The organism is Geobacillus sp. FSL K6-3411 (genome assembly GCF_037965715.1).
In the GTDB taxonomy this organism is placed as follows: domain Bacteria; phylum Bacillota; class Bacilli; order Bacillales; family Anoxybacillaceae; genus Geobacillus; species Geobacillus thermodenitrificans.
Genome location: NZ_CP150187.1, coordinates 2,475,176 through 2,531,778 on the forward strand (window position 1 = coordinate 2,475,176; position 56,603 = coordinate 2,531,778).

The following is a 56,603-nucleotide window of genomic DNA, read 5'->3' on the forward strand; positions in this document are numbered from 1 at the left end:
TATGGGCGGAATATGCCGTTTATTCCTTACTTGTAAATAGCAAACAAAATGAGTGCCACCCCAAGCGCGACAAGTCCAAGACGGGAAAACGAAAGCTCGTCCGCCAGTGAAAGCAGCCCGATCGTCATCGTCACGATCATCACAGTCGGGCCGACGACGGCGAGTCCAGCGTTGATGGCGAGCGCTTTTTTGACATCGTTGAACGCCAACATCAATAACGCTGCGCAGAGTTCAATGAACGCCGATAACATCCGCATACTGGCCATCGCCAACACGGACGGATCGAACGATCGCAGCCAATGTTTCATAGGCCCCTCCTGTTTCGAAAAATGGGATTGATTAGTACAAACGTATGCGGGAACAAGCCATTTCAGAAGAAGTTTTTGGCGGTGAAAACAGAGATGAACATCAAAGCGGCATGAAAACCAGCCAATCTGCTTTCATGCATAAAAAAACAGCACCAGTCCGGAATTTTCCGGACTGGTGCTGTCCCTTTTTGGCTGCTTATGCCCGCGAAACGTACGTACCGTCAGCCGTGTTAATGATGAGCGTGTCGCCTTCATTGACGAAAAACGGCACTTGAACGACAAGACCGGTTTCGAGCTTGGCCGGCTTCGAACCGCCGGAAGCCGTGTCACCTTTGATGCCCGGCTCTGTTTCAACGACTTTCAACTCGACGGTGTTCGGCAGCTCAACACCGATCGTTTCGCCTTGATACATCATGATAAATACTTCCATGTTTTCTTTTAAGAACTTCAGCTCATACTCAATTTGTTTCGCTGGCAGCTCGATTTGTTCGTATGTTTCCATATCCATAAAGACATGCAAGTCGCCGTTAGCGTATAAATATTGCATTTTGCGCGTATCAATTTGTGCCCGGTTTACTTTTTCGCCAGCGCGGAACGTCCGCTCTTGAATGGCGCCGGTACGCAAGTTGCGCAGCTTCGAACGGACGAACGCCGCCCCTTTGCCCGGCTTAACATGCTGGAACTCAAGGACGCGCCAAATCTCGCCGTCGACCTCAATCGTAAGCCCTGTGCGAAAATCGTTCACTGAAATCATTGACTGAAATTCCTCCTCACGCAATCCGTTATAAAATGATTAGTTCTTTCGGCGAATGAGTGAGCGCTTCGTTCCCGTCGCCAGTAATGACTGTGTCGTCTTCAATGCGCACCCCGCCAAGTCCCGGGATATAAATGCCCGGCTCGACGGTGACGACCATGCCCGGCTCGAGCACCACATCAGAACGGAACGAAAGCGTCGGCCCTTCGTGAATCTCAAGACCAATGCCATGGCCCGTCGAATGGCCGAAATAGTCGCCGTACCCTTTTTCGCGGATATAATCGCGCGTTAACGCATCAGCCTCTTTGCCGGTCATGCCTGCCTTAAGACCGTCCATACCGCGCCGCTGCGCCTCAAGGACGATATCATAAATCGTTTTCAGTTCGTCGTTGATTTCGCCGACGGCAACCGTCCTTGTGATATCGGAACAATATCCTTTGTAGTAAGCCCCGAAATCAAGCGTGACAAGCTCGCCGCGCTCAATCGTTTTCTCTGACGCCACCCCGTGCGGCAACGCCGAACGGTAACCGGACGCGACGATCGTCTCAAAGGAAGAAGAAGACGCTCCTTGCTTGCGCATAAAAAACTCGAGCTCATTCGCTACTTCGATTTCTTTGACGCCCGGACGGATGAACGACAAAATATGGGCAAATGCTGCATCGGCGATTTCCGCTGCTTCCTTTAATATCTTAATCTCTGCTTCCGACTTAATCAAGCGCAACTTTTCCACTACATGAGCCGTGGGCACAAGCTCGGCGCTGATCGCTTCCTCATACGCTTTATATGCCGCATACGTTACATGTTCCTGCTCGAAGCCAAGCTTTCCGATACCAAGCCGCTTTACTTGCTTCGCAATTTCCTCAATGATCGGCCCGCTATGTTGAACAATCTCAAAGCCTTCGACTTGTTTGGATGCTTGTTCGACATAGCGGAAATCTGTAATAAAAACCGCCCCTTCACGGCTGACAATCGCGACGCCGGCCGTGCCGGTGAACCCAGTGATGTAACGTCGATTGTAGCCGTTTGTCACTAAAAGCCCATCAATATGCTGCTCCTCAAGAAGCGCCCGAAGTTTTTCCAGCTTTTCCATCTTTCATTCTCCTCTTCCCGTGAATTTGCCCTCTCCCCCACGCGTCAGTAGACCATGAAATGGGGGCTTTTCAGTTACGATCATGCCAAAGGAGGCGCCATTCATCGGCTTGACACGACCGTTCGTCACCAGCTATAACGTGATGCCAAATCGCACGAAAACCTTCTTTATTTTACCATAAGAGGAGAAGTTTCCGCTATACATCGGTTTTACAGAAGGGGCATCATTTTTGTTAAGTTAAATGAAGGAGCTCTTCGTCAACTTCCTTCCTTCGCTGCCTCTTTCCCGGCGCTTTGAGATCCCCGATTCATTTCCTGTGTCTCAAAGGAAATCGAATATCCGACGAACACCCCGTATAAAATGTATAAACAAAGTGTCGTAATGACTGTATTCATGTTCAAATCAGCGACCGGTTGGACGTTTGGAAATAACGGATTGAATAAATAAAAGATCACAACCCACAACGCAGCACCGTATAAAATGCCTGGCCACATACCACGAATTTTTCGCAGCAACGCATAGTAAAGAAGCGCCGCGGCAATGGAAATGACACCGATCAACACGATTGCCACATAGTTGCCCACTTTTCCGTGTTTCCATTCACCGGCGACCCAAGGAGTCAAAATCATGTTTGGGCTGATTTCGCTAAAGTTGAAAAAGTGGGCTAAATAGCCGATTAGACTCCAAAACACCCCGCCGACAAATCCGATAATGATCGTTTTTTGCAGGAGTGTCATGGGCCGCTCTGTTTTCTCCTGCTCGAGCTTTCCTTGTTGTTCCGCCATCATGCTGCACCTCCTTGTCCGTTAGTATGACCTACAGCTTGTCGCACCATGAATCAAGCGAAAAAAATGATTGGCGTTGTGTAAATAATGGATTTTTTGGCAATCATAACAATAACATCAACCTAGAGGTTTCCGAACGTTTCCTGTAGAATAAAATAATAAACATAAAAATAGGTTGGTGTTTGCTTGATGAAACAAATGGATAAACCGTTATACGGCGGCCAAGCGGTCATCGAAGGAGTGATGTTTGCCGGCAAAACGCACTCTGTCACCGCTGTTCGCCGCAATGATGGAACGATTGAATACTTTTCCTTGCCGCGCCGCGCCAATCCGACGCTGGCCGCCTTTAAGAAAATTCCGTTCGTTCGCGGCATCATCGCCATTATCGAAGCGAGTGCGAACGGAGCCAAACATTTACAGTTTGCGAGTGAGCGGTATGAGGTGGCTCCAGGGGAGGAACAGGAGGCGGTTGAGGAAAGCAGCTCCAAACTGACGCTCATTCTCGGCGCTGCGGCCATCGGTGTACTGTCGTTTCTATTCGCCAAAACGATTTTTACACTTATCCCGGCGCTCGCCGCTGCTTCTTTCAAACCGCTTGTCCCCGGGAAGACAGGACAGATTTTGCTTGAAGGGGTTTTTAAACTTGCTCTGCTGCTTGGCTATATTTACTTTATTTCGTTAACGCCGCTTGTGAAGCGCGTCTTCCAATACCACGGTGCGGAACATAAAGTCATCAACGCCTATGAAGCGGGCTGGCCGCTAACCGTTGAGCATGTTCAGCGCGCCTCGCGCCTTCACTATCGGTGCGGCAGCAGCTTTATTTTATTTACGGTCATCGTCGGCTTATTCCTTTATTTGTTCGTGCCGACCGATCCGCTTTGGCTGCGGATTGTTAACCGACTTGCCTTAATTCCTGTTGTACTTGGCGTTTCGTTTGAAGTATTGCAGTTTACAAATAAATTGAGAGATGTTCCGCTGCTGCGTTGGCTCGGCTACCCTGGGCTATGGCTGCAGCGGCTGACGACAAAAGAACCAGACGATGCTCAAGTGGAAGTGGCCATCGCCTCGTTTCAGCAGCTTCTTCAGTTGGAAGCGGAAGCTGAAGCGAAAAAAGCGGCACAGTAATTGACTAAAGGGGGTGGATTCATTGCGGCGCAGGGCCATTCACCCACTCGTCGGTCTCATGATCTTGCTTGGAACGCTTGGTATTGTCTATACCCTTTTTGCCCATCCGACGGTGCTGTTCCGCCAGCTGTTGTTTGTTGCAATGTTTGTAGCCGCAATTTATCTCTTTTATCGTTTCGTGTATCAACGTCGATTCGATAAAGAACGGTTGTCGTATTTAAAAGCGGTGCGGCAGTCGAAAAAGCTCCATCCCCGTTCCGGGCGCAAGCAGCCAAAGCCGGCGAAACTGAAACGGCCGCTGAAAAAGCGGACAGCAACCCCGCATTTAACCGTGATCGATGGAAAAAAAGGCAAAAAAAAGAATCGAGCTTCGTTTTAGCTTGATTCTTTTTTTGTCTACCGCTGTCCGCGAGAGAAGGGTGATGCTCCTTGGCGCGTGATTATCCGATTTTCTTCATCGAGGGTGTCGCAATCACACCGTTCCTTACCTAGTATGCCCATTGCTGCAAAAATTGCCGCGTCCGCTCGCGCCCGTAATCGATAAGATTTCGCCGCACCTCCGGATCGACAGAAAACTCGGTCGAAATGACGTTTTTTACCGGTAAAAAGACGATATTTTTTTCATGGCGGCGGGAAATGTAGCGGGCGTCATGCGCCTCTTTCATCGCTTCAAACAGCGCCTCATACAAATGTAAAGCATTGGAGATTTTTTGTCTTGGTCGCTCGCCTGGCTTAGCGCTCAGCTGGATGCCAAGCACCGGTCGCTTTTTCGTCCGCTTTTCCTCATCAAAGAGAAAAAGCGGAAAGTTGCTCAACACCCCCCCATCGACGATGAGAGCCGTACCGTTTTTCCCTTGGAGGCGAACCGGCTCGAAAAAATAAGGAATGCTAACGCTCATCCGCACCGCTTTGGCGACGGAAAACGAGCTCGGGTCAATGCCATATTCGTTTAAATCGTCCGGCAGCACGACGATGCGACCGTTTGTGACATCAGAGGCGACGATATACAAACTGCCGGCCGGCACATCTTGAAACGTCCGCACCCCACGGGCGGCAAGCACCGACTCAAGCCACTGTTCAAGCACTTTTCCTTCATAAAGACCGAGATGCCAATAGAGACGCACCCACTTCCAGATGGAAAAGGGAAGCCATGACGCCGATTCATCCAAAAACTGCTTAAGTTCCAACTCCCCAAGCAAGTCCGCGATCTCGCGAGCACTGTAGCCTGCCGCTAGCAGCGCGGCCAACATCGCCCCCGCACTCGTCCCGGCAAGCCGTTTCCAGCGCAGCCCTTTTTCCTCAATGGCCTCATACGCTCCAATCAAGGCAAATCCTTTCACTCCACCCCCAGAAAAAACGATATCGATGTCCACTGCTGCCTCCCCCTTCTCACCGTTTTATACAATATGTAAGAAAAAGGAGAGGCGTTTAGTACGGAAAACAAAAAAGAGCAAGCAACGGGCTTACTCTCCTTGTTCATTGCGCTTTTGGATATTGCGAAGCGCTTCTATGCGGCGTTCGTCCTCTTGAAAATATTGCACTAAATCGCCAATTCGGTCGATGGCGTTCCAGCTCAAATGATGTTCAATCCCTTCCACGTCGTGGTAAATGTTTTCCTCGTTGACACCAATCAAACGAAGAAACTGCTCAAGCAGCTCATGACGATAAACGAGCCGCTGGCCAATTTTCTTCCCTTTCGGCGTCAAAACGAGACCACGGTATTTTTCATACACTAAATATTCATCCTTATCGAGCTTTTGCACCATTTTCGTCACCGAGGAGGGATGGACGGACAACGCCTCCGCGATATCAGAGACGCGGGCATAGCCCTTCTCTTCAATCAAAATATAAATTTGTTCAATATAATCTTCCATGCTCGGTGTCGGCAACGTTTGTCCCCTCCTGCCATGTTCACCTGCCATAGCATAACGAAGCCATTCCATCCATGACGATTCGTATCCCCTGGACTTCCTGACAGGCAAAAAAATAGCAATCAATACCATTATATCATACAGAGGGGATTACGTAAAATATTGCACATAAGCGCCCGGAAAAAACTGTTCAATATAGCGGCGCATTGTGTCTTCGAGCTCCTTCGCTTCCTCGTCACGATACACATACTTGCCGATCCCATATCTCCCCCATTTGTACTTCCGCTTCGTCTCATCAAGGTCAAGTCTCGTTTTCGGATATCGTTGCTCAATCACTCGTTTCGCCGGCTTGGTAAACCGGTGTTGAATAAGCTCAAACGTCAAATCCGACAAGTCCATCCCTTCCAATTGCCGAGCGAGCTCCTGAAACAATTCGAAATACCCTCGTTCCCAACCTTCATGCCGGTAAATCGGCGCGACGACAAAGCCAAGTTTATAGCCGGCGCCGGCCACTTTGCGCGCCGCTGCAAGCCGCCCGTCAAAGGAGGACGTTCCCGGCTCGAAATGGTTGATGACATAGCGGGAGTTGATGCTGAAGCGAAACCGCGTCTTACCGTTATGCCGGGCATCCAATAAATGGTCAACATGCTCATATTTCGTCACAAACCGGAGCCGGCCGTAGTCGGTCGCACCAATAAACTCGATCGCTTTTTTCAGCGAATGGGTCAAATGATCAATCCCGACAATGTCGGACGTGCACGCCGCCTCGAAACGGGTGATCTCGGGCGCGCGCTCGTTAATATATTTTTGTGCCTGCGCGAAAATGTCGTCCAAATTGACATACACGCGAATGTACGGCTTGCTTCCTAATGTCGTTTGCAAATAACAATAATGACAATGGCCCATGCATCCGGTCGCCAATGGAATCGCATACTCCGCGGACGGCTTCGAGGAATCGAATTTCAGCGTCCGCCGTACACCAACAACGAGCGTCGATTTCGCGTTTCGATACCGCGCCAGCTCCGTCTCTCCAGGAATGCCGCGCACTTGGTTGTGTGACGTCGTCTCCCGAATCTCAATTCCCATTTGCGTAAATTTCTCATACAGTTCTTTCCCGAGCGGATACGACAACGCCTCCGGCTCGAAATACACAAGTTTGGGCACAAACGGTTTCATTCATTTCCCTCCATGTTCTCCGTATTTGATGTTAGTATGATTCAAGGATGGAGGGAAATCGCGTGCTTCTTTTGCTTGGCATCATTTTTCATGGAAGGCTCATTACCCCCAATTTGATATGTTCATCTCCCAGCGAAACCAACGACCATGCCCATCGGTTTCAGCCACGATTTTCCGATATTCTCGGCCGTCAATCATGCCATCCAGATGCAATTTCCGATCCCACATGTTGTTATACACATGGAACAAATCCCGCTGACAGCCGATTTCGTGAATCTGTTCCATCAACATATGTTTTGCCTCCTCGGACATTTGGTTTGCGACATGCGTATGGAAAATGCAAACAACAGTATCCGACGGAACTTGTGCCACGATCTCAGCAAGAAGTTTGACCCCGTCCCCCTCGATCAGGCGCACCGGCATTTGTTCAAGTCGACGGGCCGCTTGTGCAAACAGTTGGCGCCGATCATGATGTTCAGGCCAAATGAGCGCCTCCATCCATCGTCGATCATCCTCTTTTTTCAAGTCAATCACATGCAAATCGATACCGATCCGTTCGGCAACCGGCGGGCTTTCCAGTAATAAAAAAGGCGACCTGTCTCCATGAATGTTTGAGGTAATAAGAACATCAGAATATACATTTCCATAGGAACCTTGCTGTCCATAATTGTACCGGTACTGATCCCACACCAGTTGCAAACCGGCGCTTGTGCCAATTTCAATGAGTGACAAAGGCTTTTTCACTTGTTCGTAAATCCAGCAAAAAACAGGATATAAATACGAACAGCGCCGGACTTCATTTGTTTGCACGAGCCGATAAGCCAATATGTCTTTCAGATCTTCCCAGTAACAAAGGCAAAAATCACGGAAATAAGGAAAAGCAGTTGCCGGCGGCCGTGGCTTCTTAACGATACTTCCGTAAAACTCTCGCAACTCATGTTCATACCCTTTCAACAGCAAATCATGTACTGCCCCAAACAACAAGTTGGGAACTGGCTGGCCGCTGCGAGCGTGCGAAGCAAGACAGAGAAGCTTCTCATCTGCAGCGATGTGAAAAGAGAGATGTTCATACAACGGACTAGATCCTCGGCATTCATGGACGGCAAAACGCCGAAACCGTTCGGCAATCCATGCGAAATTCAAGTTGATCCCCTCGTTTCTTCAACCTTTCACAAACTTCTTTGCGTCTCGATCGGAATCCAACGAACCAATTCGATCCTTTCGCTCACTATTTCGTTGCCACCGACTCGTTTTCCTCTCAAGCATTTATCCGACTTTGCGATACACCATGATAAGCGCGCAACCGCAAAAAAACTAAACGGACGAGAGAGAGTTACGCTGTCTCGCGAGCTGATTGATCGCTTCGTGCAGTGTTGAAGGAAAAACGGCAACCGATTCATAAACGAGTTGACCGCCTCGGGGAACGGCAAATCCATCGTGAGGACAAGCTGGATCATTTCATCATCGAGGTGCGGAGCCACTTCAAAAAAATCGAAGACGAACTGGCCGACCATCGCCGTATGTTTGAACGATTGTCGAATGATTGATGCAACACGAACATCGTCATCGAATACGTGAACGGCAAAGTTAGTCAACATGACACCAAATTTTATCCGCTCAAAAGCAGTTCGAACGTCAAACTACAAAGGAAAAGCGCATACGCTCTAGCCCCTGGCTTATCGGAAGTTGTCTTCTAACTTTCATAGAACTTTCGATGCTATCCTCCCTAGATTCGATACTATATAAATTGAAATAAAGGTTTTCTCCCGTTCCACGGCGAATAAATACAAAGAGAAAATAGGGGAACGGAGAGAAAATATGATGCCAAATCACAAAGACGAGATCGAAAAGTTGTCCACTGCCATGAAAGAAGCAAAAAGTAAACGAGCATATGAACGCTACCAAGCGATTTATCTTCATTTGCAGGGATATACCAAAGGAGAAATCGCAACGATTATTGGTCGATCCAAGAAAACTATTTATAACTATATTCATGCCTACGCCCAGCGCGGTCTTGATGGACTGGAGATGAAATACTCACCTGGCGCCCCACGTCGATTGACCCCTGAGCAGGAAAAAGAGCTGGCTTTGATCATTGAACATCAGCTCCCCGTAGATGTGGGATTCGAAGCAAAATATAATTGGACGCTTGCGATAATCGCTGAACTCATTCAACAAAAGTGGGGGCCAACATACACGCTTCGCGGAACAAGTGACATTCTGCATCGGTTAGGGCTAAGCTATACGAAACCGACCTATACACTAGCCAATGCCGATGAAGAGAAACAAAAAGAATTCGTCGAAATCACCTTCCCTGAAGTAAAAAAAAACTGGTAGATGGGAACATCGCCCATGTCCTCTTTCAAGATGAGTCGATGATTCGTGATTACCAAGCGATTCAAAAAACATGGTTTGTCAAAGGAAAACAACGAATCATTCCGACGTTTGGAAAACATCAAGGGCTGAAGCTGATTGGCACGTTGAACTACGAAACAGGGGAAGTGTTTTGCATCGAAGAAGAATGCTATGACGCGGAAACATTTCTTCGATTTCTTCAACTTGTGTTAGAACGCTATCCCACAGGCAAAATAGTGATGATTTTAGATAACGCTCGAATTCACCATGCCAAACTCATTCAGCCATTTTTAAAAGAACACGAAGATCGGTTAGAGCTCGTCTTTTTGCCACCATACAGTCCGCAATTGAACTTGATTGAAGGGCTATGGAAATGGCTGAAATCAGACGTGATTTACAACGTGTTCTATTCGAGTGTGCAAGAAATTAGAAAGAATGTCCAAGCCTTTATTCAGCGAATCAACCAGAAACCAGAACAAACGATCGATCGTTTGTGTGTTCAGTTGTAAATCTTTAATTCAACTTATATAGTATGGTTTAGGGAGGAAGGAAAATCGCTCTCTTCTTTCATTTGACATCATTTTTCGACCGCGTCTAGATCACCTGCACCTTAAAAATTATTCTAACTAAACAAAAAATTTTTTGTTTCTACCTTGTTAAGGCACGAAATGTAAGATACAATAACATTACATTTTGTTAAAAGAATTGGAGGGATTGTATGAAGTTATCGTTAAAAATCATTATCGCACTCGTACTTGGATCCATCGTCGGACTGGCCTTCAACCTTCTTTTCCCCCAATCATTTGATATAGTCAACACATATGTGTTTACGCCTCTCGGTAAACTCTTTTTAAATTTAATTAATATGATCGTCGTACCTATCGTCTTTTTTTCCATCGTATTAGGGACAGCCGGACTAGGAGATCCAAAAAAACTCGGACGAATCGGAATCAAAACCATTTCGTATTTCCTCATCACTACAGCCATCGCCATTGTTATCGGCATTTCATTAGCGTTAGTAACCAAACCTGGGAGCGTCGGCGACTTTAACATCAGCCAGGCTCAATTTGAACCAAAAGAGGCACCACCTGTGTCAGAAACTTTATTAAACATTATTCCAAAAAACCCTGTTCAAGCGTTTGCAGAAGGAAACATGCTGCAAATTATCGCTTTTTCCATCTTTGTCGGGTTTGCGCTTTCGATGTTGCGAGAAAAAACAGCTGGCTTGTTCAAACTCATGGAGCAAGGCAATGAAGTGATGATGTATTTAGTCACTGTCATTATGCGGTTTGCCCCGTATGGTGCATTCGGCTTAATCGCCTCCGCCGTCGGCAGCCAAGGAATGGACGCCATCCGCTCGATGGGAATGTACATGTTTGTCGTTCTTTTCAGTTTGATCCTTCATATGCTGTTCACATACGGCTCATCGCTCTACCTGTTTGCCAAGCGCAATCCGTTCTCCTTTTTCAAACAGTTCGCTCCGGCGATGGGAGTGGCGTTCAGCACATCGAGCAGTAACGCGACACTGCCGATTTCAATGAACGTGGCCCAAACAAAACTCGGTGTGCCTAAACACATTAGCAGTTTCGTGCAGCCATTAGGAGCAACCATCAATATGGATGGCACGGCCATTATGCAAGGGGTCGCCACTATATTTATCGCTCAAGCTTACGGTATTGACCTTACTATCTCGCAATTAGCAACGGTTGTATTAACGGCTGTATTGGCCAGCATTGGAACGGCGGGTGTGCCCGGTGTCGGATTAGTGATGCTGGCGATGGTGCTGAATTCCGTCAACCTCCCTGTCGAAGGGATCGCATTGATCATCGGCATCGACCGGCTTTTAGACATGGCCCGCACTGCTGTCAATACTACCGGTGATGCCGTTTGTGCCGTAATCGTTGCTGAAACAGAGAAGAAGTACGCAGAAGTTGGTACAAAAGCGTCCTAATTAGGACGCTTCAGACTGTTGACAAAATGGGTTTCAGACGAATGTCTGAAACCCATTTTGTTCCATAAATAGACTATGTTTTCAAAAAAAGTGGGTAGGATGGGAAGCCATGCAAAGGAAAAGAAAGGGCGGTGCTTCGCCTTCCATAGGTAATTCGCCAGTTTTTTTAAATTCATGGCAGCACAAACAAGCATCGCCTGCGCCTCATTTTTTTCCAATCCCCGGTAATGCGTCCAGCGCAGACCATGCTTCTCTTTCATATCGGCGAAATCCCGTTCAATCGTCTCTTTTCGGAGGGCATAGAGTTCCCGGTATTCCGGAACATACCGCAAATGCTCTGCTTCTTCATAGTAGTCCTGCCATACGTGGCGAGTGACTACTTTGGTGTAGCTCTTGCTTTGCGTGCACTGATGAAGATACGGACAGCTTCGGCACACCGCCGGGTCCGATTTGTATTCCCGGTACCCTTCCCGATTCGTAGTAGAGTAAGATAGAACTTGATCATTGGGGCATAGATAACAATCAAAATATTCGTCATACACAAAATCTGATTTCCGAAAGAATCCATCTTTTGTTTTCGGGCGAGTGTACGGCCAAATCGGCTTTACCCCTTGTTCGAGTAAATACTTGGCAATGGCAGGAGTTTTATATCCTGCGTCTACACACACGGCTTCCGGACATGATTGGATTTCCCGTTTCACTCGTTCGAACAGCACAAAAAACGCTTGACTGTCATGGACGTTGGCTGCCGTCACGTAGGTCTGTAGAATCCATCCGTTGCGATCACAAGCTGTATGATACGAATAGGCAAACACTCGCTCCCGTTCATTTTTCACCAACAGTCCGCTCTCCGGATCCGTTTTGCTTACTTTTACTTCCCGTTTTTTTTTTTCTCAGATGGCAACGGCGATTTTCCATGAGCGATCCGATCCCGTTCGATTTCTTTTTCGAGTTCCTGTTGGTAGGCTTTGGCTTCGACTTCTGCCATTTCCGTTGTAAACTTCTTTTTATTGGCGCTTGCTTTGACATGAGTGGAGTCTACGTACAAGACACTCGAATCTACCAATCCGTGTTCAAAGGCTTCTTTTAAAATCCGTGAAAAAATTTGATGGAATACATCCGTTCCAGCGAAACGACGCGCATAGTTTTTACTTGGCGTCGAGTGATGAGGAACGGGATCATGAAGACTAAGTCCTAAAAACCAACGGTAGGCGACGTTGGTTCGGATTTGTTCGACGGTTTCACGCATGGAGCGAATCCCAAATACATACTGAATCAAATACATTTTAAACAACATCACTGGATCAATGCTCGGACGTCCATGATCAGGAGAGTAGAGATCTTTCACCACATCATAGATAAAAGAAAAATCAATGGCCGCATCCAGCTTTCTTACCAAGTGATCCTCTGGAACCAGATCATCCAGTTTCACCGTGGTTTCGGTATAGCGCCCATCTTCTTGGTGTGGCCGAAGCATCGTTCCTTTCCTCCATTTCTCCCTCGTCTTACCTTCATAATAAAACAGCTTGTCGACTTTGTCGACAAGCTGAAGCGTCCTAATTAGGACGCTTTTTTTCTTCCTTCGTTCACACTGTGAATCCATAGGGAAAAGACGCGAAGCCATTTTAAAAAACAAGAACGAGCGAACCGGCGAGCATTGCATATTAACACAATGCAAACATTGAATACGTGAGTAGCAAAATCGGCCAGCATGACCACCGAAATCTACCAATTGAAAAAGCAGCTCGAACTTCAAAACGTAAGGGAAAAGCATATGCCCTATGACTAGCACATACACGCTAACTACTTGACTTATCCGCGCTTGCGGACGCGGAAATTGTCTTCTAACAGCACCCAGTTTTCCGGATACGGATACCCGAGCACCCAGTAGCTGATTCCACGCAACCTGTATTCTTTCACCAGCTCAAACTTCGCCAACGCGCTGCGAGCATCCTCAAACCATACTTCGTGACGGCGTCCTTGCTCATCCGTGTAGCGATAAAACGGCGAGGCGGCCACAGGGTCGTACTGAATGGATGCTCCGTAGCGAATGGCGCGCTCCACAGCTTTTTGCGGGCTGAACGTTTCTGCCTCTTGTCCTTGCACGTGCGGCAACACCCAATCACGGGCATAAATTTGAAACCCCATCATGATTTTCTCTCGCGGGATCGCCGTCACGGCATAATCAAGTACGCGCCGAATTTGATTCACCGGAGAAATCGCTTGCGGCGGTCCAAACCGATAGCCCCACTCATACGTCATGAGCACGACGAAATCGGCGATGCGCCCGTGAGCTGGATAATCGTGCGCTTCATACAGCAATCCTTTTTGTTCCGCGCTGACTTTGGGCGCGAGCGATGTCGATAGCAAATATCCTTCCGCGTGAAGCCGAGCTGCCGCCCGCCGCAAAAACGCATTGTACCGCTCACGGTCGGACGGGTAGACATTTTCAAAATTAACATTCAACGCCCGGTACCCTTTCGCTCGCATCACTTGAATGATATTGTCAAGCAACCGCGTTTGCAGTGCAACGTCAGCTAAAATCGTTTGCGCTAGCCGCGAGCCTGGGTCTTCGTACGTAAAATTCGTGATCGTCATCATCGGCACGATGCGCGCAGCAGAGGCGGCCTGAATGATCGCCACATCATTGATGGGATTCAGCCCACCATCAGCGCGCATCGTATAGGCAAACGGGGCGGCATATGTCAAATGGCGGCCAACTTCACGCACTTGTTCCGCCCCTTTCTCCCCCTGGTCGATCGTAAATGCATTCACGTCAATGATCGGTTTGGCTGGTGGAATGACAAGCCGCTGTCCGGGAACGATCATATTCGGATCGGCAATCGGATTAAACTCAATGATTTGCTGGACGCTGACCTGGTAGGCGGCGGCAATTTGCCCTAACGTTTCCCCCGCGCGCACCGTATGAATGCGAGCCGGGATCAACAATGCTGTGCCTGGATAAATGAGCGCCGGGTTGGCGATTCGGTTCGCCTGTACGATCGCTTCGACCGTCACTCCATACGAATGGGCGATCTGCCATAACGTTTCCCCTGCACGAACGGTATGATAGCGATACGGCACCGGAATGACAACCGCTTGCCCGGTAGCAAGCCGATTCGGATCGCTCAGCTCATTGGCAGCAATGAGCCGCTCGAACGGGACACCGTAGCGGCGGGCCAGCTGCCAAAGCGCTTCCCCGCGCTGGACGACATGAATAATCATCGCCACTCCCCCCTTCGTTTCTCCTCTCCTTTTATCACTATATTTTTCCTCCTCTTTTTTATGTAAAAAAAAGAGGATGTCCCAAAAGTGTTCGCATAGCGTTCGCTTTTGGGGCACTTTTTTGGGCAAAAAAAGAAGAAAACCGTTCCTTTTTTGGTATAATAGAGTCACCACAACCCTACCAAGAAAGGACGGTTTTCTTATGTACATTTATTATAACCGAGATCAACTCATTTTGCCAATGGATCTTGAAATTCTCATTCCCAAACATCATCTTTGCCGGATCGTGGATCTAGCCGTGGAAAAAATGGATCCAGCTCTGCTCGTTTCCCTCTATCCCGGCGGAGGCCGCCCAGCCTATCATCCGAAAATGATGTTGAAAGTCATCCTGTATGCCTACGCCAATCGGATCTATTCCTCTCGCCAAATCGCCAAGCAATTGAAAGAAAACATTTATTTTATGTGGCTATCCGGCCATCAAACACCGGATTTCCGCACCATCAACCGATTTCGGTCGGAACGGATGAAGGACATCATTTACGAAACGTTTTTCTCCATTGTCGATCTTCTGCGTCAAGAAGGGTTGGTCAAACTAGAGGATTACTTTCTGGATGGAACGAAAATCGAGGCCAGCGCCAACAAGTACACGTTCGTTTGGCGCAAATCAACGGAAAAGTACGATCAGAAGTTGGAGGAGAAATTCCGGAAAATCGTAGCCTCGATCGAACAGGTGGTAAAAGAGGATGAAGAGTCGGAACAAGAAGGAGATTTTCAAGAAAAGCTGGAAGCTTCACCGATCACGTCTGAAAAGATCGAAGCCGTGATCGAACAAGTGGAAGAACATCTAAAGAAAGAGCCGAAGAATCGCACGTTAAAGAAAGCAAAACAGCAATTGGAACAAGACATTCTCCCCCGTAAGAAAAAATATGAAGAATACAAAAAAGTGTTAGGCGAACGAAACAGTTTTTCGAAAACGGACCCCGATGCGACGTTTATGCGGATGAAAGACGACCATATGAAAAACGGCCAGCTCAAACCGGGATATAATGTGCAGATAGGGACAGAGAACCAATTCATCACTGGATTTAGCGTGCATCAACGGGCGGGGGATGCCGGATGCTTCATTCCACATTTGGAGCAATTGGCCGCCTATGGGCGTCCCATGCCTAAACGAGCGATTGCGGATTCCGCCTATGGGAGTGAGGAGAACTACACGTACTGCGAGAAAAAGCAGATCGTCGCGCTGATCAAGTACAACACATTGGACCGGGAACAAACGAAAGCGTGGGCGAAAGAGATCGGCCGAATCGAGAACATGACGTACGATGAGGAATTGGATGAGTGGATTTGCGCGAAAGGGGAACGGCTGGTGTTTGTGTATAAACGGAAGGAAACGACCGACAACGGGTACGTCATCGTCAAACGGACGTATCGTTGTACAGCATGTGCCGGATGCCCGTTTCAAGCAGCATGTGCCAAAGGCAAAGACACGAAAACCATCCGCGTTTCCTTGAAAAATCAACAACAACGGCAAGAAATCCGGAAACGGCTGTCCACGGAAGAAGGGGCGACGACATATCGAAGACGGCAAATCGAAAACGAGCCGGTGTTTGGGCAAATCAAGCATAATCAGCAATTTCATCGGTTTTCATTGAGAGGCCTCCCAAAAATTACCTTGGAGTGGGGTCTAGTTTGTGCTGCCCACAATTTGAGAAAGTGGGCCACAACGACCGACCCAACAAGGAAAAAATAGGATAAAATTCGGAAATAAGGAGAAATTCCTGCCTCAAAAAAGGAATAAATAACCAAATGGTAAGAAAAAGAAACAGAGGCTACTCTCAAAAGGTCGGTTTAGACGACCTTTTGAGACAGCCTCTTTGTTGCAAGTATATCAGGGTCAAGTCCAAATTATTGTGTAAATTCCCCTTTGATAGACAACATGGACCTGATGACTTGACGTATGGTAGGTAAGACCGGAAAGTCTCCCTGCCGGTCGCCTTCCCGGACAAATGATCATGTTGTCAAGGAACAGGCGTGTCAAGGAGCTTTCGCGGCATATCCTCACTTCGCTCCGGTATTCCACGTTCTCCTTGACACGGCGTAGAGGTTATCCCACTCTCTTGATCGCCGGAGCCTCCTGATTCACCGATCGGACTCCTTGCTCTTTCGTTTTCCGCCACTGCCAATATTCAGCCATATCCAAGTATTTGCGCCCTGACATCCATTTTTCATCGATTTCGATCAACACGGCACCAACGAGGCGATACACCGATTCCCGGTTCGGAAAGATGCGGATGACCCGTTCTCTGCGACGAATTTCTTCGTTCAGCCGTTCCACTCCGTTGGTCGTGCGCAGACGCCGACGATAACGGTCCGGATAGTCCAATACGGCGGTGGCGTCTTCGAATCCCTCTTCGAGGATTTGCATGGCTTTTGGGGCTTTTTCTTCCCATTTGGCCAGCACTTGTTCCAATAACAGCCGGGCCGTTTGCTTATTTGGAGCATGAAGAATCCCACGAATCTCCTCGAGCAAGGCATCCTGCATATACTTTGGTGCGGCATCGAGGATATTGCGAATAAAATGTGTCTGGCATCGTTGCCATGTAGCGCCTTGGAAATGCTTTTCAATGGCTTGCACCAGCCCACCGTGCTGATCCGAGATGATCAAGTCCACTCCCCGGAGTCCCCGGTCTTTCAGCCATCCGAAGAACTCGCTCCAGCTGGACTCCGATTCACTGTTTCCGATTTGCAGGCCAAGAATTTCTCGATATCCTTCCTCATTCACTCCTGTAGCGATCAACACGGCTCTGGAGCGTACTCGTCCATCCTCCCGGACTTTCGTATAAATAGCATCTACTAGCACAAACGGATACACGTGTTCATGAAGGGAACGATAATTCCAGTCTTGGATAATCGGATCCAGTCCCTTGCACAGTGAGGAGACCGTGGATTTGGAAAACGAAGTGCCGCATAATTCCTCCGTGATTTGAGTGATTTTTCGGGTAGACACCCCGTTTACCACCATTTCCATTAGTGCCAGTACCAGTGCTTGTTCGCTCCGTTGATACCGTTGGAACAGTTCCGTAGAGAACTCCCCATCTCTTGTCCGTGGAACGCGCAAGGTCAACCGTCCCACCCGGGTCGTCAGCTGGCGTGGATACGAACCGTTTCGATAGCCTTTTCGTTCTTCCGTTCGTTCATAACGGCGAGCTCCCAGCTGTTCTTCTACTTGTGCCTCGAGGATTTGATTGAGGACTTGTTCCAATAGCTTAGCTAATCCCTCATCTCTGGTGAATAACCCGTGCAAAAGTTCATCATTTAGGGTAATATGATATTGAGCCATGGTTGCATTCCTCCTTATGTTTGGTGTTTTTGGTCCACTGTTTATTCTACCAAAGGGGAAGCAACATGGCTCTTTTTCTATTTCCCTTTTTACACAATTATATGGACTTAACTGTATATCAGTTCTGAAAATGGCTAATTTGTTTAAATTTCTTTTGAATATATACGTAAATGTTTATTTCTATTTCAAGTCGAGAGTTTTCATTTTATCTAATTCATTTTTTCTTTTCTTATATAGATATTTTCGGCCACTTTGCCATTCAGCAATAAGAAAAAGCAAACCGAGCAATAAATAAAGGACATACGCAATAGCATTTTCCATTCGCTCGGATATTAACATCCATGTTAACACCACAATATAAGCAACTGGCAGAATTGCCCCCCAATATGCACGATTCCTCGTCGAAAGGAAGAATTGAACTGCTAAAACACCAGCAACAATAAACACTCCGTAAGCTCCAAGGTCCATTATCTCTCCCCCTTTTCCTGTTTATATTTTTCAATAATTAATTTAGCTACTTCTACGCTTATTTGATCATCAATGGATAGACGCTTGATAAACTTAATAAACTCCTCATTTTCTAATGAATCATTCACTTTTATTTTTTCGATTAAACGATCAAGCCTAAGTCTTACGGTTGGATACGATACTTCATACATCTTCGCCATTTCTTTTAAAGAACCTGAGCTCAAAACAAAATTTTTAATAAATTCCAAATCCTCGTTTTCCAAGGATAAAACCCAATTTGGGATATGATTTATATCCATATTCTCCCTCCTCTCTTTTATATTATCAATTTAACTTTAACATACTTATTAAATAAATTAAAGTGTTTTTTTATTTTTTTAAATATATTATTAATGTGTTTTTTAAATAAAAAAGATTCAAACTGTATTACATTCAAAAGGACTCTTTTTAAAACAAAACTTCTCATTTTTGTTCAATAATAAAAAAACAACCTCTTATGTTTCACAATACATAAGAGGTTGTTTTATCGGACTTTATGATCAATGATCCAACACTTTAAATTTACATACTCAACCGATTACAGCCCGCATTTTAGCTGAGCGCCGCAGCTCGTGCATGTATTGCAGCCACCGATTTCTTCGATCGTCCCTTCGCGGCAAATCGGGCAAATGTTGCCAATTTCCGAGCCGATCGTCACATCAGTGGAGCGCACATCTTGAATCGTATCGACAAGAACGACAGTGCGTTTCTTCGCTTGTTCTTCTGTCTCTTCCGGAATGAGCTCCAGCTGCTCTTCGACCGTATTTTCTTCCGCTTTCAGCGTCAACACTTGCGCATCACGGCTGCCGTCAACATAGACGGTACCGCCTTTCGCGCCGCAGCGCCACAGCCGCTCATACACTTTTTGTACTTGCTCGACCGTGTAACCTTTTGGCGCATTGACCGTTTTCGACAAGCTCGAGTCGACCCAGCGCTGAATGATGCATTGCACATCAGCATGCGCTTCCGGTGACAAGTCCATCGCCGTCACAAACCAATGCGGTAAATGGTTCGGGTCGGCTTCCGGATGCTTGTCTAAATATTCTTGGACGATATCGGCCTTCACTTCGATAAATTTGCCGAGGCGGCCGCTCCGGTAGTATGCGAACGAGAAGTACGGCTCAAGCCCGGTCGAGACGCCGACCATCGTTCCGGTCGATCCCGTTGGCGCCACCGTCAGCAAGTGCGAGTTGCGAATGCCGTATTGTAAAATATCTTGGCGAATGTCTTCTGGCATCCGTTTCATGTAGCCGGTGTTGATGAACGCTTCGCGCAGTTGACGCGTTTCTTCTTCCGTCTCGCCGACAAGGAACGGGAAGCTGCCTTTTTCTTTCGCCAGTTCGATCGACGCTCGGTAAGCGGTTGTGGCGATCGTTTGGAACAATTCATCCACGAGTTGATTTCCTTCTTCAGAACCGTACTCTTTTTCACAGTAAATGAGCAAGTCAGCCAATCCCATAACGCCAAGGCCGATGCGGCGCTCACCAAGCGCTTGTTTTTTATTTTCCTCAAGGAAATACGGCGTTGCGTCAATAACGTTGTCTTGCATTCGCACGCCAATCTCGACGGTGCGTTTCAGTTTTTCATAGTCGACGACTTTCCGCTCTTTATCGACCATGTTCGCCAAGTTGATGGCGGCAAGGTTGCAGACAGAATATGGTGCTAAAGGTTGTTCCCCACATGGGTTAGTTGCAACAACTTTTTGTCCGTACGCACGGGCGTTCGTCATATCATTCGCATTGTCGATGAAGAAAATGCCTGGCTCGGCGGAGTACGTCGCGCAAATGTTGATCAGCTTCCATAGCTCACGGGCGCGGATTTTCCGGTAGACGCGGACACGGTATCCCATTTTTTCCCATTCGCGCACATCGCCAACTTCATGCCATTTTTCGTTATAAATGCGCATTTCTTCTTCGGAATAGGTTTCTACATCCGGGAAGCGCAGTGCATATTCATCGTCGTTTTCGACCGCCTCCATGAACTCTTTTGTTAAGCAGACCGAAATATTCGCACCGGTTAAAAAGTCGGGGTTATGGACGGTATATGTACCGCCGGTGCGCAGTTTTTCTTCGGCGTCTTTAATGATTTCTTCGGTAAATCCACCGTAGTCAGGCTCGTTTTTGTACCGGACAATCGCTTCGTACATCACTCGTTCCCGATCGGTAAGCGGCGTAAATTTCAGCTTATCGCGCGCCGCTTTTTGAATGGCTTCATCTTCGGTATTTTCGAGCAGGTAGCGCAAGATGCGTGGGTTTTGCATTTTCGAGACGATAAATTCGATAATGTCCGGGTGCCAGTCGGCAAGCATGATCATTTGGGCGCCGCGCACATTGTTACTCGCTCGCTTCTACGAGCGGGCTAGGTCATTTCTGCCTAGCTCTCCGCCTTTCGGTCGGAGATCAGACTATATCATCAGGGAAGAGAATATCTCGTATTTACGGTTTAACCTAAGGATAAGCCTGATTCGGGGTTTTGATATTAGAAAAACAGTTCTCGTTATAACGATATTTTTTACTGCTAACTTACCAGCCTCTCCAGGTGCTCTAGTTTGGAATACTCCTTGCTCTTTATTCCATCTCATTAAGGTTCCCCTGGAAATCCCCAACATCATGGCGATTTTAACGTGACGATATCCCTCTTCATGTAGATACTTCGCTTTTTTCATTATCTCTTCCCTGTCTCGCGCCTCGTATCCCCGTTGCCGCGGGATACGATTTACTCCTTCCATAGCCCTCCCCCACGAAACCGTGTTCGTTATCCTGAGTGTACCGAGGGCTGTAGGAAGTTTCAATAGTCGTTGAACCTTCATCTCCGTTTCCAGAGATGCTCGGCTGCTGGTTGCCCATTGTTGCATCCAACTTGTTTTCCAACCGTCACGTCTGCTGTCACCAGCTCCGTTGTGGTCAAGTTGGCTTTAGGGTGTTCCAGCAATTCGCGAGATTTTACTCCCGCCGTTTTGCGCCCTAGTCAACGGGAGCCACCTTGCTCAACAAGGTGGGTCAGTTTGGCAATATCATCAAGCCAAGAAACCGATCCAGATGATTTACCGTTTACCCCGCGCGCGAGCGTATGGCGTGGCCGCAATGTCGAACCGTTCGTGCCAACCCCGCCGCCGCGGCTCATAATTTCCATTACCTGCTTTCGGTGTTCGGAAATGCCTTCCCGCGAATCTTTCACAAACGGCATCACATAGCAGTTAAAATACGTCACTTCCTTGCCCGAACCCGCTCCGTACAACACGCGCCCGGCCGGGACAAAGTTCATGCTCGAGAGTTCCTCATAAAATTTTTGGAACCACTCGTTGCGCTTTTCCTCTGTTTTCTCTACAGCAGCCAGCCCAGTTGCGTTCCGTTTCGCGATTTGTTCATAAAAAATTTCCAGCGGCTTGTCGATAATGTCAAGCGAGCGGAGCACAATGCCCGTTTCTGCCTCCTCGCCTTCAAGCACATGCCGGTATTCATCATCAATCAACACGCGCGCTTTTTTCGCGTCCCAGTCGATATCGACAATAAAGCCGAGGCCACGAGCTGGAAATTTCGGATCCTCCTTGATCGTCAATACGACAAAATCGCCCGGCGCCAACGTCAGCTTTTCCGTATCCTTAAACGAATACCGGTCAAGCATTACTAGACGGGACACGCCTTTATGAGTGATGTGCATGTCCGGCGTAATCGGATGCACTTGCGGAAACAAACGAATATCCTCGTTTAGCTTCTCAATATTAATTTTCATTTTTTCGGACGACGCCACCGTCATTCTCCTATCTCTCCTCTTTTATATAATCTCTCACGTTTTGGCAAAGTTGTCCTGTCTTCTCTACCTTACCATACAAAACAGAAAAAAACAATATATAGTATGATTTTTAAAGAAAATCATACTATATATTGTGATTTAGAACAAATGATTTCATTTTTGTCAAGCAGAAAAAAAGGCAAAAAACGGCGAAAAGCGGAGAAAACCAGATGGATGATGCCGTTTTTGCCGGAAAATGAACGATTTTCCACATTGCTGCTTAGCGCTTAAAGTTCCATTCATCGCTTTCGTACTTTGTCCGCGCCAGCTCCTCGACATACGCCAACTCTTCAGCCGTCAGCGTATATGGCTCCAACAAGATGTCCAAACCTTTTTCAAACCCTTTGTAAAACGCCTCTTTCGCTTCCTCAATCGTTACCGTTCGCTCCGTCAGCTCGTTGATCGCGACCGCCTTGTTTTTAAAATTGCGCTGCAGCCGCTCTTTCACCCGCTCATTCGGATATTTAAACAAGCTGAACAGCAAGTCTTCGTCCAAATCAAGCAAAATCGAGCCGTGCTGCAAGATGACGCCTTTTTGACGCGTTTGTGCACTACCGGCCACTTTTCGTCCTTCGACAACGAGTTCGTACCATGATGGTGCGTCAAAGCAAACGGCTGAACGCGGGCTGCGCAAATCCGCTTTTTCTTCTTCGGTTTTTGGCACGGCAAAATACGCGTCAAGCCCAAGGAAGCGAAATCCTTCCAAAATGCCTTGGGAAATGACACGGTACGCTTCCGTCACTGTCTGCGGCATGTCCGGGTGCGATTCTGACACGATCACGCTGTACGTTAATTCTTTGTCATGCAAGACACCGCGCCCCCCGGTCGGACGGCGGACAAAGCCAAGGCCGTGCCTTTTCACCGCCTCTAAATCAATTTCTTTCTCCACTTTTTGAAAATAGCCGATTGACAATGTCGGCGGATTCCAACCGTAAAAGCGGACCGTCGGCGGAATTTTCCCCGCGCTGTGCCAATCCAAGAGCGCCTCATCAAGCGCCATATTAAACGACGGCGAACAGTCGCCGGAATCGATAAAACGCCACACTTCTTTTGCCATCGTTTCACCTTCTCTACGATTTCGAGCATGCGATATAGGGCGTTACAGCGGCTTGTCCGCAAGGCGGATTAGGCCGCCTTCTCTGTCACCTTTACTAGTTTAGCAAACAACGCCGGCTAAGGGAAGAAAAATGACATTATGAAAACACTTTGCTTCTAGGAGACAACTCTATATAATAGGAATAGTGGACGAAGGGAAAGGAGGCCTAACGGGTGGAAGCATTGCTTATTATTCTTGGCGCAATCCTCGTATATTCCGTCATCACCTATTTGTGGCAACGGAGAATTGTCAAAGCATTGACGGAAGAAGAGTTCCGCGCCGGCTATCGAAAAGCGCAATTAATCGATGTCCGTGAACCCGATGAATTCGCGGGTGGACATATTTTAGGGGCGCGCAACATTCCGCTCACTCAGCTGCGTATGCGTATGAAAGAACTCCGCAAAGACCAGCCCATTTATTTATATTGCCAAAACGGGCTGCGCAGCGGGCGGGCCGCACAAATGCTTTACCGAAAAGGATACCGCAATTTGTACCATTTAAAAGGCGGATTTAAAAAATGGACGGGGAAAGTAAAGAAAAATTCCTAGCTATTGCAAAAAAAGAGGCGCTCTGCTAGAAAAAAGCAGAACGCCTCTTTACGCTTGCAGCGATTAAAGCGATGATTCAAATTCCGGCGGCAGAACGACCGCCTCTAATACCGACGCGGCTGCGCCAATGGCGCAACTTTTTTCTTTCAGCTCCGAGACAATCATGTACGGCTCATTTTCATTTTTAACGAGAATGCGCTCTTCCACTTCTTTGCGCGCTGCTCGGAGTATATAATCACCGGCGCTGGCGAGCGGACCGCCGATAATGACTGCCTCTGGGTTGTACGCATAAATCACCTGCAGCAGCCCGATACCGAGATAGCGGCCCGTTTCTTCCAAAATACGCGCCAGCTGGTCATCGCTTTCGGCCGCCAACGCCATCGCGGCGATGGAAAAGCGGTCGTCAAGCCACTCTACACGTCCCTCTTCCGCCAAACGGCGTTCAATATATTTTTGCGACGCGTACATTTCCCAGCAGCCGATGTTGCCGCAGTTGCAGCGAACACCGTTTAAGTCGATCGTATGATGGCCGATTTCACCCGCCAGCCCGTTCACCCCTCGATACAGCTGATGATGAAGGACGACGCCGGCGCCGATGCCAATGCCGGCGCTAATATAAACAAAATGGGCAAACTCCTTGCCGGCGCCGAACCATTTTTCTCCGAGCGCCGCCAGCTTTGCCTCATTTTCGACGATGACCGGATATTGCGGCCACTGTTTTTGCAAAGCCGAGGCAAGTGACACATCGCCCCAGCGCAAGTTCGGCGCGAAAATGACCGTCCCGCTTTCTGTGTGAACGATGCCAGGGACACCGATCCCGATCCCCATCACACCGTACGGCGTTGCTGGCGCTCGACGGATAGCCGCCTCAATCAGTTCGACCATCTCACTCACAATCGCCTCCTGCCCCTCCTCTGGGCGGAACGAACGCCGCTGCTCCCAAATGATTTCGGCATTTAAGTTCGTCAAAACAGCATATAAATAATTGACGCCAAGCTCAACGCCGATGAGCGAGCCGGCGTCGGCGTTAAAGCGAAGCATCAGCGGGCGTCGGCCGCCAGTCGAAACGCCGATTCCACTTTCGTGGACCAAATGCTCGTCAATGAGTTCATCGACGAGAGCGGAAACGGTCGCTTTGTTCAATCCGGTTATTTTCGCAATGTCGGCGCGTGAAATCGGATGTTGGTCGCGAATCAATTTCAACACAAGCTGTTTATTCATTTTTTTGACAAGAGTAATGTTTCCTGTCCGCACGTGACTAGTCATCCTTTTTTCGTTTAGTATGCCCCGCGAATGTGCGGATGCACTTCAGTCTCGTAAAACTGGCGAAGCCGCGCCATTTCTTCTTCACTGAACGATGGCACCGCCAACGCCGCCAAGTTTTCTTCGACTTGTTTCACCGTTTTAAATCCTGGAATGGCGCACGTCACTTCTTCATGGTCAATGACCCATCGGAGCGCCGCTTTCGCCATGCTGCCGCGCCCATCGGCAATCCAACGCAGCTTGTCGGCGAGCTCCACCCCTTTTTCAAACTCCAAGCCGCCGAACGTTTCCCCTACATTAAACTGTTCACCGTTGCGGTTGAAATGGCGGTGATCATCCTCAGCAAACGTCGTTTGCTTCGTGAACTTACCAGTCAGCAGTCCGCTGGCGAGCGGAAGGCGGACCAAAATGCCGACGCCGCGCCGTTTCGCTTCCGGAAGCAGACGCTCGAGCGGCTTTTGCCGCAAAATGTTGAAAATGACTTGCAGCGCGCTTGCCTGCGAATGCTCGATGACGTACAGCCCTTCTTCTATCGTTTCAACGCTGACGCCGTAATAGCGGATTTTTCCTTCCTGCTTTAACTTCTCTAACACTTCAAACACGGCGCCTTGCTTTAAAATGGAAAACGGCGGGCAATGAATTTGATACAAATCAATCGTCTCGCGGCCGAGCCGTTTTAAGCTTGCCTCACAATATGCGCGCACGGACGCTTCGGAATAGTTGTTTGGGTCATGGATATCGCCGGCGCGACAAAACTTCGTTGCTATGTAGATGCGGTCTTCCTTCCCTTTTGTCGCCTTCGCCAACAGCTCCTCGCTATGGCCGTTGCCGTACACATCAGCCGTATCAAAAAAGTTAACCCCCTGCTCAATGGCGTAAGCGAGGGCGCGCAACGATTCTTGATCGTCGACTTTCCCCCATGAGCCGCCGATCGCCCACGTACCGAAGCTGAGTTCGCTCACTCGAAGGTCGGTACTTCCTAACTGCCGGTATTGCATGTCTCACTCCCCCTTATTCATGGATCACCGCCATTAGTTTATATGATAAACTAACTAAACTTTTCTGTCAACGCTGCAATAGCGGCGCAGCCGGGCTAAACGAAACGGCCCGCCCATTTTTGGACGAGCCGCTTATCGGTATTAGTTTCTCGTTTTTTGATAGCGCAAAATCGGCTTGCGGGCCGCAGTCGTTTCATCGAGCCGTTTAACAACAGTCGTATGCGGCGCTTCTTGGACGATTTCCGGAGTTTCTTCCGCTTCCTTGGCAATTTGAATCATCGCATCGATAAACGCGTCAAGCGTTTCTTTCGATTCGGTCTCAGTCGGTTCGATCATCATGCACTCTTCAACGATGAGCGGGAAGTAAATCGTCGGCGGATGGAAGCCAAAATCCAGCAGCCGCTTTGCTATATCCAACGTTCTGACTCCAAGCTTCTTTTGCCGTTTGCCGGAGAGAACGAACTCGTGCTTGCAATGGCGGTTATACGGCAAATCGTAATAGTCGGCAAGTCGACGCATCATATAGTTGGCGTTTAAGACGGCGTATTCGCTCACCGCTTTTAAGCCGTCCGGCCCCATCGAGCGGATGTACGTGTACGCCCGGACATTGATCCCGAAGTTGCCGTAAAACGGCTTGACACGTCCGATCGATTGCGGGCGATCGTCATCGAGATAATAGCCGTTTTCTCCTTTGGCAATGACCGGCTTCGGCAAAAACGGGATGAGGTCAGCTTTCACCCCGACCGGACCAGAACCTGGGCCCCCGCCGCCGTGCGGGCCGGTAAACGTTTTATGCAAGTTCAAATGGACGACGTCAAAGCCCATATCACCTGGTCGCGCCTTACCAAGAATGGCGTTTAAGTTCGCGCCGTCATAATACAGCTTGCCGCCCGCCTCATGGACGATTTCTGCCATTTCGACGATCTGCTCTTCAAACAGCCCGAGTGTGTTCGGGTTTGTGAGCATAAGCGCCGCTGTATCCGGGCCGACAACGCGCTTTAAGTCCTCTAAGTCAACAAGTCCATCAGCAGTCGAGCGAACCGTAACTGTTTCAAAGCCGGCAACCGTTGCCGACGCCGGATTCGTGCCGTGCGCCGAGTCAGGAACGATCACTTTCGTCCGTCCGAAATCGCCGTTTGCTTCGTGATAGGCACGGATCATCATCAGCCCGGTCCACTCGCCGTGAGCGCCAGCCGCCGGTTGCAGCGTAACTGCATCCATTCCGGTAATTTCTTTTAAGTGCTCTTGCAAGTCGTACATGAGTTCAAGCGCCCCTTGCACCGTTTCCTCCGGCTGCAGCGGATGGATGTGAGCAAACCCGGCGAGACGGGCGACATTTTCATTGATTTTCGGATTGTATTTCATCGTGCACGACCCGAGCGGGTAAAATCCTGAATCGACGCCGTGGTTCCGCTTGGAGAGCGCGGTATAATGGCGCATTAAGTCCAATTCTGACACTTCCGGCAGCTCCGGCTCCTCAGTGCGAAGATAATCAGCCGGCACAAGCTCGCTTACATCAACAGCAGGAACGTCAAGTGTCGGTAAGCTGTAGGCAATTCGTCCTGGCTTGCTTCGTTCGAAAATGAGCGGTTGATCGTTATGCATGGCCATCCCCCAATTCGTTTACAAACCGATCGATTTCTTCCTTCGTCCGCAGTTCTGTGACAGCAACGAGCATATGGTTGGCAAGCTCCGGATAATCGAAGCCGAGATTATAGCCGCCGATGATCCCTTTTTGCCGCAGGCGGGCGTTGACATCATCGACCGGCTGGTTGAGCCGGATGACAAACTCGTTAAAAAACGGGCCGGCAAATGGCGATAATAAGCCGCGTTTTTGGAGCTCGCTTTTCGCATAATGCGCCTTTTGCATGTTCATCGTCGCCATCTCTTTCACCCCCCGCTTGCCGAGCGCCGAGAGCGCCACTGAAGCAGCCAAGGCGTTTAACGCTTGGTTTGAACAAATGTTCGATGTCGCTTTATCGCGACGTATATGCTGTTCACGTGCCTGCAACGTCAACACAAATCCACGGCGACCTTCCTCGTCGGTCGTCTGCCCGACAAGACGCCCCGGAATCTTCCGCATGAGCGGCGCTTTGACGGCAAAATAACCGCAGTGTGGACCTCCAAATTGCATCGGGATACCAAACGGCTGCATATCACCGACGACGATGTCGGCCCCAAACTCCCCAGGCGGGGTCAAAACACCAAGGGCGAGCGGATTGCTAGCAACAACAAATAAACTCTTCTTTTCATGGACGAGCGGCTCAATCGCTTTAAGCGGCTCAATCTGGCCGAAAAAGTTTGGATATTGGATTACAACGCACGCCACATCGTCTCCCATTTCGGCTGCAAGCACCTCAAGATCAGTGACACCGCCGTTATACGGAATTTCTTTCACCTCAAGCCGCTGTCCGTTCGCATACGTGCGCACGACTTCACGATATTGCGGATGGACGGCGTTAGAGATAAGCACTTTGCGGCGCTTCGTATGGGCCGCGCTCAGCAGCACTGCTTCTGCAAGCGCCGTGCCGCCGTCATACATCGACGAGTTGGCGACGTCCATGCCGGTCAGCTCACACACCATCGTTTGGAATTCGAAAATGGCCTGCAGCTCGCCTTGCGAAATTTCCGGCTGGTACGGCGTATACGCCGTGTAAAACTCGGAACGCATTAAAACATGGTCGACGACGGCCGGAATATAATGATCGTACACCCCGGCACCTAAAAAAGAAACATATTGTCTCGCATTAGCGTTTTTGTCCGCCAGCGCACTTAACTCTTTCCACAGTTCCGATTCCGATTTTGCCCGTTTCACATTCAGTTCACCGCGGAAGCGGACTTGTTCCGGAATGTCAGCGAACAGCTCATCGATCGAGGCAACACCGATCGTCTTCAACATCTCTTGTTTGTCTTCTTCCGTCATCGGCAAATAACGGTGGAGCACAGTTTTCCTTCCCCCTTACTTATGACTTGGCCCGCTTGTAAAACGGGGTCGGTACAATGGTTGCTTTCAATCGTTTGCCACGGATGTCCACTTCTACTTCTTGGCCAATCGCAGCCACTTCCGCTTTGACAAGAGCTAGACCGATGTTTTTTTTCAACGTCGGCGACTGCGTGCCGGTTGTGACGAAGCCAGCTTCTTCGCCGGCGGCAAACACGCGGTAACCGTGGCGCGGAATGCCTTTATCGATCATCTCGATGCCGACAAGCCGACGCGGCGGCCCAGCTTCTTTTTGCTGCTTCAGCACGGCTTGGCCGATAAATGGCGGCTCTTTTTCCGTTTTGACGGCAAAGCCGAGCCCGGCTTCAAGCGGCGAGATCGTTGCTGAGAGTTCTTGGCCGTAAAGCGGCAAACACGCTTCAAAGCGGAGCGTGTCACGCGCCCCTAACCCGCACGGGAGGACGCCGTCCTCAGCTCCAGCCGTTAAGATAGCCTCCCATAAAGTAATGGCATCTTCCGCTTGACAGTATAGTTCAAACCCGTCCTCACCGGTATAGCCGGTACGGGAAACGAGCGTCTTTACGCTGGCCACTTCCACACCATCTTGGAACGAAAACGGACGCAGCGCCGACAAATCCATATCGGTCAATTTTTGCAGCACGCGTTCGGCAGCTGGCCCTTGCAAAGCAAGCAACGCCGTTTCCGCCGACACATCCTCGAGTTCGACGTCACCATCTGCGTGCTCGCTTAGCCACGCAAAATCTTTTTCCGTATTTGCAGCGTTGACGACAAGCAAATAGTCGTCTTCCCCTTTTTGATAAATCAACAAGTCATCAACGGTGCCAGCGCTTTCATCACACATGAGCGTATATTGCACCCGTCCCGGCCGCAGCTTAGCGACATCGTTCGTCATCAGTTTTTGCAAAAAAGGGAGACTGCCACCGCCGCGGACGATGATTTCCCCCATATGGGAAACATCAAACAGCCCGGCGCGCGTTCTTACAGCATTGTGTTCTTCCTTGATGCTTGAAAATTGCACCGGCATTTCCCAGCCGCCAAATTCAACTGTCTTGGCGCCGTAACGGGCATATACCGGAAAAAGTGGCGTGCGCTTCAGCATCCGATTCCCTCCTTTTTAATCTGTGACGCAAAAAAAAGGACAGACTCCACCCTTTATATAAAAGGGGGCTCTGTCCTGGCACCTGAAAGTTTCCCGTCGACCATCGATCGACACAGCCATTAGCCGTTGACGCTGGCCGAGCGGTTTCCTCTTGGGTGGTCCGCCTATGGGCAGACGCTCTCCAGAGCTGCGTCAAGCAAGAGTCTTTTTGCCTGAGAGATTCGCGTTTCCGCTTGCTCCTTCGGCGCTACATTCCGTAGTCTCTCCCCTTGCCGTCATCCGCCGATTCATAAATTTTTCCAAAGCGGGCATACTAAAAACGCCCTTATCAATCATTCATAAGAATGTTCTAAATTTATACTACCATTAACCACATAAAAAGGGCAATAGAAAATAATCGAACTTTCATAAGAATTAAATACAAAATTGTTCTTATTTTGTTTAACATATAACCTATCATCCACACAAATATTCGTAACAAGGGAAGGGGATGGCCATGGACATCGAGATAAAAATGGACGAAACATGGAAGGAGGAGTTTCTTGAGCGCGTCGAAAAAGACGGTCCATGGGCGAGCTGGGAAATGTACGAGTTAGCGTTAGAGGCCGCCCATCATTTAAGCGTGCCGGAATTTAACGGCTTGCAGGCACCGAAACATTTGCCGCATTTAACGATTCTGCCGCACCAGCTTGAAGTGGCGCGCCGCGTCGTCGAAGAGATGAATGGCAAAGCGATTTTGGCCGATGAAGTGGGTCTTGGCAAAACGATTGAAGCGGGGCTCGTCCTCAAAGAATACATGATTCGCGGTCTTGTCAAAAAAGCGCTCATTCTCGTTCCCGCCTCCCTTGTTTCACAATGGGTGAAAGAGCTGAACGAAAAGTTTTTCATCCCGGCCGTCCAGCAAAAAAAGAGCTATGTATGGGAACAATGCGACATCGTCGTCTCATCGATCGATACAGCGAAAAAACCGCCGCACCGCGACATCATTTACGAGCAGCCGTATGATATGATCATCATCGATGAGGCGCACAAATTAAAAAACAACAAAACGAAAAACTACGAGTTTGTGCAAAATTTAAAAAAGAAGTTTTGTTTGCTGCTGACAGCAACGCCAATCCAAAACCGGATCGAAGAAATTTTCAACCTTGTCTCGCTCCTGAAACCTGGCCATTTAGGCAACGCCGAACAGTTTGCGAAAACGTATGGCAAAACGCGAGCGGTGCAAACAAACGATCATTTAAAAGCGCTCGTCAACAAAGTGATGATCCGCAACCGTCGTGCCGACACACCGATCGAATGGTCAAAACGCCACGTCGAGCCGGTGTTGATCGAGTTTACAGACGAAGAACGCGAACTGTATGAGGCAGTAAAGGCGCTCCGCCATGAATCGTTCGCCGGTTCGTTTTCGCTTATCACGCTCCTTCGCGAAGCGTGCAGCAGTCGTGAAGCGTTGTTTTTAACGATTAAAAACATGATCGATAAGTGTGAAGGGGCGGTTCCGGAAGCGCTTGAACATGTGCTTGAAAAAATCAACGCTGTCACAACGAACTCAAAGGCGGAAAAAGCGCTCGAGCTCATCCGCTCCATTAATGACAAAGTGATTATTTTCACCGAATATCGGGCGACACAGCTCTATTTGCAATGGTTTTTAAAGCAGCACGGCATTTCGTCCGTCCCGTTCCGCGGCGGCTTCCGGCGCGGCAAAAAAGACTGGATGCAAGAGCTGTTTAAAAACCATGCTCAAGTGTTTATCGCCACCGAAGCGGGCGGTGAAGGGATCAACTTGCAATTTTGCCGCTACGTCATCAACTACGACCTGCCGTGGAATCCGATGCGCCTCGAGCAACGGATCGGCCGCGTCCACCGGCTCGGCCAAACGGATGATGTCCACATTTACAATTTCGCCGTCAAACAGACGGTTGAAGAACATATTTTAACGCTTCTGTACGAAAAAATCCGCTTATTCGAGCGAGTCGTTGGTGAACTGGATGACATTTTGGCAAAAATGAACCTCGCCAACCTCGAGCATTATTTTGAAGACGCCCTCGTCCATTCGCGGAGCGAAGGGGAAATGAAAATTAAAATGGAAAATATTATGGCCATGATCGAGCTGGCGGAGCAACTCGGAAAAAAAGGGGGCGAACGGCATGCAGCAACATGAAATCCGTCGTTTTGTCGAGCGTTACTTTACGGCGAACGGCTGCACCTTTTTAGAAGCAAACGACAACTATATGACGATCCAGCTGACGGCAGAAATGGATAAAGAACTGATGAATCGGCCGTTCTATTGGCATTACATCGAACGGACGGGCGGCGTTCCGCAACCGATGCAGCTGACACTGATCACCCGTCCAAACGAGCAGACGAACAAGCTAAAAGGAGAACGGCTTCATTTCGGAGCGCCACGGCTGCACCAGCTGTTCCGCTCGGCCCAAAAACGCGGCAGCTTTATCCGGCTGTACGAAGAACCAGAGTCCCCGCTCAATGGAAATGCTGCCCTTCATCCGTGGCTTGGCATGAACGTTGTCATTTCGTATGAATGCGACCGAAAAAAAGATGATCTCGTTTCACTTGGTCTTCATCTAATCAGTGGAACAATCATCGAATCGTTTCATGAACGGCTGCGTGAGCGGCGGTTGACGCCGAAAATCCCGGATTATTGCTTCACCATTTCTCCGCTCATTAAGCCACGAAGCGGCATCAGCCGCCTTGAACAATATATTCGCGGCCGCATCGCCGCTGACGACCACACATGGGCCGACGAAGCACGCCAACGCTGGGCCGATGATTTGGCGCTGCTTGATGAGTTTTACAAAGATACAGAAGAAAAGCCAGAATGCTATTATATCGAAAAAGAAGCGCTTGAAAAGCAATATAAACCGCGCATCACCGTTTCTATCATTAACGGCGGCCTGTTCTATTTAATGCCCCGCTCCTCATGACACCCCTATAACCGGGCAATCTGGCGCCGTTTCAACCAAAAAACACCCGCCAGCCGACAAGGCCAGCGGGTGTCCGTCATGAGCGGCGCCGAAACAACAAGCGGAACGAAAGCGGCATCAGCCCGAACAGGCGGTAAGAGAGCGGAGGCTTCTCTTGTTTCCGCTCACTTCGCCGCCGTGTCCGTTCCTCTTTCGGCATATCCATGTATGCGACAAACTGCTGGGTGACAAATTTGACATAATCATTGACCGCCATCAAAGTCCCCCCTTTTCCTTTTAGTTTTTCCGTCTCTTTCCTTTTTTAATCGTTTTGCTCGCTCCACTCGGTGATATGGAGCGCTGGAAGCATGACCGTAAACACGACACTTCTTCTAAATCCGGATGACGAGCGGACAGACAAGGCGACACGGACGCTCGTTTCTCCTTCTTTTTCCCAACGGTAGACAGCCGTCCCGCGCGGGTACGTCCATTCCCCTTCGCGCACGGTCATCGTTGGATCCGACAGTGCGATTTGTTCTTTCACGTCAAACACGGCCATCTGCACGAGCTCATCGGCTTCGGCCGCCTGTCGATCGGCATGCGCCGCCTGTTGTTCCACTTCATACAAAAGCACGATGTGCGTGACGGAAAAAGCGAGCAGCAAAGCAACAACCGCTACAAGCGGAAAAACGACGCCGTCCTGACGTCCCATCTTCCCCTTCTGCTCCTTTCTCTTTGTTCCTCCGTCCTTTGCTCTCAAGCCGATACAGCTCGTCGCCCAAGCAAGCGAAAGGAGGTATAACGGCTGCTAAGAGCCGCTAGCCATTCAGTAAAAGATCCTCCCACTAAAACGCCCGCGCCACAAACGCTTCATAAACCATTCCATCGGTAGCTGTCACTTGCACAAACAGACCACGGATGCCCGTACTGTATGAAACAGCACGCACATGACGAAGTGCTGTTTCGTTGCCAGTGCCGTCCACTTGGCGGATGATGTTGGATTTTACTAACGAAAAGCTCACCTTGTCGCCATTCCATTTTTGCAAATAAAGCGTCGCCCCGTCCGTCGACCATCGTTCCGTTTCATGCAATTCGATTTGCAGTTGCTGCAAAAACAAACGCCACTCAAGGTGCGTAAACCCATCAACTGACACATCAGCACCAAGCGGGCGGACGGATAGCAGCGCCGGGATGATCGCAGCAACGGTCAACGCGGCCGCCAGCACCAACAGCGCTTCCAAAAGCGTAAATCCGGACCCTCCCCCTGCTACCGCTTGCCGTACCCGCACCGTTCCACCTCGCGGCCGACGTAGTCGTTCCAACGCACGCATACTTTCCACATCTGCCCTCCTTCGTTGCGCGCCTGCAAACGAAACACCGTTCGTCCATCTGCCACCGTCGTTTCGCCGACAAGCGGCTCTTCATACAAAGCGATCGTTAACAGCCGGTGCGCTTTTTCCTCGAGCACGAGATTGTTTCGCTCAAGTGTGATTTGCATATACAAGGGAAGGAGGACAACAGCCGCCGTCCATAACAATGCTAGGGCAAACAACGCCTCAACGAGCAAAAATCCGCCGCTACATTTTTTGTACATAAAACCGCCCTTTTCCGAGCAAAAACGTCACTTTATAACTGTTTTCGCTACTTTTTACCCAAACAGTCCCGCCTTGTTCAATATTGCCGTTATCAGTAAAGACGACCGGATTGCGCAGCGTGCCAATCTGAAACCGCCATGGCGCCGGGAGCGTGCGGACGACGATCTGCTGACCACTCTCCGCATCAACCACCCGATACTCACCGCGTCCTTCGGTGAAAAACACGGATACTTTCCCTCGCTTGGCGATGGCATGCTGCTGAGCGCCATACAAATCGGCTCGCAGCAGCGCCAGCATATACGCTTCCTCACGCTGCTGCATGATCCCACCAAGCTCTGGGACGGCCAGTGCCGCCAACAGAAGCACGATCGACAAAACGACTAGCATTTCAAGCAGCGTAAACCCACCGTTACGAGCCAATTTCGCTCACATCGCCATTCTCGTTAATTTTGATCGCATGACCGTTCGGGCATTTGTCCGATTTAATATAACGGCCATCAAGCAATTGTTGAACGGTTGGAATTTTGTTATGCTCCATCTCATATGCCTTCACTTGCGCCTGTACCATGCTCAAAAACGCCTCACATCCTTTGTCGTTAATCATGCCGTTATGCTTTGTGATGTTTGGAATCGCAACTAACAGCAACACTGAAATGACCATTAACACAATGAGCATTTCAATAAGTGTAAACCCTTTTTCGTTCATGGCAACTCCTCCTTCATATCGTCAGTCTCACCTCTCATCTTTAGCCGCCGCATATTCCTATGCAACTTTACAGCCCGTTCAACATCGAAAACATCGGCAGCAAAATAGCCAAATACATGCCGACGACAAGCACCCCGACTGCTGACAACAAGAGTGGCTGCACAAGCTTCAACGCTGTTTCAAGCTTCTTTTCGATCACTTGCAGCAAAAACTCACCGTAATGTTCGAGCTCTTTGCCAAGTTCGCCGTTCGACTGGCCGTGGCGGATGACAAGCGCCAGCTCCGGTTCATAATAGCGGACAACGCTGACGAGATGATCAAGCGGCATCCCTTTGACCAACCCATCACGAATTCGTTTACCTTCCATTTGTAGAAACGGCCAAGAGAAAGGCTCACTGAAAACCCCGAGGGCTTCGTAGACAGACAACCCCGCTTGCAGAAGACGGCCGAGCTGGCGGGCCATAACATACGTAACCAACAGTTTCACAACCGAAGCGCACCACGGAATGGACAAGGAGAGCTGAAGCTGGCGGGCAATCGGCCAGCGGCGGAAGAAAACAGCGTAAAACAGCCAGGAGAATATGGCGAAGGAAGCGATGACGACCAACGCCATCGGAGCGTGAGCGATGAGCGCAATAAGTAGAGAAGTTTGTTCATTTTCAGGTGAAAGCGCCGCGGCGGTTCGCTCAAATTGCGGAAGCAGCCATCGTTCCATCAATAGTAGCATGACGATGAGCAAAGCGAAAAGAAAAAGAGGGTAGCGCCCAAAGCGGCGCAGCTGTTCACCGAAACGCGCTTTTTGTGCGAGCGCCGCCCCCGCCTCCGCCATGCCGCGCGGCAAATCGCCATGCCTTTCGGCAAAAAAGAGCAGGCTGACAGCAAGACGGTCGACAGGCAGCTCCTCGATGGCGGCAAACAACGGCAAACCGGCCCGCAGCTGCTGCAAGCAACGTTCAAGCTCCAACCGGCGCTTCATTGGGGCTTGGATGGCTAAAAATTCGAGCGCTTGTCCGAGCGGATAGCCGCGCTCAAGCAGCCGGCCAAGTCGAGTAAAAAACAATGCTTGTTCAGCAAGCGGCCACGTTTTCTTCTTCATCGTTCTCCCCCTCCGACAAGTTCAAGCGCGCGAGTCGGCAAATACCCGAGTGCGATTCCTTTGCGGATGAGGCGTGCTAATGTCAGATGTGGGCGGAGCCGTTGCTCGCCTTCCCCCGACAGCGAACGGATGACATCAAAGAGCGCTGAGCCGTAAAGCAGCTCATGAACGGCAGCACGCCGTCTTCGTTGAAGCCGACGACAAGCCGGATGGCAATTGTCACCGCATAGCGGGCAGCGAAGCTCAACAAGACGCTGCGCCGAAACAGCAAGCAACGTCTCAGCCAAGTCGCCGGGAGACACCCCGAACTCATGGAGCCGATACACTGCGCCGACTGCATCAGCAGCATGCATGGTCGATACCACCAAGTGCCCTGTCAACGCTGATCGTACGGCGATCGCTGCCGTATCATGGTCGCGGATCTCGCCGACCATTAACACATCCGGGTCATGGCGCAAAGCGGCTTTCAAGCTGGCTGCATACGTGATACCTGCTTTTTCATTGATCTGCACTTGCAAAAACCGATCATTCCGCTTTTCAATCGGATCTTCCAACGTGATAATGTTACGTTGTCTTTCCGCTTGGCAAACGTCGAGAAGCGTATACAATGTCGTCGTCTTTCCCGACCCGGTTGGGCCGGTCAGCAACACGAGTCCTTGTGGCTGCTGCATAAAGGAAAACAATCGTGCGGTGGAGTGGGAAAATAAGGATAGTTCACGAAGCGGCAGCGAAAAGCGCTGCGGTAGAAGGCGGATGACGAGGCTTTCATCATAAAGCGTCGGCAGCGTGGATAAGCGCAAATACACCGTTTCCCCGGACTCATTCACTTCCATCGCGCCGCTTTGCGGACGACGGCGTTCGCCAATATCCATGCCAGCCAAAAATTTGAAATGGACGATGACGCGTTCAGCGGTTTCTTTCGAGATTGTACCAACATCGATGAGCATGCCGTCAAGGCGGAGGCGAATGATCGCATCATGTCGGCGCGGGACGAGATGAAGGTCAGAGGCGCGGCGTTGCACCGCTTCGGCGAGGAGACGGTTCGCTACTTGTTCGATATCATCCAGAACATATTCCCTCCTTTCGACAGATTGCTTTGTATTTCGACAGATGTTGCTCGTTTTCCTGCTGCTTGTCGAAAAAATTTTTCGTGAACATTTTTTGAATTTTGTCCGACTCGCCGCCAATAGTGACAAAAATCATTCCTTGCTTTGACCCATTTCATTATAATAACCGTATCAATGATTTATTTAGGAGGGAAACCCGATGGAACAAACGTTAAAAATTACAAATGTGCTATCTGACCCAACAAGGTTTCATATTTACGAATACATGGCTAAAATACACCGCGAAGTTTCGGTTCAAGAGATCGCCGAAAAATTCCACATCCATCCGAACGTTGCCCGTCTTCACTTAACAAAACTTGAAGATGTTCGCATGGTCGTATCGGATACGCAAAAAACGGGAAAAGGCGGACGTCCGAGTCGATTGTACCGATTGTCGGACGAAGTAGTCGGGCTGTACTTTCCGTTCCGTGATTACAAGCTTTTGGCCCACATCGCCATTCAAACGATGGCCAAACTCGGTCCGATCGGGCTTGAAGCATTGCGTGAAACGGGAAAACAATTTGGCTATGAACTCGTTGCCAACCGCCTGCCGCATAACAGATCAACAAGTGCGCTTACCTTGGAGGAAAAAATCCGCATCATGGAAGAAGCAGCTGAAGCGGCCGGATTTCTTCCGCAAATTCACTATGAAGAAGACGAACAAATGCTTTACCTCGACATTTTCAACTGTCCATTCAAAGAAATCGCCGTACAGCAACCGGATACCGTTTGCGGAATGCACCATGCTTTTTTAGAAGGAATGGTGGAAGCGCTGTTTGCCGATGCCAAACTGAATGAAACAGAAAATATGATGAACGGCAGCCGCCGTTGCGCCTACCGCATCGCCATCCGCCCGTAGCAGCGGTCCTTCTCCCCTTTTTTTCTTCATACGAGGGTGGCTGTTTGACGGCAGGCGCCCAATCTTTTTCTTACAGCCTGTCCGAAAGCGTTATTTACATTCCCAACTATTGTACATTATAATAAGTAAGGACAACTGGATTGCATAAAAGGAGGGATACATAATGGATCGCATGTTCCGCGTGCTTGCCTTTTGGACTGGCATTTTCGCCGTCATGTTTTACCTCGGCCATATGCATACAACCTCGCTCATCTTCTTTGGCCAAACGGTGTTTTTCTTGTTCCTTGGCTTTTTAAAGCTGACCGAAAGAATGTACATTTATATTTTCGGGGCATATTTAACGATTTTCTTTGCTGCGTTCACGTATTGGACAACATTTATGATGGTACCCGGCATGGGCGAATAAAAACAGGCAGATCCCTCTGCCTGTTTTTCTTTACGGCAAAAACTCCGGCGCCGCCCAAATATCCACGGCGGAAAGCCTTACTCCTTTTTGATGAATGAGCACATCAAAAAAGCGGCTGATGCCGTCATCGGTAATAAGCGTGCGGATCATTCGGTTTTGTCGACTCGCCGATGAAAACAACTCCGCGCTTTCGGAAACGACCCATTCGTTTAAGAGACCAGCCGCTAACAAAAACCGATCTTGGCGGACGAACGCCACTTCCTCCCACCCGGCCCGCCGGGCGTATAAACGAAGTGCATCCCATTGCACATGGGACGTCAAGTCCATCTCTCCCGGATGACAGAGCGGGTCTGAAATGAGCTGATGGCGGAAATAGCCGCGTAAACTCCCGTGCCGACGCGTTGGTGCCCCCAGCTGTTCATCCGTGTAACCGTAATCGATTGTTACCATCACTGCTTGACGGAACAGCGGGCTGATTTCGAGCCAAAACTGTTTCATCGCCAACGGCACTTCCAACCGCTGACCTTCGGAGAGAGCCAAACCGCGCTCATCCAAATAATGAATAATGTCCGGATTTCGAAGCGGTGCTTTTTCCTCAACGAGCCGACCGTTGCGGGCGGCGACAAAACATTCGTACAAAACACCCTGTTCCTTTGTGATGACATGGACTGGAAATGCATCAAAAAATTCGTTGCTAAACACAATGCCGGAAAACGGCCCGCACTCATCAAGCCAACGAGAAATAGCGTCATATTGTCTCACTCGTTCCGCAACCGGACGCAGCGTTTCCTGTTGGCGCCGGCGGTGAAACGGACTTTGGTCGATGATCGTATACGACAAATTTTTATATGTATGCGGGCTTTTTTTCTTCCATTCTTCCAATACGGCCAGCGCTAGACGCCCGTCTCCGCCCCCCCATTCGCAAACAGCCGGCGGCAGCCCTCCCTGTTCTACAAGTCGGATCAAAAACGAAGCAAGCGCTTTTCCAAACGCCGGCGCCAAAGAGCTGTTCGTGAAAAAATCGCCTTCCTTTCCTATTTTCTCCCGTTCACGCGTGTAATAGCCGAAGCGTTCATCATAAAGGGCCATTTGCATATAATCCGCATATGACACTCGTCCGTCCGGCGCTGCGGCAATTTCCTTGTACAGTCGCTCCATCATTCATTCCTTCCTCAAGGTTTCTTGTTTTTTACTATTGACATAGTAAAAACAATCGTATATCGTTATATTAGTAGCTCAACTATATCCCCTCCCATGATGGTGAATAGAACATCCCCCGAAAACCCTTCTTGGCACGACTAAGGAGGGTTTTTTCTGTTTTTACAGGCAGACGGTCGTCTGCCTGTTTTTCATGATGCGAACATCGGTTAACTCCATGCGTTGCTTTTCTTATGAAAACCCATGCAAAAACGGATTTGTGTCCATTTCTGCGCCAATCGTCGTCTCCGGCCCATGGCCAGAGAGGACAATCGTCTCCTCAGGCAGCGTGAGCAACTCGTCATGAATGCTGTTTAGCAGCTGTTGATGATTGCCGCCTGGCAAATCGGTACGCCCAATGCTGCCGGCAAACAGCGCATCACCGGAAAATACAATTTGCGCTGCTTCGCAATAATACGAGACACTGCCCGGTGAGTGGCCCGGCGTTTCGCGGACGTCAAACACAAACGGGCCAATCGTCAGCGTCGTCCGCCCTGCGATGCATGTCGGTTCGCAGCGGACAACGACCGGAGCCCCAAAATAAAGCGAGCTATTTAACGCTGGATCTTGTAGCCACTGTTTTTCGTTTTCATGCAAATAGACTGGAACATCCCAGCGGGCGAGCACATCCGGAATGCCGCCGATATGGTCAAAATGGGCGTGCGTCAATAAAATTGCCAACGGCGTCAGCTGTTTTTCCTCCATTCGGCGAACGAGCACTGCTCCTTCCGCTCCGGGGTCAACGATGACGCATGAGCCGTCTTCGGCTGACAAAAGGTAAGCATTCGCCTGAATCGGGCCGACAGGAATGCGCGTCCATTCCATAACCGTTTCCTCCTTTATTTGGCATGGCCAATGCATGTTTAGCTTTATTTTACTGTTTTTTCCCACAAGATGAAAGGAAAAAATAAAAAGGGAATGGACCTCGACAAATGGAAGAAAAAAGATTACAATGAAAAAGAATGGACTCGTTTGTACATACTGTTTCATGAGGAGGGAAAACGATGGGTACAGTGATTATTTTCGCGCTCATCTCGTTGCTTGCCCTTTATGGAATGCTTCGGACGTTGCGCGAGAAAAACGTGCTCGGGTTTTTGTTCGGACTTGGAACGGCGGCTGTATTCGGCTGGTTTACGATCATGACAATTTTGCATAACGGAATTCCGACCGGCACACATTAAAAAGGCAAGAGGCAAATCGAGCCTCTTGCGTTTTTTTACGCCATTTTGAGCGTTGCTAAGAACAGGCCAAGGGCCTCTTGGTAAATTTGCGCAAATTGTGAGAGCGGCAGCGGATTGACGCCCTCTCCGAGCTCGACCGTATAGCCACGCCGCTTCCACATCTGAATGAACCAATCGCGATAGCCAGCATGGCTGTCAATGTAGCGGATAGCCTTGTATCCGCTTGCTTCCGCCATCGCCTTGACGGTCGCTTCCGCTTCGAATGGTTCCAATCCTTCATATCCCCAGTAAATTTCTTTTCCTTGTGTATGAAACGCGACAACCATGGCAAAATCGCTTGTTTCCGCCAACGCTGCCATCGCCTTCGCCTCCGGCTCAGTGAGGGGGGCAAAGCCTGGAAAATCACGCGGTGCCGGTGCTTTTGGCGGTTTGCGAGCCTGTTCAATTTCCCAGCGAGCCGGAAATTGATTGTTTAAATCAACGCCGCGAATATTCGCTTTCCATTGTGAAAAATCGAGCGAACCGCCGTTGATGCGGACGACGTCGTTTCGGTATGTCTCCTCTTCGGGCGGGCCGTTAAGCACGAGGTTGACACCATCCGGGTTGACCATCGGCACGATCGAAAGGGTAACTTTATGGTAATATTCAAGCACCCGATGGCCAGCAAGCACGGCATCATCGACAAGCGCTCGTAAATAATCATCAATGAGCGCCATTAACACCGCCGTTGTAATCCACTCATTAGCATGGAATGATCCGTTCATATGGATGCGCACGGGCCCACGGCCAATTTGCAGCTCGACAAGCGGCAAGCCGAGCACACTATGACCGATCGTCCGTCGGCGCACAAATGGATAGCAGCGAATAATCGCTTCAATATCTTCGGCAAGAGCGGCAAAATCATAAGGCTGGGCGCGACGGACAACAGGGGAAATGATCCGCTTCGGCAACGGCACTGTTCCGTTGATGACCGCCATCGCCCCCGGCAGCCGCTGCAGCGCCTCGACCGGCAGCGACAGGCAGCTAGCGAGCGCTTCCCACGTATCCATCATGTCATATCCTGGAATAGCAACCGTCTGTCCCGGGCATAGCCTTCCCTTTTCAACGTGCAAATTGGCGTCCATGATTAACTCGGTCGGCACACCAAACCATCGCCCATACTTCTCAAACGTATCTCCTGGCCATGCTTGAATGTGCATGCGCCGTCTCTCCTTCCCATTCTTCTATCTCCAACATATGTCAATGGACGCCAAAAAATGAAAACAACGGCTTGCCGCCATATGGCAGCCAGCCGTTGTTGTTTTAGGCACCGGCAAGCGCTTTGGCCAGCCAGGCGCCGCCGATGACACCCGCATCATTGCCGAGCGTCGCCAAGGCGATCTCAGCTCCAGCAGCGACGCGTGGAAAAGCGAAACGACGGAAATGGGTGGTCACATGCTCAACGAGTATATCGCCTGCTTTCGAGACACCGCCGCCGATGACGATTTTCTCCGGATTGGTTACATTGGCGGCGTTCGCCAACGCCAAACCGAGGTAGTGCGTCACTTCGTCAACGATTTGTAGCGCGAGCGGATCACCTGCTTTGGCGGCATCAAACACAGCTTTGGCGGTGACCTCTCCGCCGCGCAGCACGCTTGGCTGCTCGTCAGCGGCCAGTTTTTCGTTAGTGATCCGCACGATTCCGGTCGCCGACGCAATCGTTTCAAGACAACCGGTTTTTCCGCAATTACATGGCGCGCCTCCATCGACGACCATCGTCATATGGCCGAGCTCCCCACCGGCACCGTTCGTCCCGCGCACGATGGTGCCATTGGAGATCACACCGCCGCCCACGCCGGTGCCGAGCGTGACAAACAGCAAATGGCGTGCACCGCCCCCAGCTCCTTTCCACATTTCACCGAGCGCAGCGATATTGGCGTCGTTATCCACAGCCACCGGCAACATTGTTGCCGCTTCCAATTGCTGTTTCAAAGGATAATTCGTCCATCCTAAGTTGATGGCCTCATACAGCGTCCCCGTTTCCTCTTGCACCGGCCCCGGGGCGCCGATGCCGATTGCGAGCAATTGCTCTTTCGTCGCATTAAGCTTGACGAGCGTCTCATCAAGCGACCGGGCAATATCAGCGACAATATGCTCCCCGCGATTCGAAATATTGGTTGGGATCTCCCATTTATGCACGATATCGCCGCTAGTTGTCACAAACGCCATTTTGATCGTTGTACCGCCAAGATCAATACCTACCAACCATTGTTGCATTTCGTCCTCATCCTTTTGTCATTCGTTTTTCTCGCTCGATTTGCGCTTCATGCCGCAAAATGAATAGTGCGGCCTGCAACTGTTTGGCATCGATCAGCTGGGACTCGTACAGTTCTTTCACTTCCTCTTCCATCAACTCTAAATCGGCAAGCCGGTCGCCGACATAAATAATCGTGCCAAACTGTTTGAGCAACTGTTGCACATCATATACTGTCTTCATCGTCTTCTAAGCTCCTTTTCTCTCTTTTTAATGTAGCGGCAAACCACCGTGACAGTCAAGGCAAAAAAATGCAGGCGCTGCTTCTATCAGCGCCTGCGCTAACGATCGGGGTCGCGCGGATGGAGAATAGCCGGCCGCCGGTTTTTCAACGGCATCGGCGAACGGATGAGCACATCACGCATCCCCCGGTAAGAAAACGGGATAAACGGCCATAAGTATGGAATGCCAAATGACGACATTCTGGCCAATGCAATGATCCAAACAGCAATGCCGAGCACATAGCCAAACAGGCCGAACAAGCCCGACAAAATGAGCAAAGCAATACGGACGAGCCGGTTTGCCAAACTCATTTCATAGCTCGGCGTTGCAAATGTGCCGATCGCAGCAACCGAAAAATATAAAATGACCTCATTGGAAAAGAGACCAACTTCTACCGCAATGCCGCCGATCATGAGCGCGGCGACAAGGCCAAGCGCAGTGGCCAGCGAAGACGGTGTATGAATGGCGGCCATCCGCAACATATCCATCCCCACTTCAATCATAAGAAGCTGGGCAAAAAGTGGAATATCACCTAAATTCGCCTTTCCTAAAAATTGCAACGCCCCCGGCAACAGCTCCGACTCTGTCATGAACAAGTACCAAAGCGGCAGCAAAAACACCGACGCCCAGACAGCTAAAAAACGGACAAGCCGCAAATACGCTCCGACGATCGGCTTGTTCCGATATTCTTCGGCATGCTGCAAATGATGCCAAAACGTCGCCGGAGTAATCATGACGCTTGGCGATCCGTCAACAATGACAAGCACATGCCCTTCATACAAATGGGCGGCCGCCGTATCGGGACGTTCCGTATAGCGGACAACGGGATATGGATTCCAATGCCGCCCAGAAACAAACTCCTCGACCGTTTTTTCCGCCATTACGAGTCCGTCCGTGTCAATGGCGGCGATCGATTCACGAACACGGCGAACCAGCTCCGGATCGGCAATTTCCTCGATGTAGCAAATACAAATATCGGTTTTTGAACGACGCGCCACCTGCACATATTCCATGCGCAGCGACGGGTCGCGGACGCGGCGGCGGATGAGGGCCGTATTAAAGACGATCGTTTCCACGAAGCCATCGCGCGCCCCGCGCACCACCCGCTCGGTATCCGGTTCTTCCGGTCCGCGCACCGGATAAGTGCGGGCATCAATCAAAATGATATGTTCAACCCCATCAACGACGAGTGCTGTCGGTCCTGCAAGCACCGCGGCGGCTGCTTCTTCGAGATCGTCTGTTTGCCCGATTTCAACGTAAGGAAGATGTGTCTTTAACAACTTCTCGAGCGGATGGTTTTTAAGTTCATGTTCTTCAAGACCAGATAAATATTCCATTAAATAGTGCAACATATCGTCTTTGACAAATCCATCGATCATAAACAACGCCATGGCCCGGCCGCCATACTCAACGTCAAGGCGAATGACATCAAAACTTTTATCGACCCCAAGCCGCTCCGATAAGTAAGCAGCATTGTCATGAAGGCGGCGGGAGGCTGGTTGTTTTGGCACTCGTTTTTCCATCATCATCCCCTGCAGCTCGTTCACTATATACTCCTCATCATAGACAATGAAAAGGAAATTCATACATAAATGTTCCTTGCGATGCATATATTGGTGACAACCTTGTCCAATCCAGGAGGATGTCATGAAAAGATGGGTGATCGTTGCCGCGCTGCTTGTCGTCATTATGGCCGTCGCGGCTCCTCTCTTCTCGTGGTGGGAGCGCCATCGCACCGTGGAAACGATCAAATTTTTCCCGCTCGACCGTGAAGCGGTATTCACCGAAGCGAAAACAACGCTTGTGCTCGGCGCCAAAAAAGAGCGCGAACGCTATACGTTGCGCTGGTCAACCACCTCGACGTTAAATCGCCGCGCTTATTTGCGACAAGATATCTCCTTGCTGTTTGCCGATGGCCGATTAATTGATGTGTTATCCAAATGGGAAACGGATGTGGATACGATCCGGATGGAGAAGACGGTGATGACGCATGACAGCCGTTTCTTCCAAGCGATTACGTTCCATCATGGCGAACTGCATAAAGGGGAAATCATTACGAGCAGCCAGACGATGTCAAGTACGTACTTATATGTCATCGACTCGCCGTACTATCCGCTCACATCGTTCCGGCGGCCGAAAACAGACGACGAGCGCGAATGGCAGCGCGTCTTAAACAAAGCGGCCAACGAGTTTCTCCGTCATAAAGCAGACGAGTTGCTAGATTATTTTTCCTTATCCAAAGACGACTATTACGCTCTTTATTTGCCAGAGTTGGTTGCCTATACGGAACAGCCGCTGCCCGGCTTATCGACAGCAAAAACGCAAACGATGATCGGCCGTCTATGGGAAGGGTTATACAAGTCGTATGTGCTCGGCATAAAAAAAGAGGATGGTTCCATCCTCTCGCCAATCGGCAGCACGATGCCGCTCATTTTGATTCAAAAAGATTATCGTAGAATCCTCATCTTGCTAGAGGCGAAAAACGGCGAAAAAGTGATGCTTATCCAAGTCCCTTAGCGAAAACCAAGCCATAAACCGGCGGCGGCCAACAACGCGGCAACAACCAACGCCTTCATCTGTCTTCCCCAAGCGACACGCTTCGGTAAATGGACAGCGCCCGCGGCCAAAAAGCCACCGACTAGTCCGCCGATATGGCCGGCGTTATCAATGCCAGGGACAAGCAGACCAAACAGTAAGTTCACAACAATTAAGCTGATTACGTTCATCCCCATTGTGCGAAAAAACAAGTGCCGATATACCGTACCGAAATAAAGAAGCGCCCCAAACAATCCAAAAATGGCGCCAGACGCCCCGGCAGAGATAGAAGGGGTAAACAAAAAACTTGCTAACGTCCCAAAAAAGCCGGCTGTTGCATAAATGAGCAAAAATCGAAGCGAACCATACAGCCGTTCAACCGTTATTCCTAAATAATATAAAGCGAACGTGTTGGTCAGCAAATGCAAAAACCCGATATGTAAAAACATCGGCGTTAAAAAGCGCCACCATTCCCCCATTTCAATGAGCGGGTTAAACTTAGCGCCATAACGGATTAAGACGCTCGGGTCCGTACTGCCGCCGCTCCATTCGAGAATGAGAAACATCACCACTTGCACAACGATCAACAGCCTTGTGAACAAGGGTTTGCCGTATTCAAAAATGCGTCGTTCTTCTTCCTGCTCACGGCGCCATTCCGTTAGCACTTCATATTTCAAACGCTCGGCGGTGGCAAACGGGTCGGCTCCCTCCGTGAGCGGCTCCGGTCGGATCGTGGCGCCGGTCATGTCCGCAAGGCGCGGCAACATCTCAGCTGTGTTGCTGCTATGAATGAGAAGCGTATGAAACGCGCCATCCGCTGGCTCGGAAAGTGGAAGCGGTTCATCTACAAGAAATTCCCAATCGTCGACCGGCGGATACGCCATCACATATACATTGACGACATGGCCTCCTTTGCCGATTTTTCGTCCATTCATTTGCCGGACAAATTGCCATGTATACTCGATATCGAGGCGCAGCGACCGGCTCCAATCAAAATCGGCGCGCACAAGACGGACAATCGTCGGACGCCGCCAGTGGCCCGATTCAAGCCATATTTCATCGCCGCGCTCAGACATCTGTGCGATGCGGTAGCCGCTATGGATTAAAAGACGAACAAGCTGCCAAAACAATACATCCATCGTTCCGATCACGTTCTCCTCTCCCTTTCTCCGACGAGGCCAAGCCCATTGAGCAGCAAGGCGGTCAATTCGCCGACCGTCCGACACACTGGGACGGACGAGCCGGTGGGAGCCGGTTGCCGCGGTCGAAAATACACAGCCTCCCAACCGGCGCCAAGCGCTCCCTCTACATCCAATTTCCACGAGTCGCCGACATATACCGGCTGCTTGGACGGTTGCTTGTTTCTAGCATAGTGAAAAATCGCCGCCTCCGGTTTTTTATACCCAACTTCTTCAGAAATAATCACGGCATCGCCGCGGAAAAAGTTATGAAGACCGCAGGAGGCCAGTTTCCCGCGCTGAATGGCACCGCTGCCGTTCGTAATAACCCCCAGAGGCACGTTGGCTGCGCGCAATTGGCAAAGCAAATCGGTTATGCCCGGCAAGGCGACAGCAAACCGGCTGACTACCCCGTCAAAATACGTGTGAAACCGGTCGGCCATCTCCTCGTCCGCTTCGATTTGGCAGGCGCGCGCCGCATCGAGAAAGCGGAGCCGACGGTAAGCACGACGCGTCAACGCTCCGGCTTCGTAGTCGGCCCAATATCGGTCGCACGCCTCTTTGAAAATGGGAAACCAAACGGAAAACGAAACGGGAGCAGCCGGAAAAAAGCGATGAAAACAATGGCGGATGGCGGCGCAAAACGTCTGCTCATAGTCAATGAGCGTCTCATCCACATCAAACCAAACGGCTTCCCACCGTTTCATCGCTGCCTCACGGGCGCAACATTTGCGAGACAAGAGCACCGCGTACCGCAGGAATGTTGAGCGCAAACCGGATGAGCTGTTTTCGCAGCGACGGAATGCGCAATGCCCAGTCGGCCATCCGGTAACGGTAACGGTAGGCAAGCCATCCGACAGCAACAACCAATAGTGAATACGCCCATTTGTTCATTGGTGCTCCCCCTTCATCATATGATACGTTCGTTATTCTTTTTCCCTTTTTCTCCTTAATTATGAAGCGCATTCATCAGCGCACGAACACGAACGCAGCGGCGAGCACCGCGCCAATGATCGACAACGCGTTGACTGCATCGTTGTCAAGCCAACGCCATCCTTTCACATGGATCGTCCTTTGCCCACAATGCCATTTCCGTTCTGTGGCTGCCCCACATACCAGGCAGCGGTAGGCGGACTGCCAAGCGGCACCAAGCCATGTGTCCAGCCAGCTGCCGAACCAGCCGAACAACGCAATCGTTAAAAATGGCGTAGTATGCAGGAAATGTGCACCGGCAGCAGCGATGAACAGCGCCCCAGCGAGGGAAGCAACCGTGCCAAGGAGCGTCACCGCTCCCGAAGTGCCAGCTTCCACCGGCTGAAAGCTCGGCCATGCCCGCGGCGGCCGTCGGCTCAAGGCGCCGATTTCCGATGCCCACGTGTCAGCGTTCGCTGCTGCGACGGCAACAACGAACAGCTCATTCCATACCGGATCAGGACGTAACAGCGCCAACAGCGCCAAAACAGCTGGCACTCCGCCGTTGGCAAGCACCTGGACAGCATCACGCCGCCCACCTTTGGCCAATTTTCCAGCCATCTTTGCTTTTTTCCTCTTCCCGGCGTTGCTAAAGAAGCTGGAGCTGGCAAAAAAGAGCCCTAACAACCATAATCCGCCCCAAGAAAAGCCGCATCCGACCAGCGTGCCGACGACAACGGTCGCCGCTGCCCCTGAGACAGACAGCGACCGCAATAGCCATCCGCCACCAGCTGCGATGACAGAGGCAGCCGCATACCACCATTCATCGCCCACAATGAATAACCCCTTGATCGGTAATCATAAACTCGACCGGCACATCGTGATCCTCGACAGGAATGTCTTCAACCACTTGAAACGAATAGGCGAGCGCCGCGGTCGTCGCCGTTATCCCCTGCAAATACCGGTCGTAATACCCGCCCCCATAGCCGATTCGGTAGCCGGTTTTCGTGAAACATACGCCCGGAACGATGATGAGATCAAACTCATCGCGGCCGAGCGCCGTTGTTTGTTCTTCGATCGGCTCGAGCAATCCGGCATACGCCTTCTCAAGTTGGGCGAACGATGCAATTTGCCGGAACGTCATCGTTTTTGTCATTGGATTGCATTTTGGCACACCGACCGTTTTTCCTTCTTGCCAAGCTCGTTCGATGATCGGCACAGTGTCCACTTCCGTCTCTTTTGCTATCGTGATGGCAACGACTTTGGCCTCTTGCCATTGCCGCCACCGGTATAAATAAGCGGCAATTTGCCGATCATATGCCTGTTTCTCGGCGGGTGAAAGCTGCCGAAGGCGATCAACCATCCGGCGGCGCAGTTCCCGTTTGCAATCCATCGTCTTCCCCCTTTTCAGCATAAAGATAAAAGCAGCAGGAATGATCTTCCTACTGCTTACTTCGTTTCACGGTGCAACGTGACTTTGCGATCCCGCGGGCAATATTTTTTCAGCTCCAGACGCTCTGGATTGTTGCGTTTATTTTTGGACGAAATGTAATTGCGTTCGCCGCATTCTGTGCATGCTAATGTAATGTTCACGCGCATCTTTTTCCCTCCAAACGTGCTTTATATAATCAGACCTTTCTATGATAGCATTTTTTTGTGGTGATTTCCACCTCTAAATTTTATCTTTTTCAATAAGACTGGCCACAAACAAAGATTGATATGATATAGTGAAAAAAGGAGGGATGGACAATGGTAGAATACGCAGTCATCGCTTTAGCGGTTTTATCGATTCTTTTGCTCATCATCTCGTTTTTTGCCAAAGACGAATTAAAACCGCTCGAAGAACAAATCGAGCAGTTGACCGTTTCGCTCGCCCAAGAAACGTACCAAATGAAAAAGCGACTGCAAGTCATTGAAGAAGAGCTGCTTATCCCCGAGCGCCGGCGTTCAGCTTCACCTCGCCGTGGGGGAGCATTATCGGCGACCGATCGACGCGTCTTGCTTTTACATAAACAAGGGTTTCCTCTCGATGAGATCGCGCAAGAAACCGGCTTGACTGTTCCTGAAGTCGAGCGGGCGATAAGGAGATTGCAGCGATGAGAAAGCGGACGATACGTTCTTTCGCCTTTGGCTTGCTTGTTTCGACGTCGATTATCGGCGCCGCATATTACACTTCCCCTCCGCCTGAGTCGACCGATGTGGACGTCAAGGCGTACCTTCAACAACATGAGCTCGTCGCTGTCACGAAGGACGAATACGACAAGCTCTTAAGCACCCAATCGAAGGCGTCGGTCGAACAGCCGCCGAAACAATCGGTGCAAACCGTTTATGTGTACCGCCTTGTGATTGAAAAAGGGGATACGCCGGAAGCGTTCGCCAAAGAGCTTGAGGCTGCCCACATCATCGACAGCGCTCGCTCGTTCAATGACTATTTGCAGAAGCGTGGGCTGGCGCATTTGATCCGCCCCGGCGCCTACAATGTGCGCAGCGATATGGATTATGCGGCGATCAGCCGCCTCATTACCAGCCCATAATTCAGCCAAAAGGAGGCGCCTGCCAGGACGCCTCCTTACATTTATACTGTCAGTCATTCAAGTCGTAATGCTTCCCTTTGACAAGGTAAATGAGATGTTCAGCAATATTGGTCGCATGATCCGCCGTCCGCTCCATATATCGAGCGACGAGGGCAAGCACGTTCATTTGCGCCAGCGCCTCTTTGTCCGTTTTCTCCATCTCAAGCAACGACTTCATCAGTTCTCCGTACTGTTCATCGACTTGATGGTCCATATCGGCAATTTGTGCAGCCAACGACACATCTTCCTGATCGTACGCAGCAATCACCGTCGATACCATGTCTGTGGCCAGGCGATGCATCAACACGAACGGGCGAATATCAATCACAAACGGCTGGCCGCCGATGCGGATGCATGCCTTAGCGATATTCACAGCAAAATCGGCGATTCGTTCGATATCGCTCGCGATTTTGATTGCGGCGACGATACGGCGCAAATCAGTCGCGACCGGCTGCTGTTTCGCAATGAGCCATAATGCGAAATCATTCACTTCCTCCTCGAACTTATCAATTGAACCGTCTCCGTCAATAACCGCCATCGCCAACTTTTTGTTTTGCGTTTGAAACGATTCAATCGCCTGTTGCAGTGCCACTTCTGTTAACCGTCCCATTTCGATCAGCTTGTTATGCAACGCCCGTAAATCATCAGCAAACGTTTCACGCATTTCTTTGCTTGCCTCCTTTGTTTTTACCCGAAACGGCCGGTAATGTAATCTTCCGTACGCCGGTCGGCAGGATTCGAAAACAGCTTGCTCGTCTCTGCGTACTCAATCACTTCCCCGTTCAAGAAAAATGCTGTTTTGTCTGAAATGCGCGCCGCCTGCTGCATATTATGGGTCACAATAATAATGCTGTATTGTTTTTTCAATTCTTGGATAAGTTCTTCGATTTTTAGCGTCGAAATCGGGTCGAGCGCCGAAGTCGGCTCATCCATTAAAATGACGTCCGGTTCGATTGCCAAACAGCGGGCGATGCACAGGCGTTGCTGCTGCCCTCCAGATAAACCGTAAGCATGATCGCGAAGCCGGTCTTTTACCTCATCCCAAAGCGCCGCCCCGCGCAAGCTTTTTTCGACAATTTCATCGAGCACTTTTTTATTGCGGATGCCGTGAATACGAGGACCGTAAGCAATATTGTCATAAATCGATTTCGGAAACGGGTTTGGCTTTTGAAACACCATGCCGATTTGTGTCCGCAGCTGTTCGACTGGATAGGACGGATCAAAAATATTGCGCCCGCGGTAGGCAAGATGGCCGGCGATGCGGACGTTCGGCACGAGCTCAACCATTCGGTTCAACGTTTTAATATAGGTCGATTTTCCGCATCCCGATGGCCCGATAATCGCTGTCACTTTATTTTCGTAAATCGTTAAATGAATATGTTTTAGCGCATGGTGCTCTCCATACCATAAATTCAAATCTTTCGTCTCGTACACGACTCCTTTCGCTTCGCCACTCTCGGCCGTCGGCATCGCCGCGGCTGATCCGACAGTCAGGGGAGCAACCTTTGTTTCTTTTGTTTTTGTTGCCATCATCTTATCGGTCTCCTTTCGCTCATTTCCCGTTCATGAAATTAAAATCGCTTTTGAAATTTGTTGCGAATCAACACTGCGACCGAATTCATCATAATGAGAAAGCCGAGCAAGACGACAATTCCTGCGGCTGCCACATGTTGAAATTCTTCCTGCGGCCGCCCTGTCCAGTTATAAATTTGCAGCGGCATAACGGTAAACGTGTCTAACACGCCGCTCGGCAGGTAGGCGATAAACGTCGGAATTCCGAGCACCACAAGCGGTGCGGTTTCCCCGACAGCACGGGAAAGCGCCAAAATAGCCCCCGTCAGCATCCCTGGCAGCGCCGCTGGCAGCACAACCCGGCAAATCGTTTGCCATTTCGTCGCTCCCATGGCATATGAAGCTTCCCGCAACTGCTGAGGAACCGCACGGATCGCCTCTTGGGCAGCGACGACGATCACTGGGAAAACGAGTAAACTCATGGTCAATCCGGCAGCGAGAACACTACGCCCAAGCCCGAGCTCACGGACGAAAATCGTCAATCCGAGCAAACCAAACACAATCGACGGTACACCGGTCAGATTGGAAATATTCGTTTGAATAAAAGCGGTAAATCGGTTTTTGAGCGCGTATTCTTCCAAGTAAATGGCGGTTCCGACTCCTAAAATAAACGAAACCGGTGCAACGATCATCATCAGCCAAAGAGAGCCGATCAGTCCGGACTTCATCCCAGCCTCTTCCGGCCGACGTGAAGGAAAGTTGTTTAAAAAATCACCATCCAGCCAGCCAATCGCCTGCATAACGACATGGGATAATAACAACATAAGAGCAATTAACCCCAAAACGGTTGCGAAAAAGAAAATGGCTTGCAAGATGGCGTTTTGCACCAGCCTTCCTTTCATCCTCTTCGAAACGAGCAGTTTATCCATTTTTTAATACTCCTCCCTAAACCGACGGGAAATGTATTGCGCTAATATATTCATCACCAATGTAAAAAGAAAGAGTGTCATCCCGACCGCGTAAATGCTGTAATAAATCGTTGTCCCGTAGCCGGCGTCGCCCGTTGTCACCTGGACGATATAAGCCGTCAATGTTTGAATCGACTTCGTGACATCAAACGTAAATTCCGGCGACGATCCGCCGGCTACCGCGACGATCATCGTTTCACCAACCGCCCGGGAAATGCCTAAAATCACTGAAGCGATCACTCCCGAAGCAGCGGCAGGAAGCACGACCTTAAGCGCCACTTCGAGCTTTGTCGCGCCAAGCGCAAGAGCGCCTTCGCGAATCGAATTCGGCACGGCACTCATCGCGTCCTCCGACAGCGAGGCAATCATCGGAATGATCATAATCCCCATCACAAGTCCCGGACTGAGCGCATTAAAAATCTCTAGGTCTGGAATGACGTTTTGCAATAACGGCGTTACGATCGTCAGGGCAAAAAAGCCGTAAACGATGGTCGGAATGCCCGCAAGCACTTCGAGTGCCGGTTTGATGATTCGCCGCGTCCGCTCCGATGCGTACTCGCTCAAGTAAATGGCCGAAGCGAGCCCAATCGGAACAGCAAAAAGCATAGCGATACCGGTTGTCAGCAACGTGCCGGTCACAAGCGGAGCCACCCCGAACGATCCGTGTTCCTCGTTCCACGGAAGCCACTCTTTGCTCGTGACAAACTCAACGATCGATACCCGGCGGAAAAATTCGATTGTCTCAAAAAGAAGGGTAAACAAAATACCAAGCGTCACGAGCACGGAGAGTGCCGCCAATGTAAAAAGGAGCTTGGGCGCGATCTTTTCCATCCTTTTCGGCCAATGTTGCCGCCTTTGATTTTCGACAATCATCTCCCGCACCGAGAACGGCTGTTCTTGATTTGTTGGAATCCCCATAAATCGAAAACTCCTTTCCGACATATTCCAACCGCAGTCACAAGTCTAGGCCGACAGACATCCGTTGTCGCCGGCCTAACGAAACTTATTTCAACCCTTGCAACGTTTCAAGTTGTTCCTTATACTTTTCCTCCGGTAGGCGGACATAACCGACTTCTTCGGCTAAATCCCCAGCTGTTTCCAACAAGAACTCCATGTAATCATACACTTGCGGTTTTTCTTTCAAAGATTTGACGTTCACATACGTAAATAGCGGACGCGAAAGCGGAGTATATTTTCCCGTCTCAATCGTCTCGTTCGTTGGCTCGATCGGACCGTTGCCGGCATCGATTGGCACAATCTTCAGCTTATCTTTATTTTCCAAGTAATACGCATAGCCGAAGTAACCAATCGCGTATCGATCCCCTTCGACTCCACGAACGAGGATATTATCGTCCTCAGAAAGTTGAGCGGTTTTGACCATTTCTTTTCCTTCAAGAATCACTTCATCAAAGTAGTCGTACGTTCCGGAATCATGACCAGGCGAGAAAAATTGAATTTCTTCATCCGGCCATCCCGAGCGGATATCCGACCATTTTTTCACCTTGCCGTCTTCCGTCCACATTTTTTTCAGCTCATCTACCGTCAAGTAGTCAACCCAGTCGTTTTCTTTATTGACAATGACAGAAAGCCCATCATAAGCGAGTTGAAACTCTTGAAATTCGATGTCGTTGGCAGCGGCTGCTTGTTTCTCTTCCTCTTTGATCGGACGGGAAGCGTTTGAAAAATCGCTTTCCCCTTTGCTGAATTTTTCAAATCCACCGCCCGTTCCCGACATGCCGACAGACACTTTCACATTCGGCTGTTCAGCCATATATTCTTCAGCGGCTGCCTCCGCAATCGGATAGACAGTCGAAGAGCCATCCATGATCACTTCGCCTGACAGTTCCGATGCAGACTCACCTTCGGCATCATTTCCCCCTGCTTTGTTCCCTCCGCCACAGGCGGCAACGAACACCATCATCCCGCTGAGCACACCGGACAACATGAGCCGTTTCCATTTGTTCATCGATTTTCCCCCTACACCATTCGTTTTCTCTTACATGTCCTATCATAAGTGAAGGCTATTAACGAGGTTTAAACGGAATGTTAAGATTATATAAACTCCAATCGTTCTCATCAGATCGGTTCCCCCTCTTTAAATACCTCCCCCATTCGCCCATGTTCTAATGCTCTTTCGCCGAGCAAGAAAATAAAAAAAGCCGATCCGACCGGAAAATATCCTGATCGAATCAGCTTCAATGGTCATTGTTCGTTTGTCTCTGCATCAGTAGCCGTCGTTTCCCCAGCCGTTCGTTTCGCCTTCAAGTCAAAATAAGCATCTAAAATGCGACGGCCGATCCGGTTGTTAATGCCATCGCTATCCCCCTGCGTCGCCCATGGGACAACGATAGCGAACGATACTTGCGGGTCGTTATACGGTGCATAGCCGACGAGTGTCAAATTGTATGTCGGATCATTGCGTCGGCTTTTAATCGGCCCATCATAAAACGCTTCGGCCGTCCCTGTTTTACCGGCTGGCTTGTACGAAGCATTGGCGAAATACGAATACGCCGTTCCGCCCGGCTCTTGCATGACACGGCGGAATCCTTCCTGCACACGTTGAATGTATTCAGTCTTCATATCAACGCGGTTTAAGACGACCGGCTCAAACTGTTGAATAGTCCGGCCAGGCGTTTTTCCGTCAATGGACGGATCGCGGATTTCTTTGACAAGGAGCGGCTTCATCCGGTAGCCGCCGTTGGCGATCGTTGAGACGTATTGTGCCAACTGCATTGGCGTATACATGTCATACTGACCGATCGACAAGTCAAGCAAAAACCCGCCGCGCGTACTTTGGCCTTGGAAACCGCCCAATTCGTTCGGCAAATCGATGCCGGTTTTCACGCCCAAGCCGAATTGGCTGAAATAATGGCGAATCGTCGTAAATGCATCTGGATTGATCTTAAGCGATTGATTCGGACGGTATGTACCGCCGCCAATAGCGATCGCTGTTTTAAACATATAAACGTTCGATGACTGCTTAAGAGCTGTCAGCTCATTAATGGTCCCCATCGTTTTCCAAGATTTTTTAACTGGAGTTCCCTTAATATGCAGCGGCTCATCCCGAATATACGTATTCGGATGGAGCACTCCCG

60 protein-coding genes, 3 pseudogenes and 1 riboswitch (1 of these 64 cut by a window edge) are annotated in these 56,603 nt (G+C 49.9%); of the genes and pseudogenes, 15 read left to right on the plus strand and 48 right to left on the minus strand.

Annotated features, from left to right (window positions below):
• Positions 1-26: 26 nt before the first annotated feature.
• The 4 genes from NSQ22_RS12585 to NSQ22_RS12600 form a co-directional block, all read right to left on the minus strand.
• A complete protein-coding gene (locus tag NSQ22_RS12585) occupies positions 27-308 on the minus strand; it encodes a YqhV family protein (protein ID WP_008879819.1) in 282 nt (93 codons plus the stop codon).
• A 196-nt stretch (positions 309-504) separates the two neighbouring features.
• Positions 505-1,062: an elongation factor P gene (gene efp, locus NSQ22_RS12590; RefSeq protein WP_008879820.1), complete on the minus strand. Its 558-nt coding sequence runs from the start codon at positions 1,060-1,062 to the stop codon at positions 505-507.
• 28 nt (positions 1,063-1,090) lie between these two features.
• Positions 1,091-2,152 carry a Xaa-Pro peptidase family protein gene (locus NSQ22_RS12595; protein ID WP_008879821.1) on the minus strand — a complete coding sequence of 354 codons (1,062 nt, stop codon included), beginning with the start codon at positions 2,150-2,152 and terminating at the stop codon, positions 1,091-1,093.
• 257 nt (positions 2,153-2,409) lie between these two features.
• A complete protein-coding gene (locus NSQ22_RS12600) occupies positions 2,410-2,940 on the minus strand; it encodes a YqhR family membrane protein (RefSeq protein ID WP_008879822.1) in 531 nt (176 codons plus the stop codon).
• Between the two features lie 195 nt (positions 2,941-3,135).
• Between NSQ22_RS12600 and NSQ22_RS12605 the strand changes: the two genes are divergently transcribed.
• Positions 3,136-4,062, plus strand: coding sequence for a DUF1385 domain-containing protein (locus tag NSQ22_RS12605; RefSeq protein ID WP_171355469.1), 927 nt, complete (start codon positions 3,136-3,138; stop codon positions 4,060-4,062).
• A gap of 22 nt (positions 4,063-4,084) precedes the next feature.
• Positions 4,085-4,441 (plus strand): SA1362 family protein, encoded by a 357-nt coding sequence (locus tag NSQ22_RS12610; protein WP_008879824.1) that lies wholly within the window; start codon positions 4,085-4,087, stop codon positions 4,439-4,441.
• Positions 4,442-4,550: 109 nt separating this feature from the next.
• Here the strand turns inward: NSQ22_RS12610 and NSQ22_RS12615 are convergent, their stop codons facing one another.
• The 4 genes from NSQ22_RS12615 to NSQ22_RS12630 form a co-directional block, all read right to left on the minus strand.
• Positions 4,551-5,435, minus strand: a complete 885-nt coding sequence (locus tag NSQ22_RS12615; RefSeq protein ID WP_008879825.1) for a patatin-like phospholipase family protein — start codon at positions 5,433-5,435, stop codon at positions 4,551-4,553.
• A gap of 90 nt (positions 5,436-5,525) precedes the next feature.
• Entirely contained in the window at positions 5,526-5,951 is a 426-nt protein-coding gene (gene mntR, locus NSQ22_RS12620; protein ID WP_008879826.1) for a transcriptional regulator MntR, read from the minus strand.
• 132 nt (positions 5,952-6,083) lie between these two features.
• Positions 6,084-7,109, minus strand: a complete 1,026-nt coding sequence (gene splB, locus NSQ22_RS12625; RefSeq protein WP_029761062.1) for a spore photoproduct lyase — start codon at positions 7,107-7,109, stop codon at positions 6,084-6,086.
• A gap of 102 nt (positions 7,110-7,211) precedes the next feature.
• A complete protein-coding gene (locus NSQ22_RS12630; protein WP_011887789.1) occupies positions 7,212-8,252 on the minus strand; it encodes a DUF2332 domain-containing protein in 1,041 nt (346 codons plus the stop codon).
• Positions 8,253-8,482: 230 nt separating this feature from the next.
• Between NSQ22_RS12630 and NSQ22_RS12635 the strand changes: the two genes are divergently transcribed.
• From NSQ22_RS12635 to NSQ22_RS12645, 3 genes are all read left to right on the plus strand, one after another.
• Complete coding sequence (locus NSQ22_RS12635; protein ID WP_223812889.1) at positions 8,483-8,656, plus strand: hypothetical protein; 174 nt, start codon at positions 8,483-8,485, stop codon at positions 8,654-8,656.
• A 271-nt stretch (positions 8,657-8,927) separates the two neighbouring features.
• Positions 8,928-9,973 (plus strand): IS630-like element ISBs2 family transposase gene (locus NSQ22_RS12640; RefSeq protein WP_076611651.1). Its coding sequence is split into 2 segments (ribosomal slippage): positions 8,928-9,431 and positions 9,434-9,973, totalling 1,044 coding nucleotides; the frame shifts between segments, so codons are not numbered across the junction.
• A gap of 209 nt (positions 9,974-10,182) precedes the next feature.
• A complete protein-coding gene (locus tag NSQ22_RS12645) occupies positions 10,183-11,415 on the plus strand; it encodes a dicarboxylate/amino acid:cation symporter (protein ID WP_081157641.1) in 1,233 nt (410 codons plus the stop codon).
• Here NSQ22_RS12645 and NSQ22_RS12650 read toward each other — a convergent pair.
• Together NSQ22_RS12650 and NSQ22_RS12655 are read right to left on the minus strand one after the other, a co-directional pair.
• Positions 11,412-12,892: pseudogene (locus tag NSQ22_RS12650) on the minus strand (IS1182 family transposase). The gene NSQ22_RS12645 and the pseudogene NSQ22_RS12650 sit on opposite strands and share 4 nt — an antisense overlap.
• A 335-nt stretch (positions 12,893-13,227) precedes the next feature.
• Positions 13,228-14,640, minus strand: a complete 1,413-nt coding sequence (locus NSQ22_RS12655; RefSeq protein WP_081157640.1) for a LysM peptidoglycan-binding domain-containing protein — start codon at positions 14,638-14,640, stop codon at positions 13,228-13,230.
• A 202-nt stretch (positions 14,641-14,842) separates the two neighbouring features.
• On the opposite strand from NSQ22_RS12655, the gene NSQ22_RS12660 reads away from it, so the two are divergent.
• Positions 14,843-16,393, plus strand: coding sequence for an IS1182 family transposase (locus tag NSQ22_RS12660; protein ID WP_013399800.1), 1,551 nt, complete (start codon positions 14,843-14,845; stop codon positions 16,391-16,393).
• Between the two features lie 354 nt (positions 16,394-16,747).
• On the opposite strand, the gene NSQ22_RS12665 is transcribed toward NSQ22_RS12660, so the two are convergent.
• From NSQ22_RS12665 to NSQ22_RS12695, 7 genes and pseudogenes are all read right to left on the minus strand, one after another.
• The gene (locus NSQ22_RS12665; protein WP_031406929.1) at positions 16,748-17,983 is read right to left on the minus strand and encodes an IS256 family transposase; all 1,236 of its coding nucleotides are present in this window, start codon (positions 17,981-17,983) and stop codon (positions 16,748-16,750) included.
• Positions 17,984-18,163: 180 nt separating this feature from the next.
• Positions 18,164-18,451, minus strand: coding sequence for a hypothetical protein (locus NSQ22_RS12670; protein ID WP_008879831.1), 288 nt, complete (start codon positions 18,449-18,451; stop codon positions 18,164-18,166).
• Positions 18,451-18,750, minus strand: a complete 300-nt coding sequence (locus tag NSQ22_RS12675) for a DUF2089 family protein (RefSeq protein WP_008879832.1) — start codon at positions 18,748-18,750, stop codon at positions 18,451-18,453. The genes NSQ22_RS12670 and NSQ22_RS12675 overlap by 1 nt, the downstream gene beginning before the upstream one ends.
• Before the next feature lie 278 nt (positions 18,751-19,028).
• Positions 19,029-20,861, minus strand: a pseudogene (locus NSQ22_RS12680) (vitamin B12-dependent ribonucleotide reductase); the annotation flags it as partial.
• A 33-nt stretch (positions 20,862-20,894) separates the two neighbouring features.
• Complete coding sequence (locus NSQ22_RS12685; protein WP_311088148.1) at positions 20,895-21,299, minus strand: hypothetical protein; 405 nt, start codon at positions 21,297-21,299, stop codon at positions 20,895-20,897.
• Positions 21,300-21,460: 161 nt separating this feature from the next.
• Positions 21,461-22,246, minus strand: a pseudogene (locus NSQ22_RS12690) (ribonucleotide reductase N-terminal alpha domain-containing protein); the annotation flags it as partial.
• Between the two features lie 256 nt (positions 22,247-22,502).
• Entirely contained in the window at positions 22,503-23,339 is an 837-nt protein-coding gene (locus NSQ22_RS12695) for a biotin/lipoate A/B protein ligase family protein (RefSeq protein WP_008879836.1), read from the minus strand.
• Between the two features lie 212 nt (positions 23,340-23,551).
• On the opposite strand from NSQ22_RS12695, the gene NSQ22_RS12700 reads away from it, so the two are divergent.
• Positions 23,552-23,926, plus strand: coding sequence for a rhodanese-like domain-containing protein (locus NSQ22_RS12700; protein WP_008879837.1), 375 nt, complete (start codon positions 23,552-23,554; stop codon positions 23,924-23,926).
• 63 nt (positions 23,927-23,989) lie between these two features.
• On the opposite strand, the gene NSQ22_RS12705 is transcribed toward NSQ22_RS12700, so the two are convergent.
• From NSQ22_RS12705 to gcvT, 5 genes are all read right to left on the minus strand, one after another.
• A complete protein-coding gene (locus NSQ22_RS12705; RefSeq protein WP_008879838.1) occupies positions 23,990-25,180 on the minus strand; it encodes an ROK family transcriptional regulator in 1,191 nt (396 codons plus the stop codon).
• Between the two features lie 23 nt (positions 25,181-25,203).
• Entirely contained in the window at positions 25,204-26,187 is a 984-nt protein-coding gene (locus NSQ22_RS12710) for an aldo/keto reductase (protein WP_008879839.1), read from the minus strand.
• Positions 26,188-26,328: 141 nt separating this feature from the next.
• Complete coding sequence (gene gcvPB / locus NSQ22_RS12715; protein ID WP_029761066.1) at positions 26,329-27,792, minus strand: aminomethyl-transferring glycine dehydrogenase subunit GcvPB; 1,464 nt, start codon at positions 27,790-27,792, stop codon at positions 26,329-26,331.
• Positions 27,785-29,131 carry an aminomethyl-transferring glycine dehydrogenase subunit GcvPA gene (gene gcvPA, locus NSQ22_RS12720; RefSeq protein ID WP_029761068.1) on the minus strand — a complete coding sequence of 449 codons (1,347 nt, stop codon included), beginning with the start codon at positions 29,129-29,131 and terminating at the stop codon, positions 27,785-27,787. Before gcvPA ends, gcvPB begins: the two co-directional genes overlap by 8 nt.
• A gap of 19 nt (positions 29,132-29,150) precedes the next feature.
• Positions 29,151-30,248 (minus strand): glycine cleavage system aminomethyltransferase GcvT, encoded by a 1,098-nt coding sequence (gene gcvT / locus NSQ22_RS12725; RefSeq protein WP_008879842.1) that lies wholly within the window; start codon positions 30,246-30,248, stop codon positions 29,151-29,153.
• A gap of 190 nt (positions 30,249-30,438) precedes the next feature.
• Positions 30,439-30,527: riboswitch (glycine riboswitch) on the minus strand.
• A gap of 217 nt (positions 30,528-30,744) precedes the next feature.
• Here gcvT and NSQ22_RS12730 point away from each other — a divergent pair.
• On the plus strand, positions 30,745-32,409 hold the full coding sequence (locus NSQ22_RS12730; RefSeq protein WP_011887795.1) for an SNF2-related protein: 1,665 nt from the start codon (positions 30,745-30,747) through the stop codon (positions 32,407-32,409).
• Positions 32,396-33,190 carry a YqhG family protein gene (locus tag NSQ22_RS12735; RefSeq protein WP_008879844.1) on the plus strand — a complete coding sequence of 265 codons (795 nt, stop codon included), beginning with the start codon at positions 32,396-32,398 and terminating at the stop codon, positions 33,188-33,190. The genes NSQ22_RS12730 and NSQ22_RS12735 overlap by 14 nt, the downstream gene beginning before the upstream one ends.
• A 76-nt stretch (positions 33,191-33,266) precedes the next feature.
• On the opposite strand, the gene NSQ22_RS12740 is transcribed toward NSQ22_RS12735, so the two are convergent.
• The 8 genes from NSQ22_RS12740 to comGA all read right to left on the minus strand — a co-directional run bounded on the left by NSQ22_RS12740 (position 33,267) and on the right by comGA (position 37,633).
• Positions 33,267-33,446 (minus strand): YqzE family protein, encoded by a 180-nt coding sequence (locus NSQ22_RS12740; protein ID WP_008879845.1) that lies wholly within the window; start codon positions 33,444-33,446, stop codon positions 33,267-33,269.
• A 45-nt stretch (positions 33,447-33,491) separates the two neighbouring features.
• Complete coding sequence (gene comGG, locus NSQ22_RS12745) at positions 33,492-33,881, minus strand: competence type IV pilus minor pilin ComGG (protein WP_008879846.1); 390 nt, start codon at positions 33,879-33,881, stop codon at positions 33,492-33,494.
• A 133-nt stretch (positions 33,882-34,014) separates the two neighbouring features.
• A complete protein-coding gene (gene comGF / locus NSQ22_RS12750; protein ID WP_339263576.1) occupies positions 34,015-34,458 on the minus strand; it encodes a competence type IV pilus minor pilin ComGF in 444 nt (147 codons plus the stop codon).
• The gene (locus NSQ22_RS12755) at positions 34,437-34,763 is read right to left on the minus strand and encodes a competence protein ComG (RefSeq protein ID WP_339263578.1); all 327 of its coding nucleotides are present in this window, start codon (positions 34,761-34,763) and stop codon (positions 34,437-34,439) included. Before NSQ22_RS12755 ends, comGF begins: the two co-directional genes overlap by 22 nt.
• Positions 34,747-35,184, minus strand: a complete 438-nt coding sequence (gene comGD / locus NSQ22_RS12760) for a competence type IV pilus minor pilin ComGD (protein ID WP_008879849.1) — start codon at positions 35,182-35,184, stop codon at positions 34,747-34,749. Before comGD ends, NSQ22_RS12755 begins: the two co-directional genes overlap by 17 nt.
• Positions 35,174-35,470, minus strand: a complete 297-nt coding sequence (gene comGC / locus NSQ22_RS12765) for a competence type IV pilus major pilin ComGC (RefSeq protein ID WP_011887800.1) — start codon at positions 35,468-35,470, stop codon at positions 35,174-35,176. Before comGC ends, comGD begins: the two co-directional genes overlap by 11 nt.
• 67 nt (positions 35,471-35,537) lie before the next feature.
• Positions 35,538-36,566 carry a competence type IV pilus assembly protein ComGB gene (comGB, locus tag NSQ22_RS12770; RefSeq protein WP_008879851.1) on the minus strand — a complete coding sequence of 343 codons (1,029 nt, stop codon included), beginning with the start codon at positions 36,564-36,566 and terminating at the stop codon, positions 35,538-35,540.
• Positions 36,563-37,633 (minus strand): competence type IV pilus ATPase ComGA, encoded by a 1,071-nt coding sequence (gene comGA, locus NSQ22_RS12775; protein WP_029760727.1) that lies wholly within the window; start codon positions 37,631-37,633, stop codon positions 36,563-36,565. The genes comGB and comGA overlap by 4 nt, the downstream gene beginning before the upstream one ends.
• A gap of 199 nt (positions 37,634-37,832) precedes the next feature.
• On the opposite strand from comGA, the gene NSQ22_RS12780 reads away from it, so the two are divergent.
• Together NSQ22_RS12780 and NSQ22_RS12785 are read left to right on the plus strand one after the other, a co-directional pair.
• The gene (locus tag NSQ22_RS12780) at positions 37,833-38,531 is read left to right on the plus strand and encodes a helix-turn-helix domain-containing protein (RefSeq protein WP_008879853.1); all 699 of its coding nucleotides are present in this window, start codon (positions 37,833-37,835) and stop codon (positions 38,529-38,531) included.
• A gap of 163 nt (positions 38,532-38,694) precedes the next feature.
• Positions 38,695-38,937, plus strand: a complete 243-nt coding sequence (locus tag NSQ22_RS12785) for a DUF2626 family protein (RefSeq protein ID WP_008879854.1) — start codon at positions 38,695-38,697, stop codon at positions 38,935-38,937.
• A 30-nt stretch (positions 38,938-38,967) separates the two neighbouring features.
• Here the strand turns inward: NSQ22_RS12785 and NSQ22_RS12790 are convergent, their stop codons facing one another.
• The gene (locus NSQ22_RS12790; RefSeq protein ID WP_035499228.1) at positions 38,968-40,095 is read right to left on the minus strand and encodes an SAM-dependent methyltransferase; all 1,128 of its coding nucleotides are present in this window, start codon (positions 40,093-40,095) and stop codon (positions 38,968-38,970) included.
• A 231-nt stretch (positions 40,096-40,326) separates the two neighbouring features.
• Entirely contained in the window at positions 40,327-40,959 is a 633-nt protein-coding gene (locus tag NSQ22_RS12795; protein WP_008879856.1) for an MBL fold metallo-hydrolase, read from the minus strand.
• Between the two features lie 179 nt (positions 40,960-41,138).
• Here NSQ22_RS12795 and NSQ22_RS12800 point away from each other — a divergent pair, with 179 nt between their 5' ends.
• On the plus strand, positions 41,139-41,315 hold the full coding sequence (locus NSQ22_RS12800) for a DUF2759 domain-containing protein (protein WP_008879857.1): 177 nt from the start codon (positions 41,139-41,141) through the stop codon (positions 41,313-41,315).
• Positions 41,316-41,350: 35 nt separating this feature from the next.
• On the opposite strand, the gene NSQ22_RS12805 is transcribed toward NSQ22_RS12800, so the two are convergent.
• The 4 genes from NSQ22_RS12805 to NSQ22_RS12820 all read right to left on the minus strand — a co-directional run bounded on the left by NSQ22_RS12805 (position 41,351) and on the right by NSQ22_RS12820 (position 45,353).
• Entirely contained in the window at positions 41,351-42,514 is a 1,164-nt protein-coding gene (locus tag NSQ22_RS12805) for a M14 family metallocarboxypeptidase (protein WP_011887806.1), read from the minus strand.
• A 103-nt stretch (positions 42,515-42,617) separates the two neighbouring features.
• Positions 42,618-43,571 (minus strand): ROK family glucokinase, encoded by a 954-nt coding sequence (locus NSQ22_RS12810; protein WP_008879859.1) that lies wholly within the window; start codon positions 43,569-43,571, stop codon positions 42,618-42,620.
• Positions 43,572-43,578: 7 nt separating this feature from the next.
• Entirely contained in the window at positions 43,579-43,791 is a 213-nt protein-coding gene (locus NSQ22_RS12815) for a YqgQ family protein (RefSeq protein ID WP_008879860.1), read from the minus strand.
• Positions 43,792-43,889: 98 nt separating this feature from the next.
• On the minus strand, positions 43,890-45,353 hold the full coding sequence (locus NSQ22_RS12820; RefSeq protein WP_087960379.1) for a spore germination protein: 1,464 nt from the start codon (positions 45,351-45,353) through the stop codon (positions 43,890-43,892).
• A 124-nt stretch (positions 45,354-45,477) separates the two neighbouring features.
• Here NSQ22_RS12820 and NSQ22_RS12825 point away from each other — a divergent pair, with 124 nt between their 5' ends.
• Entirely contained in the window at positions 45,478-46,347 is an 870-nt protein-coding gene (locus tag NSQ22_RS12825) for a hypothetical protein (protein ID WP_008879862.1), read from the plus strand.
• On the opposite strand, the gene NSQ22_RS12830 is transcribed toward NSQ22_RS12825, so the two are convergent.
• The 6 genes from NSQ22_RS12830 to rpmG all read right to left on the minus strand — a co-directional run bounded on the left by NSQ22_RS12830 (position 46,344) and on the right by rpmG (position 50,054).
• Complete coding sequence (locus NSQ22_RS12830) at positions 46,344-47,504, minus strand: rhomboid family intramembrane serine protease (RefSeq protein ID WP_035499253.1); 1,161 nt, start codon at positions 47,502-47,504, stop codon at positions 46,344-46,346. The genes NSQ22_RS12825 and NSQ22_RS12830 overlap by 4 nt on opposite strands.
• 8 nt (positions 47,505-47,512) lie before the next feature.
• Complete coding sequence (locus NSQ22_RS12835; RefSeq protein ID WP_008879864.1) at positions 47,513-48,250, minus strand: HAD-IA family hydrolase; 738 nt, start codon at positions 48,248-48,250, stop codon at positions 47,513-47,515.
• A 7-nt stretch (positions 48,251-48,257) separates the two neighbouring features.
• Positions 48,258-48,437: a hypothetical protein gene (locus NSQ22_RS12840; RefSeq protein WP_008879865.1), complete on the minus strand. Its 180-nt coding sequence runs from the start codon at positions 48,435-48,437 to the stop codon at positions 48,258-48,260.
• Positions 48,438-48,512: 75 nt separating this feature from the next.
• The gene (locus tag NSQ22_RS12845) at positions 48,513-49,289 is read right to left on the minus strand and encodes a DUF92 domain-containing protein (protein ID WP_008879866.1); all 777 of its coding nucleotides are present in this window, start codon (positions 49,287-49,289) and stop codon (positions 48,513-48,515) included.
• Entirely contained in the window at positions 49,279-49,848 is a 570-nt protein-coding gene (locus tag NSQ22_RS12850) for a 5-formyltetrahydrofolate cyclo-ligase (RefSeq protein ID WP_008879867.1), read from the minus strand. Before NSQ22_RS12850 ends, NSQ22_RS12845 begins: the two co-directional genes overlap by 11 nt.
• 56 nt (positions 49,849-49,904) lie before the next feature.
• Positions 49,905-50,054 carry a 50S ribosomal protein L33 gene (gene rpmG / locus NSQ22_RS12855; RefSeq protein WP_008879868.1) on the minus strand — a complete coding sequence of 50 codons (150 nt, stop codon included), beginning with the start codon at positions 50,052-50,054 and terminating at the stop codon, positions 49,905-49,907.
• A 150-nt stretch (positions 50,055-50,204) separates the two neighbouring features.
• On the opposite strand from rpmG, the gene NSQ22_RS12860 reads away from it, so the two are divergent.
• Positions 50,205-50,555 carry a sigma factor-like helix-turn-helix DNA-binding protein gene (locus NSQ22_RS12860; RefSeq protein ID WP_008879869.1) on the plus strand — a complete coding sequence of 117 codons (351 nt, stop codon included), beginning with the start codon at positions 50,205-50,207 and terminating at the stop codon, positions 50,553-50,555.
• Entirely contained in the window at positions 50,552-50,989 is a 438-nt protein-coding gene (locus NSQ22_RS12865) for an aminodeoxychorismate lyase (protein WP_008879870.1), read from the plus strand. Before NSQ22_RS12860 ends, NSQ22_RS12865 begins: the two co-directional genes overlap by 4 nt.
• A 49-nt stretch (positions 50,990-51,038) precedes the next feature.
• On the opposite strand, the gene phoU is transcribed toward NSQ22_RS12865, so the two are convergent.
• The 6 genes from phoU to NSQ22_RS12895 all read right to left on the minus strand — a co-directional run.
• A complete protein-coding gene (gene phoU / locus NSQ22_RS12870) occupies positions 51,039-51,692 on the minus strand; it encodes a phosphate signaling complex protein PhoU (protein WP_060476066.1) in 654 nt (217 codons plus the stop codon).
• 23 nt (positions 51,693-51,715) lie between these two features.
• Positions 51,716-52,498, minus strand: a complete 783-nt coding sequence (gene pstB / locus NSQ22_RS12875) for a phosphate ABC transporter ATP-binding protein PstB (protein ID WP_049756696.1) — start codon at positions 52,496-52,498, stop codon at positions 51,716-51,718.
• A gap of 101 nt (positions 52,499-52,599) precedes the next feature.
• Complete coding sequence (gene pstA / locus NSQ22_RS12880; RefSeq protein ID WP_008879873.1) at positions 52,600-53,469, minus strand: phosphate ABC transporter permease PstA; 870 nt, start codon at positions 53,467-53,469, stop codon at positions 52,600-52,602.
• A gap of 3 nt (positions 53,470-53,472) precedes the next feature.
• Complete coding sequence (gene pstC, locus NSQ22_RS12885) at positions 53,473-54,426, minus strand: phosphate ABC transporter permease subunit PstC (protein WP_008879874.1); 954 nt, start codon at positions 54,424-54,426, stop codon at positions 53,473-53,475.
• Positions 54,427-54,511: 85 nt separating this feature from the next.
• On the minus strand, positions 54,512-55,474 hold the full coding sequence (locus tag NSQ22_RS12890; protein WP_008879875.1) for a phosphate ABC transporter substrate-binding protein PstS family protein: 963 nt from the start codon (positions 55,472-55,474) through the stop codon (positions 54,512-54,514).
• Positions 55,475-55,710: 236 nt separating this feature from the next.
• On the minus strand, positions 55,711-56,603 hold the end of the coding sequence (locus tag NSQ22_RS12895) for a penicillin-binding protein 2 (protein WP_008879876.1). Its footprint extends 1,207 nt past the window's final position; only the last 893 of its 2,100 coding nucleotides appear in the window; the start codon falls outside the window, past its right edge; it ends in the stop codon at positions 55,711-55,713.

Coding starts and splice junctions, on each gene's coding strand:
- pstB (WP_049756696.1), bottom strand. CDS start 52,498: ATGCCGACGGCCGAGAGTGGCGAAGCGAAAGGAGTCGTGTACGAGACG.
- NSQ22_RS12835 (WP_008879864.1), bottom strand. CDS start 48,250: ATGAAACGGTGGGAAGCCGTTTGGTTTGATGTGGATGAGACGCTCATT.
- NSQ22_RS12805 (WP_011887806.1), bottom strand. CDS start 42,514: ATGCACATTCAAGCATGGCCAGGAGATACGTTTGAGAAGTATGGGCGA.
- NSQ22_RS12800 (WP_008879857.1), top strand. CDS start 41,139: ATGGGTACAGTGATTATTTTCGCGCTCATCTCGTTGCTTGCCCTTTAT.
- NSQ22_RS12865 (WP_008879870.1), top strand. CDS start 50,552: ATGAGAAAGCGGACGATACGTTCTTTCGCCTTTGGCTTGCTTGTTTCG.
- NSQ22_RS12740 (WP_008879845.1), bottom strand. CDS start 33,446: ATGGCGGTCAATGATTATGTCAAATTTGTCACCCAGCAGTTTGTCGCA.
- rpmG (WP_008879868.1), bottom strand. CDS start 50,054: ATGCGCGTGAACATTACATTAGCATGCACAGAATGCGGCGAACGCAAT.
- gcvT (WP_008879842.1), bottom strand. CDS start 30,248: ATGCTGAAGCGCACGCCACTTTTTCCGGTATATGCCCGTTACGGCGCC.
- NSQ22_RS12890 (WP_008879875.1), bottom strand. CDS start 55,474: ATGAACAAATGGAAACGGCTCATGTTGTCCGGTGTGCTCAGCGGGATG.
- comGG (WP_008879846.1), bottom strand. CDS start 33,881: ATGGGACGTCAGGACGGCGTCGTTTTTCCGCTTGTAGCGGTTGTTGCT.
- NSQ22_RS12595 (WP_008879821.1), bottom strand. CDS start 2,152: ATGGAAAAGCTGGAAAAACTTCGGGCGCTTCTTGAGGAGCAGCATATT.
- NSQ22_RS12860 (WP_008879869.1), top strand. CDS start 50,205: ATGGTAGAATACGCAGTCATCGCTTTAGCGGTTTTATCGATTCTTTTG.
- NSQ22_RS12695 (WP_008879836.1), bottom strand. CDS start 23,339: ATGGCAAAAGAAGTGTGGCGTTTTATCGATTCCGGCGACTGTTCGCCG.
- phoU (WP_060476066.1), bottom strand. CDS start 51,692: ATGCGTGAAACGTTTGCTGATGATTTACGGGCGTTGCATAACAAGCTG.
- NSQ22_RS12665 (WP_031406929.1), bottom strand. CDS start 17,983: ATGGCTCAATATCATATTACCCTAAATGATGAACTTTTGCACGGGTTA.
- NSQ22_RS12685 (WP_311088148.1), bottom strand. CDS start 21,299: ATGAAGGTTCAACGACTATTGAAACTTCCTACAGCCCTCGGTACACTC.
- NSQ22_RS12730 (WP_011887795.1), top strand. CDS start 30,745: ATGGACATCGAGATAAAAATGGACGAAACATGGAAGGAGGAGTTTCTT.
- NSQ22_RS12655 (WP_081157640.1), bottom strand. CDS start 14,640: ATGATTATTCATGTCGTCCAGCGCGGGGAAGCGCTTTGGCAGCTGGCC.
- NSQ22_RS12810 (WP_008879859.1), bottom strand. CDS start 43,571: ATGCAACAATGGTTGGTAGGTATTGATCTTGGCGGTACAACGATCAAA.
- NSQ22_RS12840 (WP_008879865.1), bottom strand. CDS start 48,437: ATGAACAAATGGGCGTATTCACTATTGGTTGTTGCTGTCGGATGGCTT.
- pstC (WP_008879874.1), bottom strand. CDS start 54,426: ATGGGGATTCCAACAAATCAAGAACAGCCGTTCTCGGTGCGGGAGATG.
- NSQ22_RS12710 (WP_008879839.1), bottom strand. CDS start 26,187: ATGCAATACCGGCAGTTAGGAAGTACCGACCTTCGAGTGAGCGAACTC.
- NSQ22_RS12735 (WP_008879844.1), top strand. CDS start 32,396: ATGCAGCAACATGAAATCCGTCGTTTTGTCGAGCGTTACTTTACGGCG.
- NSQ22_RS12830 (WP_035499253.1), bottom strand. CDS start 47,504: ATGGATGTATTGTTTTGGCAGCTTGTTCGTCTTTTAATCCATAGCGGC.
- NSQ22_RS12785 (WP_008879854.1), top strand. CDS start 38,695: ATGGATCGCATGTTCCGCGTGCTTGCCTTTTGGACTGGCATTTTCGCC.
- comGB (WP_008879851.1), bottom strand. CDS start 36,566: ATGAAGAAGAAAACGTGGCCGCTTGCTGAACAAGCATTGTTTTTTACT.
- comGC (WP_011887800.1), bottom strand. CDS start 35,470: ATGAACGAAAAAGGGTTTACACTTATTGAAATGCTCATTGTGTTAATG.
- NSQ22_RS12670 (WP_008879831.1), bottom strand. CDS start 18,451: ATGGACCTTGGAGCTTACGGAGTGTTTATTGTTGCTGGTGTTTTAGCA.
- efp (WP_008879820.1), bottom strand. CDS start 1,062: ATGATTTCAGTGAACGATTTTCGCACAGGGCTTACGATTGAGGTCGAC.
- splB (WP_029761062.1), bottom strand. CDS start 7,109: ATGAAACCGTTTGTGCCCAAACTTGTGTATTTCGAGCCGGAGGCGTTG.
- NSQ22_RS12825 (WP_008879862.1), top strand. CDS start 45,478: ATGAAAAGATGGGTGATCGTTGCCGCGCTGCTTGTCGTCATTATGGCC.
- pstA (WP_008879873.1), bottom strand. CDS start 53,469: ATGGATAAACTGCTCGTTTCGAAGAGGATGAAAGGAAGGCTGGTGCAA.
- gcvPB (WP_029761066.1), bottom strand. CDS start 27,792: ATGCATAACGATCAACCGCTCATTTTCGAACGAAGCAAGCCAGGACGA.
- NSQ22_RS12850 (WP_008879867.1), bottom strand. CDS start 49,848: ATGGATTGCAAACGGGAACTGCGCCGCCGGATGGTTGATCGCCTTCGG.
- NSQ22_RS12585 (WP_008879819.1), bottom strand. CDS start 308: ATGAAACATTGGCTGCGATCGTTCGATCCGTCCGTGTTGGCGATGGCC.
- NSQ22_RS12815 (WP_008879860.1), bottom strand. CDS start 43,791: ATGAAGACAGTATATGATGTGCAACAGTTGCTCAAACAGTTTGGCACG.
- NSQ22_RS12790 (WP_035499228.1), bottom strand. CDS start 40,095: ATGGAGCGACTGTACAAGGAAATTGCCGCAGCGCCGGACGGACGAGTG.
- NSQ22_RS12600 (WP_008879822.1), bottom strand. CDS start 2,940: ATGATGGCGGAACAACAAGGAAAGCTCGAGCAGGAGAAAACAGAGCGG.
- NSQ22_RS12755 (WP_339263578.1), bottom strand. CDS start 34,763: ATGTACAAAAAATGTAGCGGCGGATTTTTGCTCGTTGAGGCGTTGTTT.
- NSQ22_RS12605 (WP_171355469.1), top strand. CDS start 3,136: ATGGATAAACCGTTATACGGCGGCCAAGCGGTCATCGAAGGAGTGATG.
- NSQ22_RS12675 (WP_008879832.1), bottom strand. CDS start 18,750: ATGGATATAAATCATATCCCAAATTGGGTTTTATCCTTGGAAAACGAG.
- NSQ22_RS12660 (WP_013399800.1), top strand. CDS start 14,843: ATGTACATTTATTATAACCGAGATCAACTCATTTTGCCAATGGATCTT.
- NSQ22_RS12645 (WP_081157641.1), top strand. CDS start 10,183: ATGAAGTTATCGTTAAAAATCATTATCGCACTCGTACTTGGATCCATC.
- NSQ22_RS12820 (WP_087960379.1), bottom strand. CDS start 45,353: ATGGAAAAACGAGTGCCAAAACAACCAGCCTCCCGCCGCCTTCATGAC.
- NSQ22_RS12795 (WP_008879856.1), bottom strand. CDS start 40,959: ATGGAATGGACGCGCATTCCTGTCGGCCCGATTCAGGCGAATGCTTAC.
- NSQ22_RS12780 (WP_008879853.1), top strand. CDS start 37,833: ATGGAACAAACGTTAAAAATTACAAATGTGCTATCTGACCCAACAAGG.